This is a genomic window from Amycolatopsis bartoniae (genome assembly GCF_014191255.1).
In the GTDB taxonomy this organism is placed as follows: Bacteria; Actinomycetota; Actinomycetes; order Mycobacteriales; family Pseudonocardiaceae; genus Amycolatopsis_E; species Amycolatopsis_E bartoniae.
This window is the reverse complement of sequence record NZ_JACHWH010000002.1, coordinates 504,118-561,244: the sequence shown is the minus strand read 5'-3', so window position 1 is coordinate 561,244 and position 57,127 is coordinate 504,118. Positions and strand designations below refer to the sequence as shown.

Here is a 57,127-nt window from a genome sequence, read left to right as displayed (position 1 = left end):
ACAGTTTCGCCGAACGCGTTGTCCGCTCGCTGGCCTTCTGCTATCGCGCGGGCCCAGTAGATCCGCGGACCGTCAACTCAACGTCCAAAGTGGTCGGATCCGGCACCCGGTGTCCGGCGAGCAGGCGCAAAGCGATTTCTCCGGCCAATCTGCCCTTGCCGACGAGATCCTGGTGTATGGTCGTCAACTGAGGCTCCGCCCAGCGCGCCACGGGCGTGTCGTCGAAGCCCACTATGGACACATCGTCCGGTACCGAAAGTCCACGCTCCTTCGCCGCTGCCAGTGCGGCGACGGCCAGTTCGTCCGACATGCACAGCAGTGCGGTCGGTCGCTCCGGCCGGTCGAGCAGCGCTGCCGCCCCCATTTTCGCGTCGTCACGGGAAAGCCCGGAGCTTTCCCAGATTGGAACAGAGTCCGTTGAGATTCCCGCTTCTCCGAGAGTGTCCAAGTAGCCGGCAAGCCGTTCGCGGTTGTCCCGAAACCGCGACCGAGCCGCCTGTTCCGCCGTGAGCGGACCACCCCGAGGCGCCGAAAGGCATTGCGCCGAAAGGATTCCGAACCTCCGGTGACCGAGTTCGAGCAGATGCCGCGCTGCCGCGACGGCTCCGCCGCGGTCATCGGTGCTCACCCGTGCCGCGCCCGGCACCACGGGCTGGTCGATCACCACGAGCGGTAGTCCTCGCTGGCGCACCGCCCGTAGCGCCGGCGCGCCGTCGGCAAGCGAGTAGGCGACGGCGAGGTCGGCCTGCGCCGCAAGCACTCGGTCCGCACGTGGGCCGCCATCGTCGCCTCCAGGGAGAAGGAGCAGTGCGTGTCCTTCGGAGTCGACTGCGGCGCTGAGCGCGTCGAGCGTGATCGACAGAGCCGGATCGGAGAACGCCGCGGACAACCCGGTGTCGAGCATGAAGGCGATCGCTCCGCTGCGTTTCGTCGCGAGGCTGCGCGCGACCGGGTTCGGACCGGTGTAGCCGAGGCGCTTCGCCGCGCGGAGCACCTCCTCGCGCAGCTGTGCGGAGAGCTGGTCCGGACGGTTGTACGCGTTCGAGACCGTCGCCCGGGAGACGCCGACGGCGTCCGCGACGTCGTCCAGCGTCGGGCGTCGCCGACCTGTCATCGGACCAGTGTAGAAGGGTATGGATTTTCTGAAGCGCTTAAGTCAAGGTGGAGCAAGGAGGTGTCGCATGATCGGCGACCGTGTCGCGGTGTTCGTGGTGTTCGGGATCAACGGAGCTGTCTACGGCTCGTGGGCTCCCCGGGTACCCGCGTTGGCCGAGCGGCTGCACGCCGCGCCCGGCTCGCTGGGGTTGGCGCTGCTCGGATCGAGCATCGGGATGGTGCTGGCGGCGTCCATGTCGGGCCGGTTCGTCGAGCGCTTCGGCGCGCGCACCGCGATGGTGGCGGCGACACTCCTGTCCTGCGTCGTCCTGCCTTTCGTGGGCGCTGCGAGCTCCGTGCTCGCGCTCGGGTTCGTGATGTTCGGGCTGGGTTTCTCGGTCGGAGCGCTGGACGTCTCGATGAACATCGGTGCGGTCGGAGTGGAACGGCGCGCCGGGCGCGCACTCATGCCCCTCTTCCACGCCGGATTCAGCTTCGGGGGGCTGATCGCGTCGGCCGCCGCGGGACTGGCGGCGGCCCATTCCTGGTCCCCGTTCCGGCACTTCCTGGTCGCCGTGGTCGTGATCCTGGTCGCTCTCCTGGTCGTGCTGCCCGGCCTGCCGCGGGCGGCGCCGCGTACCGAGGAGACACACGCGAAGTCGCGGGTCGCCCCGATCCGGCGTCCGGTGCTGTGGCTGCTCGCCGCGATCGCCCTGTGCTCGGCGATCGCGGAAGGCGCGAGCTCGGACTGGTCGGCCTTGCTGCTGGTCACCGTGCAGCACATCGACCAGGGTGCGGCAGCACTCGCGTTCACCGGGTTCTCGCTGACCATGGCCGTGACGCGGCTCGGCGGCGCGTGGGTCCAGAACCGGTTCGGGCCGGCGAGGACGCTGGCAGCGGGGGCGATCCTCGCCGGTGTCGGGCTCGTCGTCGCGGCGGTCGTGCCGGTCGCCGCATTCGCCTACGCCGGTTTCGGACTGGCCGGAGCCGGCCTCGCCGCGTCCTTCCCGATTGCGTTGAGCCTGGCCGGAGCGGCGGGCAAGCGGGACGACGACAGCGGAGGGGAGCGGGAGATCGCGTTCGTCACCACGATCGCGTACAGCGGATTCCTCGCTGGGCCCCCTGTCGTCGGCGGTGTGGCGCAGCTGACGTCGTTGTCCGTTTCGTTCGTCGTCGTCGGACTGCTCGCCGCGCTCATCGCTCCTGCGGCCGTCGCCGCAGGTCGCGCACGTCACCGGGAGGTCACCGCGGCGGGCAACGTTCGCTGAGGCGGGCCTACCCTCGTAGCGTGGAGTCTCAAGCCCCCTCCCGGCGCAAGGTCAGTGTGCTGCCGCTGCTCGCGGTGAGCGTGATCCTCGCCGCGGTTCTCGCGGTCGCACTGCTCGTGATCTCCGGTGACGCCACGTACGTCATCGCGGGCCTGCCCGATCCGGGGGTGCTGACGCACTACGGCCTCGGGGTCGTGCGGGTCCTGGCGGACGCGGCATCGGTGGTGTGCGTCGGTTCGCTGCTCCTCGCGGCGTTCCTCGTGCCGCCGCAGTCCTCCGGCACGGTCGCGCGGGACGGGTACGCCGCACTGCGGACCGCGGGGATCGCGGCGTGGGTCTGGTTCGTGACGGCGATCGCGTCGGTGTTCTTCACCGCGGCCGACGGTGCGGGCAAGCCCGTCACCGAGATCTTCTCGCCGGTCGTCTTCGTCGACCTGATCGACGCGATCGAGCAGCCGAAGGCGTGGTTGTTCACGGCGGCGATCGCGCTCGTGGTCGCGGTCGGCTGCCGGATCGCGTTGTCGTGGGGCTGGACAGCCGTGCTGTTCTTCGTGTCCGTCGCGGGCCTGGTGCCAGTGGCGCTCACGGGGCACTCCGCAAGCGGCGGCTCGCACGACATGGCGACCAACAGCCTGCTCTACCACCTCGTCGCCGCTTCGCTCTGGGTCGGCGGCCTGTTCGCGTTGCTGGCTCACGGTTGGCGGCGAGGCGAGCACCTCACGCTCGCAGCGAGCCGGTTCTCGAAGCTCGCGCTCGTCTGCTGGATCGTGATGGCGCTTTCGGGCGTGATCAACGCACTCGTCCGGATCTCGCTCGCCGACCTCGTCACCACCGACTACGGCCTGCTCGTGCTGGCGAAGGTCGTCGCGCTGCTCGTGCTCGGGGTCTTCGGTCAGCAGCAACGGGCGCGGGGCGTGAAGGACCTGGTGGACGGGCGCGGCGGCGCGCAGCTGCTGAGGCTCGCCGCGGTCGAGTTGCTGATCATGTTCGTGACGATCGGCATCGCGACCGCGCTCGCGCGCACTCCACCGCCGGCGGACGCGGTCACCCAGCCGTCGACCACCGAGGTGCTCATCGGTTACGACCTGCCGGGTGCGCCGACGGTGCTGCGGCTGCTGTTCGACTGGCGGTTCGACCTCGTCTACGGCACGGCTGCGCTCGTCCTGGCCGGGTTGTACGTCGCCGGTGTGCGCCGGCTGCGGCGTCGCGGTGACGCGTGGCCCGTGGGCCGCACCGTCGCGTGGCTTGCCGGGTGTGCCGTGCTGTTGATCGCCACGTCCTCGGGGCTCGGGCGGTACTCGCCCGCGATGTTCAGCACCCACATGGGCGTGCACATGCTGCTGTCGATGGTGGCGCCCGTGTTGTTCGTGCTGGGCGGCCCGGTGACGCTGGCGCTGCGTGCCCTGCCGACGTCCGGAAAGGACTCCCCGCCGGGGCCACGGGAGTGGCTGCTGGCGTTCGTGCACTCGCCACTGGCCAAGGTTCTCACCCATCCGGTTGTGGCTCTGGTGTTGTTCGTCGGCTCCTTCTACGTTCTGTACTTTTCTGGACTGTTCGACAGTGCGCTCAACTACCACTGGGCACACCTTCTGATGAATGTGCACTTCCTGCTGTCGGGCTACGTCTTCTACTGGCCGGTGATCGGAGTCGACCCGGCACCGCGCCGCCTGCCGCACCTGGGCAGGCTGGGGATGATGTTCGCGGCGATGCCGTTCCACGCTTTCTTCGGCGTGATCCTGATGTCCAAGCAGACCGTCATCGGCGAGACGTTCTACCGCTCGCTGAACCTGCCGTGGGTCTCGGATCTGCTGGCCGACCAGCGTCTCGGCGGAGGAATCGCGTGGGCCTCCGGAGAACTGCCGGTGTTGCTGGTGCTCATCGCGTTGCTCGTGCAGTGGGCGCGGGCGGACGAGCGGGAGGCCAAGCGCAAGGACCGCCGCGCCGAGCAGACCGGGGACGCCGATCTGGAGGCGTACAACGCGATGCTCAAACAGCTCGCGGATCAGGGCAACCCTCGCGCCTGACCGGCGAGTTGTCCACATACCCCCAGTTGTCCACAGGCGGCGCAACTGCCCCTTCCGCCGGCCCGCCCGTCCCGGCACGCTGGTGTCACGGCAGGAAAACCGAGACACGGGAAGGGATGCGGGAGCAATGGCGCTGGGGGAGACGACGGTGACGGTTGCCGGTGTGCTGGCGACGGAACCGGAGTGCAAGCAGGTCGGCGCGGACGGGCGCGAACTGGTCGTGTTCTGGCTGCGGAGTACTGAGCGGCGGTTCGACAAGATCAAGGAGGAGTGGGTCGACGGGCGGCAGCTCTCGGTCCGGGTGAAGTGCTGGCGGCGGCTCGCCCTGGCGGTGCGGTCGACACTGCGGAAGGGAGATCCGGTCCTGGTCACGGGCCGGTTGTCCACCAGCGTGCCGAGTGGCGAAGAGCCGTACTCTCGCGCTGTACCTGAGGTTGAGGCATCGGGTGTGGGGCCAAATTTGGCGCACTACATGGCGTGGATCGACCGCGTTCCGCGGCCGGAAGCCGGCTTGGCCGGGGCGCAGGTGGGATGGGAGTCGGTGGACGGGGTCGGGAAGAAGCCGGTTGTCGAAGCGGCTGAACCGGTTCCGGTCGTCTGAACGGCCGAGGTCAGCGCAACGCGACGAGTGATGTTCGCGCCGTGAACAGGGGGTGACGCTGGGTTGCTGGATGGTGACCGCCGTTCGGGCTGGTGAAGCGCAGCTCTACGATCGACGTCATGGCCGAGTTCATCTACACCATGAAAAAGGTGCGCAAGACCGTCGGGGACAAGGTCATCCTCGACGACGTCAGCACCGCGTTCTACCCCGGCGCCAAGATCGGCGTCGTGGGGCCGAACGGTGCCGGCAAGTCCACCGTGCTGAAGATCATGGCCGGGCTCGATCAGCCGAGCAACGGGGATGCCTTCCTGCAGCCCGGGGCCTCGGTCGGCATCCTCCTCCAGGAGCCGCCGCTCAACGAGGACAAGACGGTGCGCGGCAACGTCGAGGAGGGCCTCGGCGAGATCAAGGTGAAGCTCGACCGGTTCAACGAGATCGCCGAGCAGATGGCCACCGACTACAGCGACGCGCTGATGGAGGAGATGGGCCAGCTCCAGGAGGAACTCGACCACGCCGACGCCTGGGAGCTCGACTCGCAGCTCGAGCAGGCGATGGACGCCCTGCGGTGCCCGCCGCCCGACGAGCCGGTGACCCACCTGTCCGGTGGTGAACGACGCCGGGTCGCGCTGTGCAAGCTGTTGCTCTCGAAGCCGGACCTGCTGCTGCTCGACGAGCCCACCAACCACCTGGACGCCGAAAGCGTGCTGTGGCTGGAGCAGTTCCTCGCGACCTACCCCGGCGCCGTCCTCGCGGTCACCCACGACCGGTACTTCCTGGACAACGTGGCCGAATGGATCATGGAACTCGACCGCGGCCGGGTTGTGGGCTACGAGGGCAACTACTCGACCTACCTCGAGAAGAAGCGGGAACGATTGGAGGTGCAGGGCAAGAAGGACGCGAAGCTGGCCAAGCGGCTCAAGACCGAGCTCGACTGGGTCCGTTCCAACGCCAAGGCGCGCCAGACCAAGTCCCGCGCCCGTCTGGACCGCTACGAGGAGATGGCAGCGGAGGCCGAGCGCACCCGCAAGCTGGACTTCGAGGAGATCCAGATTCCGCCGGGGCCCCGGCTGGGCAGCGTGGTGGTCGAGGTCGAGCACCTGCGCAAGGGGTTCGACGACCGCCTGCTCATCGACGACCTGTCGTTCAACCTGCCGCGCAACGGCATCGTCGGTGTCATCGGGCCGAACGGCGTCGGTAAGACCACGCTGTTCAAGACGATCGTCGGTCTGGAGAAGGCGGACTCGGGCGAGGTCAAGATCGGCGAGACGGTCAAGCTGTCCTATGTGGACCAGAACCGGGCCGGGATCGATCCGAAGAAGACGGTGTGGGAGGTCGTGTCCGACGGGCTCGACTACATCCAGGTCGGCCAGACGGAAATGCCGTCGCGCGCGTACGTCTCCGCGTTCGGGTTCAAGGGGCCGGACCAGCAGAAGCCGGCCGGGGTGCTCTCCGGTGGCGAGCGGAACCGGCTGAACCTCGCGCTCACGCTGAAGCAGGGCGGAAACCTGATCCTGCTGGACGAGCCGACCAACGACCTGGACGTCGAGACGCTGGGGTCGTTGGAGAACGCGCTCGAGCAGTTCCCCGGTTGCGCGGTGGTCATTTCGCACGACCGGTGGTTCCTCGACCGCGTGGCCACGCACATCCTGGCCTGGGAGGGTGACGACGCCAACCCGGCGAAGTGGTTCTGGTTCGAGGGCAACTTCGAGGGCTACGAGAAGAACAAGATCGACCGCATGGGAGCGGAGGCGGCCCGGCCCCACCGGGTGACTCACCGCAAGTTGACGCGCGACTGACGCACGTCCGCGAGCACGCTTGAGCCGGAACTGAAGCGGAGTCCCCATTGGCAGCCATCAAGCACGTCCGATCCAGCCCGCCCGGAGCACGAGTAGCCGGGTGGGCCGCGGCCGGTACCGGTGAGAACCATGCGATCGAGAACCTGCTGCAGCAGGCGGCTGTTCTCGGTCTGCGTGCGCCGGAGCTGACCGTGGTCTTCGGGGAGCGAGCCGCGTCGCTCGCCGAAGCCGGCGGGTCGGACGAGCTGTGGGTGCGGGCGGAGAGCCTGGTCGTCTCGGCCCGGGTCCGCCTCGGACTGCGGGCCGGGATCGTGGGACGGGCCGTCGCCGCGCTTCGCGCCGCGGAGGATCTCGGTGAGGTGGCGCTCGCCGCCGGCCTGCGGACGGACTTGGCAATCTGTGCGCGCAGTGTCGGTGTTCCGCTGACCGGGCTCGCCGCGTTGCGGCCTGCGCTCGGTATGGCGGATTTCGCTGGAGCGGGCAAGGCCGCGGCGTTGTGCCAGTTGGTGGGTTGTCTTTCGCAGTTCGGGCGCAAGCCGGAGCTCGACCGGACCCTCGCCGAGGCGGACCGCTTGTGTGGCTCGGACGATGACCTCGACGGCGACGACAGGTTGCTGGCCCGAGCGCTCGTGCGGGTGGCGATGTCGGCGCACCGGCGTCGCCACGGCGACGTCATGGGTGCTGCCGACGCCGCACGGACCGGGCTCGGCCTGCTGGAGCAGCTGGACGACCCGGACTGCGACGGCGGGGTTGTGCGCGTGCGGTTGGTCCTGCACTTGGTGTGCTCGCTGCTGGACCGCGGCGACACGGAGGTCGCCACGGAGCTGGCGGAGTCCACGTTGACGGAGCCCGAGCGAGCGGCTTCGATCGCACCGCTGGGCTGGCTCCGGATGGCGATCGCGACGCGGATCCTGCTGCCCGCAGGATCGGTGGAAGCGGCCGCAGTGACGTTGCGCGACGCGGTACACAGCACCGAGCGGCACGGGTTGCACGCCTTGACTTCGCGGCTGTGGGCGGAGCTGGCGCACGTCGAGGAACGGCTGGGACGGACGCCGGACGCGATCGAATGCCTGCACCACAGTCGTGCGGCCGAGCACCTGCACATGCGGGCTCGTCGGCAGGCGATGGGCTTGCTGTCCGGGGAGTTCGGCAACGGCGGGCACGCGACGTTGGACCTCGACGAGGTGCTCGGCGCCGACGCGAAGTCCGCCGAAGGCATGACTGCGCATGAGGCTGTCGAGGTGAGCCCTGCTGCCGAGACGAAGCGCGCCGGTTCGGGGCGGAACGGGCATGTGGTGGTGCATCCGGCCGCGGAGTCGGGCAGGCGGCGTGCGGAACAGCCGTCCGCGCCGGGCAGGCCGGTTCAGCCGGAGCCCGATGCCGCCGAGCACACCATGATCATCCCGCGCGTCGTGGTGCCGGAGGACCGCAACGCGAACGACGAGACGCGGCAATGGCTTCCGCCTCGGCGGGGCGCCGGCCAGCGCTCGGACGAAACCCCCGGGAAACGGCGAGCGGAGGAGCCGCAGCGCTCGACGGGCGCGGAGTCGGCCGGCGGACGCCGTCGGGCTGACGAGCGGCTGGTCGGGACAGAGGCCGAGTCGGTTCAGCGCTCGGCGGAAGAGCTGGGACTGGGTCAGGAGAACCGGCGCTCGGTTTCGGCAGAGGACTCGCGCCCAGGGCGAGATGAGGGGTTCGCGGCCTCGGCGGAAGAGCCGGGACTGGGGCGGGCGACGCGGCACGCGGGTCGAGCGGAAGAGGAAGAGCCGGGGCTGGGTCGGGCGCGGCGCGCGAGCCGAGCGGAAGAGCTGGGGCTGGGGCAGGGAACGCGGCGCGCGGATCGCGTGGAGGAGACGGGACCGGGACAGAAGGCCCGGCGCGCGGCTTCAACGGAGGGAACCGGACTCGGGCGGGGAGCCCGGCAGGCCGATGCCGCGGAGGAGGCTGATCTCGGGCGGGCACCCCGGCGCGCGGATCGCGCGGTGGAGTCGGATCTCGGACAGGGAGTCCGGCGCGCGGATCGGGTGGTGGAGTCGGATCTCGGACAGGGAGTCCGGCGCGCGGATCGGGTGGTGGAGTCGGATCTCGGACAGGGAGTCCGGCGCGCGGATTGGGTGGAGGAGTCGGAACTGGGGCGCGGAGCTCGGCGTGCCGGTTTGGCGGAAGAGCCGGCGTCGGGTCCGGAGAACTGGCAAGGCGCCTCGGAGACATCGGGGTCCGGGCCGAAGGTCCGGGGTGCGGGTTCGCTCGGTGAGCCGGAGTCGGGCCGGAGCGCGAACTCGGCGGAGGCCGGGGCGGCGGACGATCAGCCGACCGCGGCAAAGCCCGAGATCCGGCTGGCGCCCGTGCCGGTGGACGAACCGGCGGTGGCGGACCTGCCGCTCGCACCTCCGCCTGCTGACGAACCCGCGCCGCGGGTCTCGCTGGCGTTCGAGCGCAAGGCGGAAAGCGCTTCCTCCGCTGACGAGGCGCTCGACGAGCAGCCGAAGGTGACTACTCGGCACGACTCCGAACACGGTTCCGTCGCGGCACGATCCGTGCTGGACCGGCTGGGGATTTCGGCGGGCTCGGGCGGCGGCCGTCGCCGGGCGGCGGACGAGTCGCGAGAGACCGCGGGCGGTGTGGCGGCTACTCGGGAAACTGAGTCGCGGCGGGGCGGTGAGGCCGAGCCGGAGGAGGTGTCGGCGGGCGCCGTCTCGGACGGTGGCGAGCAGGCCGGGCTTGACGGATCGGCCGCCGCCGGTCGGCATGGTGGGGTCGGCTCGGCTCGCGCTGAGGGGGCTCGGCACGGGTCGTCTGCCCAGGCCGGGCTTGGGAGCGCGCCAAAGCAGCAGGACGGGGACTCGTTCGCCGAGGCTGGGGCTGGTCGTCGGGACAGTGAGGCTGTCGGGACTGGGCCGGATTTCAAGGACGCAGAGCCGTTTTCCGAGGCTGACTTCGGCCTGCAGGACGGAGACGCGGAGCGCGAGTCCACCCACCAGGGTGAGGCTTCCGAGCTCTCCGCCGTCGGCTCGCCTCTGCGCGGCGGTGCGGCTGAGCCGGACTCGCCTTCGGAGCTGGACTCCTCGCGGCATCGAGAGTCCGACGAGAGTTCGGCTGGGGAATCCGGGGCGGCTGCGGAGAGGGAGGACCGCCCGTTGGTCGTCAACGATCCGTGGTTGCCGCGGTTGCGGCTGCCGCCGTCGCTGGAGCCGTTCGAGGACTTCAGCGGGGAGCCTGCCTCTTCCACGTCCGAGACCCACTTCACCAGCACTCCTGCGTTCGAGGACGAGGGGCTGGGCGAGCCGTTCCGCAGCGAGTACAACGGCTCCTCCCCGCTGGACGACGACCTGCCTCCCGACGCGGGACTCGCTGACCTCCTGGCGCGCGCCCTCGCGGAGCACCAGGCGGGCACATCCAGCGCCGCGGCCTTGGTGAAGCGCCTGGGCAACCAGGGCTCGGACGAGCGCCGCCCGGTGAACGGCCACAGCCGCAACGGTGAGCGGCCGAACGGGCGCCATCGCGGTGGAGACCGCTGACGCCACAGGCGAGACGCCCGGGTCTGCGCCACGATGGAGGCCGCGGGTGGCAGCTATCGGGACCTGTGTGGGTTTGGTGCGGCGGAGACCGTGGCGGGGGCCGCGGCGGGTTGGCTGGGTGCTGGTGCCACAAGGCCAGGCTTGCCCGCCCACCGCTCCCGACACCACCCGCGCGGGGTAGTTCCGCCGACCCGCCCGACCCGCCGACATCCAGACAGCAGCCGCACCCGGCGTGCCCGCCGCACCCGGCGTGCCCGCCGCACCCGCCGTGCCCGCCGCACCCGCCGTGCCCGCTGCACCCGCCGTGCCCGCTGCACCCGCCGTGCCCGGCGTGCCCGGCGTGCCGGTCGTGCCGGTCGTGCCCGGCGTGCCCCGGCGTGCCCCGGCGTGCCGGTCGTACCCGGTGTGCCCGCCGTGCCCGCCGCGCCAGTCGCACCCGGCGCTGCTGTCGTACCCGGCGCACCCGCCGTACCCGCCGCACCCGGCGGGGACCGGACGGCGGCCTGCACCTCAACAGTGCCTTAAGGAACCCCGCCCTCCACCCCTTGGCCGATCTTTCCGTACCACTATGGGACCAGCATCGTGTGCGGCTGTGGGGCGAACCTCGCCGGACGGCCGCACTATGGTGAGGCTGTTCGGCGTGATCGCGTGATCAAAAGCTCAGTGGAGAGTTGCCTGAAATGAGCTCGACAGGTGTTTCGTCCCGTTCTTCTGTCACCCCCGGGCGGGAGGCCGTGCAACGACGCCCGGCCAGCCCGGAGCAAATCCGTGACGAGCTGGTCGAAGCCGCCGCCCTGCACGCGCCCGACATCGCCGACCTGATCCGCCTCTACTACCGCCACCTGCCCGCCGAAGAGGTCCTCGGCGACGACCCCGTCGACCTCGTCGGCGCCGTCCGCTCGCACTGCCAGTTCGCCGAGCAGCGCGTCCCCGGCCGGCCCGGCGTCCGGCTGTTCAACCCCACCACCAGCGAGGACGGCTGGACCCGCGACGCCACCGTGGTGCAGATCGTCACCGACGACATGCCCTACCTGGTCGACTCCGTCACCGCCAAGCTCGCGCGCGACGGCCTCCAGGTCCAGCGCCTCGTGCACCCCATCGTCGTCGTCACCCGCGACATCACCGGCAAGCTCCTCGAGATCCACCCGACCGCCGACGCCGCCCAGCCGCCCGAGGGCGCGGCCGCCGAATCATGGATGTACGTCGAGGTCGACCTCATCACCGACCCCAACCGGGCGCGGGAGCTGGACACCAAGCTGACCTCCGTCCTCGCCGACGTGCGCGAGGTCGTCGAGGACACCGACAAGATGGTCCAAGCCGCGCTCGACGTCGCCGCCGAGCTGGACGACAACCCGCCCCCGCTGGAGGCCGGTGACGTCACCGAAAGCGGTGCCCTGCTGCGCTGGCTCGCCCGCGGGCACTTCACCTTCCTCGGCTACCGCCGCTTCGAGGTCGTCGAGGGCGAACCCGGCGACGACGAACCCGCCCTGCGCGCCTCCCTCGCCTCCGGCCTCGGCGTGCTGCGCCAGGACAACCTCGCCGCCCGCAGCCTCACCGCCGGCCCCGACACCGGCGCCAACGCGCTCAAGCCCGAACTCCTCGTGCTCACCCAGGCCAGCGCGCCGTCCACGGTGCACCGCCCCGTCTACCCGTACTACGTGGGCGTCAAGACGTTCGACGAGCGCGGCCAGGTCACCGGCGAGCACCGCTTCCTCGGCATGTTCACCACCAGCGCGCTGCACGAGGACGTCCTCGACATCCCGGTCGTCGCGCGCAAGGTCCGCGACGTCATCCATCGCGCGGGCTACCCGATGGAGTCGTTCTCCGGCCAGCGGATGCTGGAGGTCCTGCAGAACTGGCCGCGCGCCGACCTGTTCTCCGCCGACCGGGACTCGCTGTTCTCCACCGCCATCGGCGCCATCACGCTGTCCGACCGGCGGCGGCTGCGCCTGTTCCTGCGCCGCGACACCTACGGGCGCTTCTACTCGTGCCTCGTCTTCCTGCCGCGCGACCGGTACACCACCCGCTCCCGCCTGGCGATGCAGGAGGTCCTGCTCGCCGAGCTGGAGGGCACGCACCTCGAATACGGCACGCGCGTCGGCGAGACGGCGCTCGCCCAGGTGCACTTCATCGTCCACACCGACCCCGGCAGCCGCCTGGAACCGGACATCCTGCGCATCCAGGAACGCCTCAACGCGGCCGTGCGCAGCTGGGACGACCTGATGGTCGACGCGATCCTGGCCGAGCGGCGCGACGGCCGCAGCGCCGCGACGGTCGGCCAGGAACCCGCCACCGAGCTGGGCCAGCGCTACGCGGGCGTGTTCCCCGAGGCGTACAAGGAGGACTTCAACGCCGTCGACGCGCTGGCCGACCTGCGGCGGCTGGAGTCACTGCGCGACGAGCAGGACCTGGCGATGTCGTTCTACGTGCCGGCGGACGCCGAGCCGGGGGAGCGGCGCTTCAAGCTGTACCTGCTGGGCGAGGGCGTCACCCTGTCGGTCGTGTTGCCGGTGCTGCAGCGGATGGGCGTGGAGGTCGTCGACGAGCGGCCGTACGAGCTGCGCCGCGAGGACGGCACCCGCTCCTGGATCTACGACTTCGGCCTGCGGATCGGCCAGCAGGCGCTGGACGACCTCACCGAGCAGGCCGAGCAGGACCTGCGCGTGCGCTTCCAGGACGCGTTCGCGGCCGCCTGGCGCGGCGACTGCGAGATCGACGGCTACAACTCGCTCGTCCTGCGCGCCGGGCTCACCTGGCGGCAGGCGTCGGTGCTGCGGGCGTACGCGCGCTACCTGCGTCAGGCCCGCACGCCGTACTCGCAGGAGTACATCGAGGACGCGGTACTGGCGCACACCGACATCGCCACCAAGCTGCTGGCGCTGTTCGAGCACCGCTTCGACCTGTCGACGGACCCGGAGTCCGACACGCAGGCCGAAACCCTCGTCGACGAGATCACCTCGATGATCGACGAGGTCACGAGCCTGGACCAGGACCGCATCCTGCGCCGCCTGCTCGCCGTCATCCGCGCGACCCTGCGCACCAACTACCGGGTGACCGACGACGAAGGCCGTCCGCGCCCGTTCCTGGCGTTCAAGCTGGACCCGCAGGGCGTGCCGGACCTGCCCGAGCCGCGGCCGCGGTTCGAGATCTTCGTGTACTCGCCGCGCGTGGAGGGCGTGCACCTGCGCTTCGGCGCCGTCGCCCGCGGTGGCCTGCGGTGGTCCGACCGCCGCGAGGACTTCCGCACCGAGATCCTGGGGCTGGTCAAGGCGCAGGCCGTGAAGAACGCCGTCATCGTGCCGGTCGGCGCCAAGGGCGGGTTCGTCGTCAAGCGCCCGCCGGTGCCGACGGGCGACCCGGGCGTGGACCGCGACGCGCAGCTGAGCGAGGGCATCGCCTGCTACCGCATGTTCATCTCGGGCCTGCTGGACCTGACCGACAACCGCGTAGAGGGCCGCGCGATCCCGGCGAAGGACGTGGTGCGCTACGACGCCGACGACACGTACCTGGTGGTGGCGGCCGACAAGGGCACCGCGACGTTCTCCGACATCGCCAACGAGGTCTCGGCGAGCTACGGCTTCTGGCTCGGCGACGCCTTCGCCTCCGGTGGTTCCGTCGGCTACGACCACAAGGCCATGGGCATCACCGCCCGCGGCGCGTGGGAGAGCGTGAAGCGGCACTTCCGCGAGCTGGGCGTCGACACGCAGAGCCAGGACTTCACCGTCGTCGGCATCGGCGACATGGCGGGTGACGTGTTCGGCAACGGGATGCTGCTGTCGGAGCACATCCGGTTGGTCGCCGCGTTCAACCACCTGCACGTCTTCCTCGACCCCGACCCCGACGCGGAGGCCTCGTTCGCCGAGCGCAAGCGGTTGTTCGCGCTGCCGCGCTCGTCGTGGGACGACTACGACCGCTCGGTGATCAGCGAGGGCGGCGGGATCTACCCGCGCACCGCCAAGACGATCCCGGTCACCCCGCAGGTGCGCCGCGCGCTCGGCCTCGGCGAGGACGTCACGCACCTGTCGCCCGCCGAGCTGATCAAGGCGATCCTGCTCGCCCCGGTCGACCTGCTGTGGAACGGCGGTATCGGCACCTACGTCAAGGCCGAGGACGAGACGCACGCCGACGCCGGCGACAAGGCCAACGACGCCGTCCGGGTGAACGGGAAGGACCTGCGGGTCAAGGTCGTCGGCGAGGGCGGCAACCTGGGCCTGACCCAGCGCGGCCGCATCGAGTTCGCCAGGGCGGGCGGCAAGATCAACACCGACGCGCTGGACAACTCGGCGGGCGTCGACTGCTCCGACCACGAGGTCAACATCAAGATCTTCCTCGACCACCTGGTCGCGGGCGGGCAGCTCGACCGCGAGCAGCGCAACACCCTGCTGCACGAGATGACCGACGAGGTCGGGGACCTGGTGCTGGCGGACAACTACCACCAGAACTCGGTGCTCGGCGTGAGCCGCGCGCACGCGCCAGGGATGGTCAGCGTGCACGAGCGGCAGATCGCGGCGCTGGAGGCCGCGGGCGCGCTGGACCGGCAGCTGGAGTCGCTGCCGAGCAAGGCCCGCTTCCGTGAGCTGGAGAAGGCCGGCCAGGGCTTGACGTCGCCGGAGCTGGCGACGCTGCTCGCGCACGTGAAGCTGGACCTGAAGGACGAGCTGCTGGCCAGCGAGCTGCCCGATGCCGAGGTGTTCGCGCGGCGGCTGCCGGAGTACTTCCCGAAGCCGCTGCGGGACCGGTTCGCCGACACCATCGGCGAGCACCCGCTGCGGCGGCAGATCATCAGCACGATGCTGGTGAACGAGGTCGTCGACGGCGCGGGCATCACGTACGCGTTCCGGCTCGCCGAGGAGATGAACGCGACCGCCACCGACGCCGTGCGTGCGTACACGGTGGTCACCCACGTGTACGAGCTGGACTCGCTGTGGAACGCGATCCACGCCCTCGACAACGTGGTGGACACCGACATCACCGACGCGATGATGCTGGAGACGCGGCGGCTGCTCGACCGCGCCGCCCGCTGGTTCCTGGCGAACCGGCCCCAGCCGCTCGCGGTCGGGGCGGAGATGAGCCGCTTCGAGGACACCGTGGTGAAGCTCGCGCCGAAGGTCCGGGGGATGCTGGGCGGCCGCGAGGCAGAGCACGTCGCCGAGCGCACCAAGCGGTTCTGCGGCGAGGGCGTGCCGACGGAGCTGGCGGACCGGATCGCGGTGCTGCTGGACTCCTACGGCCTGCTGGACGTCATCGAGGTCACCGAGCTGGCCGAGCGGGAGGCCAGGGTCGAGACCGAGCGCAGCCCGCTGGAGACCGCCGAGCTGTACTACGCGCTGTCGGCGCACCTCAACGTCGACCAGCTGCTCACCTCGATCAGCGCGCTGGAACGCGGCAACCGCTGGCACGCGCTCGCGCGGCTCTCGCTGCGCGACGACGTGTACTCCTCGCTGCGGGCGATCACGCTGGACGCGTTGCGGCACAGCGATCCCGAGGACTCCGCCGCGGAGAAGATCGCGCAGTGGGAGAAGGCGAACGCGTCGCGGCTGTCGCGGGCGCGGGTCGCGCTGGACGAGATCGGCCGGTCCGGCAGGCTCGACCTGGCGACGCTGTCGGTGGCGGCGCGGCAGCTGCGCAGCACGGTGAGGTAGCGGGTGTACGTGGCGATGGTCCGGCCGCGCTGGTCGGACATGGACGTGTTCGGGCACGTGAACCACGCGCGGATGGTGACGCTGCTCGAAGAGGCCCGCGTGCCGCTGTTGTTCGGCGAGGCGGCCCGTGCCGGGGTCGCCGAGTTCGCCAAGGGTATGGTCGTGGTGAAGCTGTCCGTGCACTACCGCGCACCGATCGTCGTCGACGGCCAGGAGATCCGGGTCGAGGTCTCCCTGCGGGACCTCAGGTTCGCCTCCGCCACCCTGGACTACACCGTCCACAGTGGACCTTCGGCGGACGATCCGGTGGCGGTGGTGGCGGACACGGTGCTGGCGCCGTACGACGTGTCCACCGGCCGTCCGCGCCGGTTCACCGAGGACGAGCGGGAGTTCCTGCGCGAAAGGCTGGCGGGGGAGACCGATGACTGACAGCGTCCGTTCCGGGACGGCCACCGAGCTGCGTGTCGCCGACAGCGCGGAGCGGGAGACGCTCGCCGCGTTCGTCGCCCGCGCGGTGCGCCTCGACGGGCAGTGCGCGGTGCGGCTGCGCAACCGGGGCGAGGAGGTCGTCGAGGCGTGGGTGGCCACGCCGTTCGAGGTGCTGGCCACGCGCGCGGTCGCCGGGCAGAGCACGCCCCGTGACGTCACGGTGTCCGGCAACGAGCTGCTCGCCGCGCTCACCGTGGCGCCGGGGGAGCGGATGGACCCGGGCCCGGCGCGGGACCTGCTGTGGCAGGGGGAGCTGCCCGGGGGCGGCCAGTGGCAGCACGTGGACGACGTGCCGGTGCACGTGATCGGGGAGCTGACCGACCGGGGCGTGGCGCTCGCGCGCGAGCACGTCGGCCCGCACGGCACGCCGCCGGCGTCGCTGATGGACCAGACGGTGCTCACCGTGAGCGGGGCCGGGTTCGAGGTGAAGATCCCGATGCGCTGCCTGTTCGCCCTGTCCGGCATGGGGTTTGTCGATTCGTCGATAGCCGAGGACGTCGTGCGCGTGACGGCGACGAGTTCGTGGCTGCGGCTCGACGGCCGCTACGGCGCGGTGCTCCGGCGGCGCCAGGCGCTGCTGCCGTTGCTGTTCTGAGGAAACGAAGATCGCTTCGCGGCCGTCTCACAGGTGTGCTGCGTTACGTGACGATCGCCGGTGCCGCCTGCGCGCTGGCGGCGCCCTTCCTGTCCAGTGGAGCGACCCGGGCGAAGGGGGCCGAACTCGGGTGGTTCACCGCCGCCGTCGTGGTGGTGGTCGCGCTCGGGTTCGCCCGGCGCCGGGCGGTGCGGATCGCCGCGGCGGTGCTCGGCGCCATCGTGGCGGTCGCCGCGATTGTCCAGCTGCTGCTCGACGTCCAGGGCGGAGTGCCCGGCGCGGACGCCCCCGTGCTCGCGATCGGTGCGGTCGCGGCGGCGATCGGGTTGACGGCTTCGACGAGCTGGCGGGTGCGTCCGGCCGGAGTACTCGGCGTGGTCGTGGTCGCAGTGGCGGCGCTCCTGGCGCCGTGGGGCGCGGAAAGCGCTGCCACGGAGTCGGAGACGCGGTTCATCCGCGACCTTCCGTCGGATCCCGTCACGGAACGGCCAGGCGGGCGGCAGTGGGCGTGGCAGCCGCCGTCGGACGTGACGGACGTCGTGGCGGCGTCCTACGGCGTCGTGGTCGCGACCGCGGACGGCCGGGTGACGGCGCTCGAAGGCAGCGACGGTCGCGAGAACTGGCACTACGCCCGGCTCGGCGCGCGCGTGGACGCGCTGCTCCCGTCGGCAGACGGACGGTCCGTGCTGGCCGCGTTCGCGTCGAAGGACGACAGCAGCTCGAAGCTGCTCGTGATGCTGGACGCCGAGTCCGGCGCGGCGCGGTTCGAGCGGGTGGTGCCGTCGGTGCTCGTCGAGACCCGGCAGGTGGCGGTCGGCACGAAGACCTTCACGATCCGGGGCGACGAGCTCGTCGGCTACGACGTGGACGACGGCGAGGAGCTGTGGCGGTGGTCGCCTCCGGAGGGCTGTGACAGCCCGTTCAGCCTGGCGGCACCGGCCCGGACGGTGGTGCTCGCGTCGCTGGAGTGCGCCGGCAAGGCGGGCTTGGTCGCGCTCGACGAGGTGAGCGGGCACGAGCGGTGGCGGCACGAGGTGCGGTTGTCCGGCCAGGACTCCGAACGCCTCGACGTGATGGCCGCGACCACCACCGGCGGGGCGACGGTGTGGCTGCGGATCGTCGGCAGGCTCGTCGCGCCCGGCTCGGTGACCAGCGGCCTGTTCGACACCGAGACCGGCAGGCTCCTGCCCACCCCGCGCGAGCCCTGGTTAGTGCGCGCGGACGCCGGTGCGCTGCCGCTGGCCGAGCAGCAGGACGGCGCGAAGGACACCGCGCTGGAGGTCGTCGACACGGCCACCGGAACCACCCATCCGGTGGACTTCTCCGCGTGCCCGGTGCGCTCCGCCGAGGCGACCACCGCGCACACCTACCTGCGAGCGTGCAACGACAACGGGCGTGACCTGACGGTCGTCGTACAGTCGTGGGACGGGCAGCCGCCCGCGCAGATCCCGGTGCGGCTGGACGGTTCCGGCTCGCTGCCCGACCTGTACCTCGTGCCCGCGCCCGGCGCGATCGTCGTGGCCCGCGAAGCCCACGGCGGAACTCCGGCTCCGGTCGTCGGCCTGGTGGGCTAGTCCCAGAGCAGCCGCTCGTCCCGACCTGGGTCGTCGACAGGGCCGCTGACCGTGTCGAACAGCATCGTGGTGCGGCGTCCGGGTTCGTAGCGGGGCCAGGGCGACTCACCGTGGACGAACCGCACCCACGCGTCGTGCATCGTGTCCGCGACGGCGCGGGCGCGGGTGGTGTCGCGGCCGAGGAGGAGCCGGAAGAACGGGTTGGCCAGGTCGTCGAACACCAGCGGCACGTCGAGGCCGTGGCAGGCACCCATGCCCCGCACCTCCGTCCGCCAGTCCAGCCGGTACATCCAGACCTCGCCGCCCGCGGCGTGCTGCGCCTCGGCGAACCGGATCGCGGGCAGCCACCAGTCACTCGCCGTCGTGACCCTGCCGGGCAGGTCCGGCTCGCCGGGGAAGCGCTCGCGGTAACGCGCCAGCACGGGCTCGGGATCGGGCAGCATCATCGGGCCCTGGGACTGTCCGAGCGCGCGGAACAGGTCCTCCTCGTCGCGGTTGGTCCCGATCAGCAGCCGCACCCCGGCCGCGCTGCCCGCGGCGACGGCGTCGAGCGGGCGCCGCATCAGCTCCGCACCGTCCACCACCACCCGGTAGGGAACGCGGGCACCGCCGAGCCGCACCTGGGCCTCGACGATCTGCTCGGCGGGCAGCTCCCGCAGCTTCACGGGGTCGTCGACGCCCAGTTCGGCCAGCAACGCGTCGGCCGTGCGCCGCGCCGCCTCCGGCGTGTCGACGAGCTCGCCCACCCCGGTGCCGCTCTGCACGACGGCCTGCTGGAAGAGACCGCGGGCGGCCGGGACCGCGAGCAGCGTGCCCACCGTGCGGCCGCCGTTGGACTCGCCCGCGAGCGTCACGCGCTCCGGGTCCCCGCCGAACTCCGCGATGTGGTCCCGCACCCAGCGCAGGGCCGCGAGCTGGTCCAGCAGCGCGAAGTTGCCGCCGCCGAACGCCTCCGGCAGGTAGAGCAGGCCGAGCGCGCCCAGCCGGTACGCGAGCGTCACGACGACCACGCCGTGCTCGGCGAAGCGGGTGCCGTCGTAGTCGTTCGGGGAGCCGGTGACACCGCCACCGCCGTGGATCCACACCAGCACCGGGTGCGGGCCGGGCGAATCCGGTGCGTACACCGTGAGGTGCAGGCAGTCCTCGCTCCCGGTGAGGCCGCGGCCGAGGAGATCGGGCTGCAGGGACGGGTGCGCCGGGCCTTCGCGGAGGCCGGTCACCGGCTGCGGCGGCGCGAACCGCAGCTCCCCGACCGGCGGGGCGGCGTACCGGATCCCGCGCACGACGCGCGGCATCAGTCCCAGCTGTTCATCATGCTGTGCGCGGCCATCTCCAGGTACTGCCACAGCTGTTGTTCGAGCGCCGGCGGCAGGTCCGCCTCGTCCACCGCGATCCGCATCGCGCGCAGCCACGCGTCCCGCTCGATGGGACCCACCTTGTAGGGCGCGTGCCGCATCCGCAGCCGCGGGTGACCGCGCTGGTCGGAGTACGTGTGCGGGCCGCCCCAGTACTGCATCAGGAACAGGCGCAGGCGCTCCTCCGCGGGCCCGAGGTCCTCCTCGGGGTAGAGCGGCCGCAGCACTTCGTCGTCCGCCACCTCGGCGTAGAACCGGGCGACGATCTTGCGGAACGTCGGCTCGCCGCCGACGGCATCGTAGAAGGACTGGGGTTCGCTCGTCTCGGGCACGCCTCTATTGTGCAGCGCTCGCCGGACCCAGGTAGCGGCCCATGGGCGGTTCGAACCCGGCCTCCTCCAGCCCGGCGATCACCCGGGCCCGCAACGCGCGCTGCACCGACCACTGCTTCCCGGGCCGGACCTTGGCCGTCACGCGGATCGTGATGCCCTCCGGCGTCACGGTTTCCACGCCCAGCACCTCCGGCGGCTCCAGCACCTCGTCCGACAGCGGCGCCTCGGCGACGGCCGCGGTGACCGTGGTGGTGAGCACCTCGACCGCGCGCTCGACGTCCGCGGTGTAGCTCAGCGGCACGTCCACCACGGCGTTCGCGTAGCCCTGGCTGGAGTTGCCCACCCGCAGCACCTCGCCGTTGCGGACGTACCAGACGGTGCCCTTCACGTCCCGCAGCGTCGTGATCCGCAGGCCCACCGACTCGACGGTGCCGCTGGCCGGGCCGATGTCGATCACGTCGCCGACGCCGTACTGGTCCTCCAGCATCATGAACATGCCGGAGATGAAGTCCTTGACCAGGTTCTGCGCGCCGAAGCCCAGCGCGACGCCGACGATCCCGGCCGAGGCGATGATCGGCCCGAGGTTGATCCCCAGCTCGCCGAGGATCTGGATGAACGCGAGCCCGAAGACGAGGAACGACGTCAGCGACTTGAGCACCGAGCCGATCGTCTTCGCCCGCTGGCGCCTGCGCTCGATGACCATCGGGCCGAGCAGGTCCGGCGCGCGCTCGCGCAGCGGGCGCAGCAGCGCGGGCAGCCGCCGCCCGTTGTTGCGCGGGATCTCCGTGACGCGGTCGATGACCTTGCGCAGCACCAGCCGGATCAGCACCGCGACCAGGAGGATCAGCAGGATCGTGATCGGCTTGGCCACCAGCCAGTTCGCCGACGCGGCCAGCCACTCGTTGTGGGTCACCCGGTAGACCTGGTAGCACCAGGTGCCTTCCTCGGTCACGCACTGGGGGGTCTCGGTCAGCAGCGGGTTCACGGGGGCGGGTCGTCCCTTCCTCGCCTCTTCGTCCGTCCTCGTTCACGTGAACTTCGGACGGATCTCACAGGACACGTCTTCTAACACAGGTGCATTTCCGGGGTGATCTGTGGTCGACTATGACCGCACCGGTGGAGGTGGTCGAGTGCCAGACCGACAACCGATCCCCCTCGGCGCCGCCGACCACGAGTTCGTGGCGGGACAGGCGCCGGAGGTAGCCCTGTGTGCCTATCCGGGTGGAGCCGCAGCCGGCGGTCACCACCCGAGTGGGCCACCTGCGCGTGGCGGAGGGCGCGGAGCCCGTCCGCCGGGACAGCGTAGAGGCCGGGATCCGGCGGCCGGCACGGCCCCCGGGTGGGGACGGCGGCGGGTGCTTCTGCTCAACGCCACGTTCGAGCCGCTGACGGCGCTGCCGCTGCGGCGGGCCGTGGTGCTGGTGATGTGCGGCAAGGCGGAGGTGGTGCACGGCGATCCCGCCGGGCTGACGCTGCACGCGGCCACGGTGTCGCTGCCGGTGCCGTCCGTGATCCGGCTGTCCACCTACGTCCGCGTGCCCTACCGGGCCCAGGTCCCGCTCACCCGGGCCGGGCTCATGCACCGCGACCGGTACCGCTGCGCCTACTGCGGCGGCCGGGCCGAAACCATCGACCACGTCATCCCGCGCAGCAGGGGCGGCCCCCACTCGTGGACGAACTGCGTGGCCTGCTGCGCCAAGTGCAACCACCGCAAGGCCGACCGGCTGCTGTCCGAGCTGGGCTGGCACCTGCGCGTGGTGCCGACGGCGCCGCACGGCCCGCACTGGCGGCTGCTCGTGCACAGCGGGGAAGCCGACCCCCTGTGGCGCCCGTACCTCGGGGTCGCCGCGTAGTTCCTCGGCACACACCTTCGCCCCGGTCGTCGGAATGACGGCCGGGGCGTTCTGGTGCCCGGAGTCCGGAGGCTTCGTCAGGAAGCGGTGACGCGCGTGCCGGCGGTGACGCGGGTGCCGCGCGTCACCCTGGTGCCGCGGGTGACGCGGGTACCGGCGGTCACGCGGGTGCCGCGGGTGACCCGGGTACCGCGGGTGACGCGCGTGCCGGCGGTGACTCGCGTGCCACGCGTGACGCGGGTGCCCCTGGTGACACGGGTACCGCGCGTCACGCGAGTGCCTGCGGTCACCCGGGTACCCCGCGTGACGCGGGTGCCGCGTCCGTCGTTGGCGCCGAAAAGTGACGGAGCGTAGTCGGTGTTGGGCTGAGCGGGGGTAACGGCGAGGTTCATGACATGTCCTCCGGGGACCCAGTGCGTTACGTTGCGGGAAGGGGACCGAGGCGCAAGGCCCGTACAGGTGAAAAAGCTACGAGGATTTTCCCTCAGGAACAACCCGAATTGCGATGAGTGCGGCCGCCCGTACGGTGAGCTGCCATCTTTCGCGCAAGGGTCTTTCGGCTCATTGTGTGAACCGGAACTCGGCACACGGCGGACGGTGGGCCGGACGGGACGAGTGGTCTTGACGCTCCCCAGTGGGTTCAGAGGCGATCGGCTAAGGTTCCTCCTCGTGAGCATCGTCGAGACAATCCTGGTCTTCGCGCTGATCCCGGCGGCCATCTACGGCGTGGTCGCGTTGCTGACGCTGCGCTCGAAGTTCGCCGGGACCCCGCGTTACCGTCCGGGCCAGCCCTGGGAGTACCCCCCGATGTGGTGGAGCGGCAACCCCGAGGGCATCGGCGCGCATCGGCAGGTGAATCCCGGCGAGGCGCCGGGGACGGCAGTGGGAGGTGCCCGTGGCAGCTGGTGAGCTGGTCCAGCAGAACGAGTCCGGCGAGGCGGAGTTCGGAGTAGGGGTTACCTCCACCGGACGGCGCTCGGTGGCCCGGATGTACGAACCGGCCAAGCCGTCCGTGCCCTTCACCGTGCCCCAGCTGGCCCGTCTGGACGAGGCGCTGACCCTGGCGAGCCGGGAGACCGGCATCGACTTCAGCGTCTACCTGGGTGACCTGGGCGGTGACACGCGGGAGTCGGCGGAGAAGCTGCACGCCTCCATCGGCGAGACCGCGGCCCGCTCGGTTCTGATCGCGGTGTCGCCCGGCGAGCGCGTGGTCGAGGTCGTCACCGGCGCCGAGGCGTTCCCGCGGCTGCCCGACCGCGCCGCGAAGCTCGCCGTGATGAGCATGGTCGCCTCGTTCAAGGAGGGCGACCTCATCGGCGGCCTGGTCTCCGGCCTGCGCATGCTCGCCGACCAGGCGGGGCACGCCCCGGCCTGACCCTGCTGAGCGAAGAACGGCCGGCCTCCCGCGGGAGGTCGGCCGTTCTCGTTTTCCGTCAGCTCTCGTCGAACTCGCGGGCCGCGAGCGCCCGCACGATGCCGGCGCGGCCCTCCGACACCAGCCGCCGCAGCGCGGCCGGGTGCTCGCCCGCGAGCCAGCGATCCGCGGCCTCCACAGTGGACTGCGCGACCGCCCATGCCGGGAACAGGCCGACCACGGTGGGCTGGGCACGCTCGCTGGAACGGCGCTGCCACACCTCGTCGATCACCTCGAAGTACCGGCTCACGTAGTCACCGAGCAGGTGCTTCTGCCCGGGGTGGGAGAAGCCGCCGATGACCGCGTTGCTGAGCGCGTTGGGCAGCTCGTCGTCGTACACCGCGCGCTGCCACGCCTCGGCCTTGCCGTCCACGCTCGGGCGCAGCGCGCGGGCGTGCTCCGCGTGCCGCCGCCCGGTGGCGGTGTCGTCGCGGGCCAGCTCGGCGTCGATCTCCGCGTCCGCCGCCTTGCCGTGCGCGACCAGCGCGTTGAGCAGCCGCCACCGCAGGTCCGCGTCGACGGTGAGCCCGTCCAGCGGCGCGGACCCGTCGAGCCAGCCCGCGAGGACGCCGAGCTTCTCGTCGTCGAGCACCGAGCCGGTGAGCGAGTTCACGAACGCCAGCTGGTGGTCCGAACCCGGCTCGGCTGAGCGGGCCAGCTCCAGCAGCCGCGCGGTGAACGCGGGCCAGCCCTGCTCGGCGGCCCAGCGCTGCTCGGCGTAGGAGTTCAGCGCCGTCTGCGCCTGCAGCAGGAGCCGCTGCACGACGCCGACCTCGGTCTCGGCGTGGATGCCGTGCGAGACGATCGCGACGAAGTCCCGCGCCTTCAGCTCCGCCTCGCGGGTCATCTCCCACGCGGCCGACCAGCACAGCGTGCGCGGCAGCGGCTCGGTGATGTCGGCGATCCGGTCGACCAGCGTGGTCAGCGAACCCGCGTCGAGGCGCATCGTGCAGTAGGTCAGGTCGTCGTCGTTGACCAGCACGAGCTTGCCCGCGGGCGCGCCCACTAGCTCGGGCACCTCGGTGACCTCGCCCTCGACGTCCAGCTCCACCCGCTGGACGCGCACAAGGTTGCCGTCGGTGTCGTCGTCGTAGACGCCGACCGCGATGCGGTGCGTGCGCAGCTCGCCCGCGCCCGGCTTGGCGCCGGTCTGCACGACCGAGAACGACGTGAAGCGGCCTTCGCCGTCGGTGTCGAACCGCGGGCGCAGCGAGTTGAGGCCCGTGGTCTCCAGCCACTGTGCGCTCCATCCGGACAGGTCGCGCCCGGACGCCTGCTCCAGCGCGGCCAGCAGGTCCGCCAGCGTCGCGTTGCCCCACGCGTGCTTGCCGAAGTACACCCGCAGCCCGGCGAGGAAGTTGTCCAGCCCGACGTACGACACGAGCTGCTTGAGCACGCTCGCGCCCTTGGCGTAGGTGATGCCGTCGAAGTTCACCTCGACCGCCTGCAGGTCGACGATGTCGGCGGCGATCGGGTGCGTCGAGGGCAGCTGGTCCTGCCGGTACGCCCACGACTTCTCGATGTTCGCGAAGCTGGTCCACGCGTGCTCGTACTCGGTGGCCTCGGCCTGCGCCAGCACGCTCGCGAACGTGGCGAACGACTCGTTCAGCCACAGGTCGTCCCACCAGCGCATGGTGACCAGGTCTCCGAACCACATGTGCGCCATCTCGTGCAGCAGCGTCTCGGCGCGGCGCTCGTAGGAGTAGCGGGTGACGCGGCTGCGGAACACGTAGTCCTCGAGGAACGTGACCGCGCCCGCGTTCTCCATCGCGCCCGCGTTGAACTCCGGCACGAACAGCTGGTCGTACTTCGCGAACGGGTAGGGCGTGGCGAACGCCTTGTGGTAGAAGCCGAAACCCTGCTTGGTCTCGGTGAACAGCCGGTCGGCGTCCATGTGCTCGGCCAGCGACGCGCGGCAGTAGATGCCGAGCGGGATGGTGCCGTGCTCGTCGGTGTACTGGTCGTGCCACTCGGCATACGGGCCGGCGACGAGCGCGACGAGGTACGTGGAGATCCGGTCGGAGACGGCGAACACCGTCTTCGTGGCGCCCTCCGCGGTCTTCTCGGTGGACTCCACGGGCGCGTTCGACACGACCTTCCAGTCGTTCGGCGCGATCACGGTGAGGCGGTAGACCGACTTGAGGTCGGGCTGGTCGAAGCAGGCGAACATGCGCTTGGCGTCGGCCGTCTCGAACTGCGTGTAGAGGTAGACCGCGTCGTCCACCGGGTCGACGAACCGGTGCAGCCCCTCGCCGGTGTTCATGTAGCGGCAGTCGGCGCGCACGACCAGCTCGTTGGCGGCGGCCAGGTCCGGCAGCGCGATGCCGTCGTCCTCGACGTAGCCGGACACGTCCAGCTCGCGGCCGTTGAGCGTGGCCGAGCGGACGCCCGCGGCGACGATGTCGACCCAGGAGCTCGCCCCCGCGCGGGCGGCGAAGCGGATCGTGGTGGTCGAGTCGAACGTCCTCTCCCCGGGACCGCCGTTGCCGTCGGTCAGGTCGAGCAGGATGTCGTAGGACTCGACGTCCAGGAGATCCGCACGCTGCTGGGCTTGGTCGCGGGTCAGGTTAGGGGCGGGCACAGGCACCTCGTAGCACTAGCGATGGTCATTGGGCTGTCTCGCTATCCAATCACGGATGCCGGGGGGAACAAGCGGAACTCGGCCGCTGTTGCCCTGGTTACCGCCAACCGTTGGCCGTACCACAGGGAGATTCGATGTCCGCCGAGCGCACGCGTGTCGATTTCTACTTCGACCCCATCTGCCCGTTCGCCTGGATCACGTCGCGCTGGATCCTGGAGGTCGAGCAGCACCGCGACCTCGACCTGCACTTTCGCGTGATGAGCCTGGCGATCCTCAACTCCGGGCGCGACCTGCCGGAGGACTACCAGGAGATGATGCGGAAGGCGTGGGGCCCGGTGCGGGTGGCCACCGCGCTGGCGCAGACGAAGGACGAGAGCGTGCTGCGCGAGTTCTACACCGAGTTCGGCACCCGCTTCCACAACGGCGGTGACAAGGACATCCCGTCGGTGCTGAAGCAGGCGCTGGAGGCGATCGGGGCGTCGGCGGACCTGGCGGCGGCCGCGGAGTCGACGGAGTACGACGAGGCGCTGCAGAAGAGCCACCACGAGGGCATGGACCCGGTCGGCATGGACGTGGGCACGCCGACGATCCACATCGACGGCGTGGCGTTCTTCGGCCCGGTGCTGTCGTCCATCCCACGCGGCGAAGACGCACTGAAGGTCTTCGACGGCGCCCGGTTGCTGGCGTCGTACCCGGACTTCTACGAACTCAAGCGGACCCGCAGCGGTCAGCTGAACTTCGACTGAGCTCTTCCCGCTGACGTCGTACGAAGGCGGCGGCAACGGGGTCGCCGTGCCCCGGCACGATCGTGCCGGGGCGCAGGGCCAGCAGGCGGTCCAGGGCGTGGGGCCAGTCGCCGACGTGGGAGTCCGCGCCGACGGATGGGGGCGCTTCGACCAGGTCGCCGGCGAACAGGACGTCCGCGTCCGGCACGTGCACCGCCACGTCGTGGTCGGTGTGCCCGCGCCCGGGGTGCAGCAGCGTCACCGTGCGGCCGCCGAGGTCGAGCGTCACGTCCTCGGCGAACGTCGAGGTGGGCGCGACGAGTTCCGCTTCCCGCAGGCGTTGCGCCAGTTCGTCCTTGCCCTCGCGGCGGAACTCCGAGACCCACTCCTCGCGGTCGGCGCCCATCGCGGCGCGGCACCGCTCGTGCGCCCACACCGGGCACGGCAGAAACGGCCGCGTGCCGAAGTGGTGGTCGAAGTGGGCGTGCGTCAGCGCGACGAGCCACGGCGCGCCCGTGACCTCCCGGACCGCGGCAGCGAACCGCGCGCCCTGCACCTCGTCCCCGCCGGTGTCCACCACCAGGCACCGCTCGCCGCCCACCACGAGCCCGAGTGTCAGGTCGAGGTACTCGTGCCGCCGCGCGTACACGCCGTCGCCCAGTTCGAGCCATCGCGTCATACCCAGAGCATGCCGCGCCCGGATGGGGATGGCAGACTCCAGACGTGCATGTCTACTTGGGATCCGACCATGCCGGTTTCGAGCTGAAGAACCACCTGGTGAGCCACCTGCAGGGCCAGGGGCACGAGGTCACCGACATCGGCCCGTTCGTGTACGACGCCGCGGACGACTACCCGGCGTTCTGCGTCGAGACGGCCCGCCGAGTGGTCGCCGACGAGGGCAGCCTCGGCATCGTCATCGGCGGCTCCGGCAATGGCGAGCAGATCGCCGCCAACAAGGTGCCCGGCGCCCGCGCCGCGCTGGCCTGGAAGCCGGAGATCGCGCAGCTCGCCCGCGAGCACAACCACGCCCAGCTCATCGGCATCGGCGCGCGGATGCACACGGTCGAAGAGGCCACCGCGATCGTCGAGACGTTCCTCGCCACCCCGGTCTCCCCGGACGAGCGGCACGCCCGCCGGATCCAGCAGCTGCTCGACTACGAGCGCACCGGCACCCCGCCCGCGCTGCCCAGCTGATGCCCGAAGGCCACACCCTCCACCGGCTCGCCCGGCTGCACCAGCGGCGCTTCGCGGGTGCGCCGGTGGAGGTGACGAGCCCGCAGGGCAAGTTCGCCGAAGCGTCCGAAGTGGACGGTCGGGTGCTCGTGCGGGCCGAGGCGTACGGCAAACACCTGTTCCACCACTACACCGGCGTCGGCTCGGTGCACGTCCACCTCGGATTGTACGGGACCTTCACCGAGGCGAAGCTGCCCGTGCTGGCGCCCGTCGGGCAGGTGCGGATGCGGATGGTCGGCGGTACACATTGGACGGACCTGCGCGGCCCGACGCGCTGTGAGCTCCTGACTCCCGACCAGGTCGACGCCATCAAGGCGCGCCTGGGCCCGGACCCGCTGCGCCGCGACGCCAAGCCCGAGCGGGCGTACGAGAAGATCTCCGCCTCCCGGACGTCGATCGCGGCACTGCTGATGGACCAGTCGGTGCTCGCCGGCGTCGGCAACGTCTACCGCGCGGAGCTGCTGTTCCGCCACGGCGTCGCGCCCATGCTGCCGGGCCGGTCGCTGGACCCGGTGACGTGGAAGGAGATGTGGACCGACCTCGTGGCGCTGATGCGGCACGGCGTGCGCGTCGGCCGCATCGACACCGTCGCCGACGAGCACCTGCCGCACGTCACGGGGCGGGCGCCGCGGGAGGACCGGCACGGCGGCGAGGTGTACGTCTACCGGCGCACGGGGCAGCCATGCCTGGTGTGCGGCACGCCGATCGCGCACCGCGAGCTGGCGGGGCGCAACCTGTACTGGTGCCCGGTCTGCCAGCCGGAATAGCTCAGAAGTCGCCGAAGTCCCCGCCGCCGAAGTCGTTGAAGTCGCCGCCACCGAAGTCGCCGCCGCCGTCGAAACCGCCGCCGTCGAAGTCACCGGCCGCGTCGCCGTCGAAGTCCCCGCCGTCGCCCATGTCGCCCTGGTCGGCGAAGGCGTCCTCCTGCCCGGCGTCGTAACCGGACTCCCACGCGGCCGCGCTGGAGACGCCGCTCATGCCGGAGAACATCGCGTCGAACAGCAGGACCGAACCGAGCCCCCACGCGCCCGCGACCAGCGCCGTCTTCCACCACGGCTCGCTGTACCAGCCCTGCGGCACGGGCCGCCCCGCGACGCGGCCGCCGGGGTAGTAGTACGGCGTGTTGTTGCCCGGCTCCGGCGACGCCTCGTACGTCTGGCCCTCGACGTCCACCCTGCGGTGCTCGCTCACCTTGCCGGCGCGCTCGCGCTCGCGCTCCTCGGGCAGCTGCGGGCCCGGGTCCATGCCCATCGCCGTGCGCGCGGCGCGGACGTAGTAGAGCCCTTCGAGCGCGGTCTCCTTGACCAGCCTGGCCTGCTCGACGGTGCGGGCCTGGTCCAGCTGCGAGCCGGCGGCGGTGTAGCGCTCCGACGCGTCGGCGAGCGCCTGTTTGGAGGCCTCGTCGGTGCCGGTCAGGTTGAGCACCTGGCCGCCGAGCCGCTCGACCAGCCGTCGCGCGTCGGCCTTGGCGTCGTCCAGCTGGCGCTGGCGGTTCTGCCCCTGCGAACGGGCGAAGTACGCCACGCCGCCGATGATGACGAGGAGGAGCACGATCACGACGATCGCGGTGCCCATCGGTTACTCCCAGCGTTTCGGATTGTCTGATCCGGACAACGCGGACAGTAGCGGGTAAGTTCCGCCCTCGACGAAAACTAGAACACGTTATAGTCTCGGGGGTATGAAGTTCAGCCTCTCGGTCGCGATGAACCCCCTCGAGCAGTTCGCCGAGCTGGCCCGCACGGCCGAGGAGTGCGGTTTCTCCTCCGTCGTCCTGCCCGACTCGCTCTTCTACTCCGAATCGGTGTCCGCGGAGTACCCGTACACCCCGGACGGCAGCCGGTTCTGGAACGCCGACACGCCCTGGGCCGACCCGCTCGTCGCGGCCGCGGCGATGGGCGCGGTGACCAGCGAGATCACGTTCTACACCTCGGTGATGAAGCTCGGCTCGCGCAATCCGGTGCTGCTCGCGCGCCAGGTCGGCTCGGTCGCGGTGCTCACCGGCGACCGGTTCGGCCTCGGCCTCGGCGTCGGCTGGTCGCCGGAGGAGTTCGAGTGGTGCGGGGCGCCGTACGCGCAGCGGGGCAAGCGCGTCGACGAGGCGATCGAGGTGCTGCGCCTGATCCTCGACGGCGGGATGGTCGAGTACCACGGGAAGTTCTTCGACTTCGACAAGCTGCAGATGAGCCCCGCCCCGCGCCGGCGCGTGCCGTTCTACATCGGCGGCCACACGGAGGTCGCGTTGCGGCGGGCCGCGCGGGTCGGGGACGGCTGGTCGAGTGCGATGATGAAGTTCGAGGACCTGCGCTCGACGATCGAGCGGCTGGCTTCGCTGCGGGCCGAGTACGGCCGCGGCGACGTGCCGTTCGAGATCCAGGCGGTGTGCATCGACCGGTTCGGCGTCGACGGGTACCGCGAGCAGGCGGACATCGGCGTGACGGACATCATCACGCAGCCGTGGGTGTTCGAAGGCATCGGCTTCGGTGACGCACTGGAGCCGAAGAAGGACGCGATCAGGAAGTTCGCCGACGAGATCATCGCGAAGGTGTAGCCATGGGTGTCGAAGTCTGCTGGGACACGTCAGTGGAGCAGCCTGCCGCGCGTTCGGCCGCATGGCGGTCGATGAACGCGGTCGTGCGTGGCGCGAAGGACGAGTGGCTCGCGTTGTTCGCGCCGGACGCGGTGGTGGAGGATCCGGTGGGCCCGTCGATGTTCGACGAGGAGGGGCGCGGGCACCACGGGCACGACGGGATCGCGGCGTTCTGGGACCTGACGATCGCGAAGGTGGAGCGCTTCGAGTTCGTCATCCGCGACTCGTTCGCGGCGGGGGACGAGGTGGCCAACTACGGCACGATCACGACGTTCCTGCCCGGCGGGTACCGCGTGGACACCGACGGCGTGTTCGTCTACCGCGTGAACGCTTCGGGGCTCGTGACGTCGATGCGGGCGTTCTGGGAGACCGAGCGCGCGATGGCGACGGCGCGGCAGGTGTCGTAAACATCGCGCGTGCGCCGGTAAGCGCTGTGTTACCGGCGGTGCGTCCTGTGGGCGGGGCCGGGGTGCGGTTCCGATCATGCCGCGCATGGATCTGGGATCGTGCTGGGGTTGGTTGCCGGACAAGGACGCGGCGGCGACGCACTGGGTGCCGCCGGTGCGGGAGTACCACCCCCGTACCGGGTTGCGGTCCCGGTGCGGGCAGCGGTGCATCCCCTCGGAGCCCACGCACCAGTGGCGGAAGCTGCCGCGCTGCGTGGAATGCCGGGCGGCGCTGCGCCTAAAGTGATCTTGTGACGACGACACTGGCGGTGAACTACCCCGCGCCGATCCCCGTCGGTCACCGCGTCGAGATCACGGAGTTCGCGGACACGCGGCCGGAGAAGAAGCGGAAGGGGTTCGACATGACCCTGCCGTTCCGGCATCCCGTGGTCGTGGATCTCGACACGGGGATCCGGTACATGAACCACGTGCACGCGCGGGAGGACGGCAACGGGGGAAACGCTTTCACGCCGAACCACTACCCGTTCGCGCCGCGCCCCGGGCTGGCGGTGAGCCGCGTGTACGAGGCGCGCGTGGTGGCGTGCACGCTGGTGTCCGTCGAGGGGCTGAGCACGCAGCACACGATGCTGGCCCTTGAGCCGATTTAGGCTCCTGCCCGCGGCGGTTGTGTCCGCGGCGAGCTTCGAGGGCGGCGGTGACTCAGTCTGAGGGGCTCAGCCCGCGGTGGCCTTTCGAGCGCCGCGGGCGACTCCAGCCCGCGGCGGCTCTCTTGTGGGCCTGCGCGGCTCAGCCCGTGGTGGCCTTGTCGTGAGCCTGTGGCAGCTCAGCCCGCGGCAGCCTTCTCGAGGGCGGCGATGTCGAGCTTGTGCATGGACATCATGGCCTCGAAGGCGCGGGCGGCCTGCTCGGCGTCGGGCCCGGTGGTCAGTTCCAGCAGCCGGTTGGGGACGACCTGCCAGGAGAGGCCGAACTTGTCCTTGACCCAGCCGCAGGGCCCTTCCTCGCCGCCGTCGGCGGTGAGGCGGTCCCAGTAGTAGTCGACTTCTTCCTGGGTCTCGCAGGGGATCTGGAACGACACGGCCTCGGTGAACTTGAACTGCGGCCCGCCGTTCAGCCCCACGAACTTCTGCCCGTTGATCTCGAACTCGACGGTCATGACGGACCCGGCGGGCCCGCCGCCGGTCCCGGGATAGCGCGCGACCTGCCCGATGCTCGCGTTGTCGAACACGGTGACGTAGAAGTTGGCCGCATCCTCAGCCCGGCCGTCGAACCAGAGACACGTCGTGAGGCGGTTGTCGGTCATGGCTCCTCCTTGGGGGTCTGGTGCCCGTACTGACTTGGGAGGAGGGGAAAACTCATCGGTGCTCTTGCCAGATGCAGCGAGCGGCGGTTCCCTGGAGTGGGACCGCCGCTCGGTTTGGTGCCGGATCAAGGGCGCTGACCAGCATCGGACCCCTGAACGGTCTACTGCTTGGCCGAGCTGGTGCCGGGGCGGTATCGGTTCCTCGTGCTGCTGGCGGCCTTCTCGGAACTGCGCTGGGGTGAACTGATCGCCCTCCGGGTTTCATGACGGGTGGCCCAGATGAAGGATGGTCGGATGGACATCGGCCCGCCGAAGTCCGCGGCTGGGGTCCGGGTCGTGGCGCTGCCCCGGTTCCTGGCGGACGAGTTGGCGACCCACCTCAGGGAGTACAGCGAGGCTGGTCGTGATGGGCTGGTCTTCGTCGGGAAGCAGCAGGGGGTGCTCCGGCGGGGGAACTTCTACCGGGAGACGGACTGGGCGCGGACCGTGGTCAAGGCAGGGTTGCCGAAGGGCTTCCACTTCCATGACCTGCGTCACACGGGCAACCAGATGGCGGCCGAGGCCGGGGCGACCACGCGTGAGCTGATGCAGCGGATGGGGCAGAGCACCGTGCGAGCGGCGTTGATCTATCAGCACGCGACGAGCGTTCGGGATCGGCAGATCGCGGAGGAGTTGAACGCCCGGGTGGAGCAGTACCGGAAGGCCCAGGAGCGACCGGACGACGAAGAGGGGCCGTTCGGCGTCCTGGCTCCGGTCGGCTAATGGCCCGCTAATGGCACGAACGACACGAGCGGCGGTTCCCAGGATCGGGGCCGCCGCTCGTTTTGTTGCCGCTGACCTGCGGCTATATGCTGGAGCGGGCGACGGGAATCGAACCCGCGTAGCCAGTTTGGAAGACTGGGGCTCTACCATTGAGCTACGCCCGCATGCACCCTGGTGCCCGGGGTGCGCGACCAGTCTAGCGGGTGAGGCTAGAGTGATCGCAGCGCCCCGCCGGGCGTGATCGGGATGTGGCGCAGCTTGGTAGCGCATCCGCTTTGGGAGCGGAGGGTCGCAGGTTCAAATCCTGTCATCCCGACTTGACGGCCTTGACCTGGGCAAACAAGGTTCAAGGGGCGGCACCTGAACTCGCGCAGCCCTCTGGTGGTGGGAGACAATCCGCTCGAGTGAGGGCCGGTCATCGGGGCCGCCCTGTGTCGCCGGTCGGGGGAATCGCGGCCTGCCCGCTGGCTCGGCCAGCGCAGATGGTGGGCCTCTGCCGGATTGCTCGCGCTGAGGGAACTGTGTGGCCGGTCGGCCGGGGTTATGTTGGTCGCATCCTCCGATGGGGATGAGACGCGCGACACGCAGTGGGTGGCCCGGGGTGCTGGTGATCGAGGAGGTGCGTATTGCCAGTCTGGAACATCGCACAGCAGCCGGTTCAGGATCAGTTCGACTACTGGCATGACGTCATCTGCGATGTCTTCATACCCATGACACCGAAGAGGTCGTTTCCCGGTGCCGGATTCGCCGGTGGCGTCGAAGGCCGGGCGCTTGGTGAGATAAGCCGGGCCGATGTCTGGTCTCAGGCGCAGCGCACATTGCATGGCCCGCGCGAGGTGGAACTGTCCGGAGGGGAGTTCTACTTCGTGAATCTGATGGTCACCGGCCGGTGCCGGGGCCAGCAGTGCGATCGGGAATCAGTAATGTCACCGGGCCAGCTGTGGGTCGTGGACACCACGCTGCCGTACTTCCTCGATTTCGAGTCGCAGTGGCGCATGTTCACTTTCCGCCTACCACACGAGCTGCTCGGCTCGCGGTTGTCCCATCCGACGCAGGGTACCGCGATGCCGGTCGACGGCGGCTCCGGAGTAGGGGGCCTCGCCGCCGCGATGATGCGGTCGATGTGGAAGCTGGAAGAACCGGAATCGGTGCAGGTGCGAGTCGAACTGGAGCAGTCCTTTGCCGCAGTTGTTTCGGCAGCACTGGGCGCGCGAGATCGGGGTGCGCCGGCACAAGACGCCCTTCGCGCCGACGTGCTGCGGTTCATCGCGGCCAATCTGGGCGATCCCGGGCTTTCCGTGGTCGCGGTCTGCCGCCGGTTCGCGATTTCACCGCGATTGCTGCACAGGCTGTTCGAAGGGCAGGAGCACACGTTCGCGGAAACCGTGCGCACGATGCGGCTGAATCAGTGTGCCCGGCTCCTGGCCGATCCCCTGAACCGGTCCACGATCACCGACATCGCCCTGCGGCACGGATTCACTGACCCGGCTTCCTTCAGCCGCGCATTCCGCCGCGAATTCGGAATCGCTCCACGTGAGGTGCGTGCAGGGAAGCACGCGCGGGACCCATCGGTCAGGCCATTCCGGACGCGCTGAGCGGGTTGTATCCGGGTGTGCGGAACAGATCCTGGAGCTGGCGGCGGCGGATGCCGGTGTTGCTGCCCTCGATGACCGGGTAGGCCTGGGCCTGGGACAGGTAAGTCATCAGCGGGAAGCTGGTGTCGTAGGCCTGGACGCCGACGACGTTCATGAGCCGGGTGATGACCTCGACCCCCATCTCGGAGCCGAAGATCTTGGCGTGCAGTGCCAGTTCGGGACCTGCCGCGTCCTGCGCGATCACGGCATCGAGCGCGCGCCAGGCCAGAAGTCTGACCGCCTCGATCCTGCTCTTGGCGTCCGCCAGGACATCGGCCACGGACTGGTGCTCGATGATCGGCACCGCGCCGCCTCGCGTGTTGGTCGACGCGTAGTGATAGGCCACCTCGAACGCCTGCCGCATCGCCGCGACGGCGAAGATGCCGATCGACGCGCCGGTGGCCCAGAACGCGTCGTAGGTGAGCCGGACACCGTGCCCCTCGGCGCCCACGAGGTTCGACCGTGGGACGCGCACATCGTGCAGGCCGATCCGCGACGTCAGGCAGCCTCGCAGGCCGGGCAGGTCGTAGTGCTCCTCCACCTCGATGTGGCCGGCCAGGTGCTCGCGTTCGGCAACGATGAGGGACACCCCGCCGGGGGTGCGGCAGACGATGGTCATCACGTCGGGCCCGTTGCCATCCCAGCCGGGCAGATGGGAGGCCCACGCCTTGCGCCCGTTGAGGACCCACCACTCCCCGTCGGGCACCGCGGTCGTGCGCAGGCCCTCGGCCGGCGGGGGCGCGGCGAAGTTCGCGGTGCCCTCCGGTTCGCTGAACGCCATGGCGGCGACCGGAGCGCCGTGGTCGGCCAGGAACGGGGCGACGAAGCGCTCGATCTGCTCCGGCGTGCCGGCCTCGTAGACAGGCGCGAGCGCGATGAGCGGTCCCGCCAGCGAGATCACGAAGTCCGGGCTGTGGCAGGCCCACTCCTCGATGAGGATGCAGGCCTCGACGCCGCCGCCGGCGGTCCCGCCGAACGGCGCCGGGATGAGCCCCTTGAGGAACCCCGCCGCGACCGCCTCCTCGAACGCCGGGCGGGCCAGCAGGGCCCGGCTGAACGGGTCGGGCTCCTTGCGGACGTCGGCGGCGAGCGGACGCAGGTGCTCTTCGGCGAACCGACGAGCACCGAGTTTCAGTTGCTCCTGCTCCGGGCTGAGCTGAAACGAGACGGTCATGTGGGCTCCCATTGTCCGTGTGGCCTCAGGAATTGTCGACCGACTTGGTCAGGTGGGACCAGTTTTCGAAATCGGTCGATCGACCGGCGATCTCCTTGCGGATGATTTCTCCGGCCCAGCTGCCCAGTGCAAGACGCAGGGGAGGCTGTTCGGCGTCGACGAGCTCCAGAATTGCCGCGGCTACGCGGGAAACGTCGGCGATCGCCTCTGGCGGAAGATCCTTCAGCCCTTCGAGGGTAGCGCCTGCCGTGTCGTCGTAGTCCGCGATGGCGTGCTCGGCGACAATCCATTTGGCCAAGAACCGGGTATGGAGCGCGCCCGGTTCGATCTGGGTGAACTTGATGCCCAGCGGAGCGAGCTCCGCGCCCATCGCCTGGGTAGCACCTCCGAGAGCTTGTTTGACGGCGGCCAGCATGCCTGTCCCCGGGAAGGACATTTCGCCGAAGATGGACGACATGTGAAGCACGTGGCCGGAACGCTGGCTTCGCAGGACGGGCAATGCGGCCCGCAGAACGTTCAGGGCACCGAAGAAGCCCGTGTCGAAAAGGTCCCGCGCCTGCTTGTCGCTGGTGCCTTCGACCGGACCCACCAACGCGAAGCCGGCATTGTTGACGACGACATCAATGCGACGGAACTCCCCGATCGTCCTGCTGACAGCCATTTTGACGGCCTCTTCGTCGCGTACGTCGAGGTCGATGGTGAGCGCCTGCCCCGGAAAATCGGTAACCAGCTCTTCGAGCGCGCGGGTGTTCCTCGCGGTTGCCGCCACGAGGTCCCCGTGCTCCAGAGCTGCTTTCGCGATGGCGTAGCCCATGCCTGACGACGTTCCCGTGATGAACCACACCCGGCGCCGCTTCGAATCGATCTGTGTCATCGAGAATCACCCACTGTCTTTGGGATGTTGCCGCTCTTCTCGAATGCTCGCCTGAAACCCGGCGGTCGGCTTTGCCACCAGCGCACGTTTCCTGTGCGATGTGTGCCAGGTCGCCGCCGCGCTCACCGCCGCTGTCGGGGATCCTGCTGTGACCCGCTGAGGCTCGTCGCGACCTCCTCGCGGAGTCGGGGGAGCTGTGCGTAGAGCGCGTCGCCGGGGCATTGGGTGTTGTAGTAGTCCCGGTGGCCCTTGATCTCGGTCGGCGGGATGCCGTACTGCACGCAGACGTAACCGCACAGGGCGACCAGCGCGTCCCACTGCGCCTGCGGCGGCAGCTCCGAAATGTAGGTGCCCTCGTTCTCGATCCCGATCGCCGTGTCGTTCTGGCCCGGGCAGTGCGCGCCGCGGATCATGTGGTCGCCCGCGCGCAGCGCGTCGAGACTGCCGTGGCGGCCCTCCAATCGATAGCCGCCGCGGCTGATGGTGAAGTGCTGGCCCGTGTCGGACCAGCCGTTGTTGTCCATGTGGTCGTGCTGGTCGTCACGGGCGACCTGGAACGCGTGCGCCAGCGAGTAGTCCGTGCTGTTGGCGCTCGCGATGTGGTGGACGAGGATGCGCTCGGGCCGGGAGTCGATCGTGACCAGCGCGTCCTGCGGCGGCCGGGCACCCCACTCGTCGCAGCTGTAGATGCGGGGTTCGGCCGCGGCCGCGGTGGCGGGCAGCAGCAGACCGGTGGTCACGACCGCGCTCGTGGCCAGGAACACGCGCCGGGAAAGGTTCGTCATGGCGCGGAGTTTCGGGGGTGGGCGTACAAAAGCCATACATGGCGTGAGGCGTTCTTCACAGCAGCATCGCCCACGGAATGAGCGCGAGGACGCCCGCGGCGGCGAGGTTCGTGAGGCGGTAGTGGACGACGAGCGCGGCGAACTCGCGGAGGAACGCGCTCGGCAGGAAGTACGCGGCGGTCGGGGCGCCGGCGACGTCGAGCCGCAGCCCGAGGCGGCGGGCGGTGACGGCCGTGCGGAACACGTGGTAATTGCTGGTGACGGCGATCTTCGGGCCGTTTCCGAGCAGTGCGGCGGAGAAGCGGAGGTTCTCCTCGGTGGTGGTCGCCTTGTCCTCTTCGACGATGCGGTCGGTGGGAATGCCTCGGCTGATCAGGTAGTCGCGCATCGCGGCGGCTTCGGTGATGGTTTCCCCGGGACCTTGACCGCCGGAGACGACGATGACGGGACCGCCTTCGCGGCGGTAGATCCGGACGGCGCGGTCGAGGCGGCTCGCGAGCAGGGGAGTGACCTTGTCGTTCGCGAGACCGGCGCCGAGCACGATGATCGCGGTGAAGCCGCGGTGGCGGCGGACCCGGCCGTAGACGAGCGAGTAGAGCAGGAAGCAACCGAAGAGGAACGCCGCGTAGGCGACGACGAACACGATCGAGCCGACAGGCGCGTTGACCCACGGGTTGGTGCTCGGCCCGGTGGCGACGGCGAGCACCGCGGTGGCGGCGAGGGCGAGCCCGGCGAGCAGGGACAGCAGGTTCGCGAGGGACCGTCCTTCGCGGCGCAGCATGACGAGCCCGTTGAGGATCAGCACGAGCGGCAGGATCATGGCGACGACCACGAAGGCGAACCCGAGCAGGCGGGCGAGCCAGGGCACCGCGCCGGCGGGCACCAGGAGCCACAGGGCGCCGAACACCGCGGCCGCGCCGAGCCACACAGCGTTGCTCACTCGCCGCGGCTCGCGCCCGACCCCGATGGCGAACAACAGCAGCGAGGCCGCGGCCAGGTACGCGTAGAGCACAGGTCCCCCTCCGTGTGACGGTTTTCGGCGTTACCCCGTCGGGAGTCGTCGGAAACCGGGAGGGCATTTCGGCCGGAGGTGCGACAGGGCCGAACGGGCGACGGAGCAGGGCGAAGATCGCGAGAGGAGCGTGTGCGGCGATGAGCAGAAGAGGTTTCCGGAATTTCGTACCGACTTATCCCGTGGGGCGTTTCTGGCTGATTCGCATTCGACCTGCACGTCAGCGACGGACGACGTCTGCGTGTCCTCGTGACCTGTCTGGTGTCACAGCGCACCTGACCGCGAACCCAGCAGGGCCTGCACCCGCTCCAGCAGTTCCGACCAGCCGAACGGTTTCACGAGGTAGCCGTTGCCACCGGCGGCGAAACCCGCTGCCTCGTCGGCGTCGGTGGCTCGGCCGGTCACGAACAGCACCGGGGTGTCCGCGTCCCACTCGCGCAGGGTGCGGACCAGCTCCAGGCCCGTCATGCCGGGCATGTCGACATCCGTGAGCACCAGGTCCGGGCGCCGTTCCGACAGCCGCACCAGGGCCTCCGGGCCGGACGGGGCCGTCGCGACCTCGAAGCCCTCCAGTGCCAGGCCGCGGGCCAGCAGCTCGCGGAACATCGGATTGTCGTCGACGACCAGCACAGCTGAGCGTGGCTCCACTTCGGACGTTCGAGTCATGGGTTCCTCCTGTCTTGCTCCGTCACGGACACCGCCGGAAAGTCCCTTTTCGTCCCCGCGCCGGAGCCCGGTGCGGGCAGCGCGGCCCCGAGCCCGCCGGAGCGGCGCAGCTTCTGCCACCGCAACCGGGTGCCGCCCAGCGCCGTCAGCACCGACTGGATCAGCACGCCGTACATCAGCTGGCGGTACACGAGCTGTTGCAACGGAAGCAGCCACAGCGGCCGCAGTTTTTCGCCGTCCAGGCGGAACGCGTACACCGCCCCGAGGAGCTGCACCAGCAGCATCCCGAGCCACGCCGCGGCCGTGTAGACGGGGTTCAGGAAGAACATTCCGTACACCGCGAGGATGTCGATCAGCGGCGCCATCGTGGGCAGCACCACCTGGAACAACGCCAGGTGCAACAACCCCCACCGCCCGATGCGGCCCGATGCGCCCTTCTCGAACACCGCGCGACGGTGCTTCCACATCGACTGCATCGTCCCGTAGCACCAACGGTATCGCTGCATCCACAGCTGCCGCAGCTTCGACGGCGCCTCCGTCCACGCCCGCGCCCGCTCCTCGTACACCACGCGCCACCCCGCGCGGCTGAGCGCGATCGTCAGATCCGTGTCCTCGGCCAGCGTCGCGTCGCTCACGCCACCCACCTGTACGAGCGCCGAGCGCCGGAACGCGCCCACCGCGCCCGGCACGGTCAGCATGCAGCGCAGCTGGTCGTACACGCGACGGTCGATGTTGAAGCCCATCACGTACTCGATGTGCTGCCATTGAGCCAAAAGTCCCCGGCGGTTCGCGATCTTCGCGTTGCCCGCCACGGCACCGACCTCCGGATCCGCGAACGGCTGCACCAGCCTGCCCACCGTCGTCGGCTCGAACACCGTGTCGCCGTCCATCATCACGATGAGGTCGTGCCGCGCGGCGGCGATCCCGGTGTTGAGCGCGGTGGCCTTGCCCGCGTTCTCCTGCCGGATGACGCGCACCCCGAGCGCCTCCGCCAGTTCGGCCGTGTTGTCGGTGGATCCGTCGTCGACCACGATGATCTCGATCGGATGATCGCTCGCCTGGAGGGATCGGATCGTGTCCTCGATGCACTCCTTTTCGTTGTACGCGGGCACGATCACCGAGACCGGCGCGCGCACCGGCGCACCCCACGCGAAGGCACGCCGGCGCTTCTTGTGCCGCCGGGCGAACACCAGCATCAGCCCCAGCCGCCCGACGCTGAGCGCGCCGACGCCGACGAGCCCCCAGCCGAGCGCGGTGAGGAACCCGGTCGACACGTGGATCGCGCCCACCAGCACGGAACCACGGGCCTGGTCGGCCGTCGTCGCCGTGCCGTTGGCCTTCGCCAGGTTCACGGCGTCGGTCGCGGTGGTGAACGTGTAGCCCTCGGACTTCAGCAGCGGGATCAGCCTTTCCAGCAGCTGCACGGTTTTGCTGCGATCGCCGCCGGCGTCGTGCATGAGGATCACCGCGCCGTCACCGTTCTCGGGCGTGGCGTTGGCCAGCATCTGGTCCACCGACAGGTCGGTCTGCCAGTCCTCGCTGTCGAGGTCGGTCAGCACGGTGACGTAACCGAGGTCGCCGAGCTTCTGGATCTCCGCGTAGTCCTGGTTGTCCAGCGCCTTCGGCGTCGCCGAGTACGGCGGGCGCACGATGTTCGAGGTGATGTCCGCGGCGCCCGCCAGCGCCAGCTGGGACTCGGACAGCTCCAGCTGCACGCGTTCGTCGGACACCTTCGTCAGGTCCGGGTGGGTGAACGTGTGGACGCCGACCTCGGAACCGCTGTCGACCACGTCCTGCATGATGCCGGAGTACTTCGCGACCTGCGTGCCGACCTCGAAGAACGTGCCGACGACACCGTTTTCCTTGAGCACCGACAGGATCTGCTCGGTCCACTCGGAGCTTGGCCCGTCGTCGAAGGTCAGCACCACCGTCTTGTCCGGGATCTCGTAGGACACCACGGAATCGCCGGTGGCGTCGATGATCGAGCCGCCGTTGAGGATGGACGACGGGACGTTGGAAGCGCTCCCACTGGCGTCGGCGTCCGCGTCGTTGCCGATGTCCGCGTTCGCGATGCCCGCCACGGCGAGCAGGCACGCCAGCAGCACGGTCACGATCCCGGCGAGGACCCAACGCGGCGCGCGGCGCAGTCCCGTCAGCGCACGGCCCTTCACGCCGACGTGGTGGTGGTAGGGCTGGAAGCGCTGACGCTCGGCGAAACCCCTCCGGCGGTCACACTGAGCACGAGCGCGAGGACGAACACCACGGACGCCAGCGCCACCCCGCACAGGGCCAGGCGCAGCCACAGCAGGCGGCGGCCGCTGCTGTCGACGAAAACCGGGTCGTCGGCGGCGACGGGCAGGGTGCCCTGGTGCGGTTCCCACACCTCGGTGCGCGTTCGGAGCACGTCAGGTCCTTTCAGGCGATCTTCTGGAACAGGGAGGTGAACTCGTAGGCGGTCTGCGAGACGCCGCTGCAGGTGCCGCTGGTGGTCGTGGTGCCGGCGCAGTCGCCGTTGTCGCGGTTGAGGGACCAGAACCCGGCGAACGCGAGGTCGCGGTCGGCGACGGCGTCGAGCACGGTCTGGGCGACGCTCGTGGTGGTGACCTCGCCGGTGTCGTTCTGCCCGATCATCAGGGTGGCGCCGAGCATCCGGTGGGCGCCCTCGTCGTCGAGGTCCGTCCACACGCGACGGATTTGCGCGGTCACGGTGTCCAGACTCTGGACGAGCGAGGTGGCCCAGTCGCCGGTGGTGGCGAAGTTCATCAGCATCGCGTTGACCGTCACGTCGAGGTCCGCTGCCTGCGCGGCCTGCAACAGCTGCACACCGGAGTCGGTGAGCCCGCTGGACTCGACCTTGAGCGTGAGCATGATTTTGGTGCCCCGCTCGTCCTGCAGCTGCTTGAGCGCCTGCACGACGGTGTTCACGGGAATGTCCTGCTCGATGTCCAGATCGAGCGAGTTCGTGCCGAGAGTGTCCAGAGTGGACTCGTACGCGGCCTTCAACGCGGTGGCGTCCGTGCAGGCGTTTTCCAGGTAGGTTCCGTTCGCGCCGCCGGTGGCGACGGTCACGTTCCCGCTCGCGGCTTTGATCTGCTGCAGCAACTCGGGATCGGTGAGGGCCTTCGTGCCGCCCCACGTCGGGGTGCACGTGGTGCCGCTCGCCAGCACGAACGCGAGCACGAAGTCCTTCTGGCCCGTGCTGGCGGCGACCTCGTCGAGCGCGGGATGCGTCCCCGTGACGTCGACGTACGGCGCGAAGGTGGTGCCCTGCTTGGAGTTCGAGCCGGAGCAGGCGGTGACCAGCAGCAGTGCCGCGAGCAGCACGAGGGCCAGGCGTCGTCTCATGAGGACAGTCAAGACGCGAAAACTGGGAGGACCCTGTACGTCACCGAGGAATAACGTCAGTCCACCGGTAACAGGCCCGTGATCCCGCGCACTTCCGCGTGAAGGGGAAGGAGGATCCGGAACGTCGCGCCCTTGCCCGGCGCGGTGTCCACTTCGGCCCGCCCGCCGTGGGCCGCGGCCAGTGCGGCCACGATCGCGAGGCCCAGTCCCGAGCCGCCGCTGCTGCGAGCACGGGAGACGTCCGCCCGGTAGAACCGCTCGAACAGCCGGGCGGCGTCCTGTTCGGACAGTCCAGGACCGTCGTCGGCGACCTCCAGCACGGCGAAACCGCTCCCGTCCGTGCGCACGCGCAGGGTGACCGAGGTTCCCGGCGGGGTGTGGGCGAACGCGTTGCCGACCAGGTTCGTGAAGATCTGCCGGAGGCGGTGCTCGTCACCACGCACCACGGCGGGACCGCCGGCGCAGTCGACGTCGAGCGACACCGTGCGGTCCGGGGCGAGCGCCCTGGCGTCCTGCACGGCGTCCACGGCGAGGTCGACCAGGTCCACCGGGGCGAGGCGCAGCTCGGGCTCGGCGTCGAGCCGCGCGAGCAGCAGCAGGTCCTCCACCAGCCGGCCGAGCCGGATCGACTCCGACTCGATGCGGTTCATGATCCGGGGCACCTCACCGGCCGCGCCGCGCCGGTACAGCTCGGCGAACCCGCGGATCGACGCCAGCGGCGTGCGCAGCTCGTGGCTGGCGTCGGCGATGAAGCGGCGCATGCGTTCCTCGGAGCGGCGGGCATCGGCCTCCGACTCGCGCTGCGCGCGGAACGACGTCTCGATGCGGTCGAGCATGCTGTTGAACGCGAGGCCGAGTTTCCCGACCTCCGTGCGGCTGTCCCGCTCCGGCACGCGGTGGGACAGGTCGCCCGCCACGACGGCCGCCGCGGTCTGCTCGACCTCCGACAGTGGGCGGAGGCTGCGCCGCACCAGCCACCAGGCGAGGACCGCGAACAGCAGCAGCACGAACCCGCCGACGAACAGGTACAGCCACGACAACCGGCTCAGCGTGGAGTCGACCTGATCCAGGCTGCTGGCGACGAACACCGAGGAACCGCCGTCGGGGGAGACCGTGGCGAGCACCCGCCACTGCCCGTCCGCCCCGCCCGCCGAGTCCACGGTGAACAGCGGATCGGCCAACCCCCGCACCTGGTCGACGGTCAGCGACGGCAGCGCGGGGGTGATCGCGTGCTGGAACGGCGCGGAGATCACGTTCGTGACGTGCCCGGACGCGTCGGTCACCACGACGACGAAGTCACTCGGCAGGTGCGGTCCCGCGTCGGGTGGCTTGCCCGCGAGGTCGCTCGCGGCACGCGCCAGCTGCCGCAGCCGGTCGTCGACGCCGTCCAGCAGGTACGAACGCAGGGCGGCGGACGACGTGAAGGCGACTGCCACCAGCGCGAGCAGGATCAACGCGAGCAGCAGGAGCACGAGCGTGGTCCGCAGCGGCAGGCGCGCGGTGACCGCGCGCAGCCGGATGCGGAGGCGCGTCATGTCCGCGGCGGCCGAAGCTGGTAGCCGACGCCGCGCACGGTGCGCAGCAGCCGGGGCTCGGTCGTGTCGATCTTGCGGCGCAGGTACGACACGTACGACTCGATGACGCTGTTGTTTCCGCTGAAGTCGAACTGCCACACGCCTTCGAGGATCTGCTGCTTCGACAGCACGCGCCCGGCGTTCAGCATGAAGTACCGCAGCAGGCGGAACTCCGTCGGCGACAGCTCCACCGGCTGCCCGGCCTTGAACACTTCGTGCGAGCCCTCGTCGAGCTCGATGTCGGCGACGGCCAGCCGCGGTGGGCGGGTGTCGCGGGGATCGGTCCGGCGCAGCACCGCCTCGATGCGCGCGACCAGTTCGTCCAGACTGAAAGGCTTGGTGACGTAGTCGTCCCCGCCCAGCGACAGGCCGGTGACCTTGTCCTCGGGCGCGTCGCGGGCGCTGAGGAACAGCACGGGCGCGCGCATCCCCTCGGCACGCAGCCGCCGCACCACACCGAACCCGTCGAGCCCGGGCAGCATCACGTCGAGCACCAGCAGGTCCGGCCGGTGGCGGCGGGCCTGCGTGAGTGCGGACGGGCCGTCGTCGGCGGTGGTCACCTCGAACCCGGCGAACCGCAGGCTGCCCGCGAGCAGCTCCACCATGTTCGGTTCGTCGTCGACCACCAGTAGCCGTGCCTGCCGTCGCACTCCCCGCACTCCCTTCCGCGCCCCGTTCCCGCAGCGTGCCGGGCGAAGTTGGCAGGGGCTTGGGTGCGAGCTGAGCGTGCGCTGTGAAAGTGCTCAGCGGCGGATGCTCTGCGGTGGGCCGAAGTAGCTCGGCCGCAGGCCGCCGGTGTTCACGACGAGTTTCTGCACGACCACGGTCGGATCGACCATCCAGACCTTGAGCGTGTGCGTCCCGGCGCCGACGACGTGGCGGGTGGTGGTGACGTTGACGTTGTCGGAGGTGTTGCGTTCCCACTGGCGGTTCATCGTCGTGTCGTTCGCCGCGCCGATGATGTCCACCACCTGGGGAGTCTCGTCGTCGATCGAGATCGCATAGCACAGGCCCGCGCCGGGCAGGGTGTCGTTGCGCGGGGACAGGTAGGCCAGCACGTCCACCGGGCCCGCGGTCGACAGCGTCATGGTGTACTCCAGCCGCGGTCCCAGCGCCTGCCTGGGCGCGGTCACTGGGAACGGTTCCATGCCCGCACCCTCGCGGCCGAGGCCGGGAATCCGCTCCCACCGCACGCCGTTCGCCGCGACCGCGCGGGTGTACTGGTCGGCCTGCATCGACACGTAGCCGTTGGCCTCGACGAAGCCCTTCGGCTCGCCCACCGGGTTGTCGAGCACGGCCTGCACCGTGACGCTGTTGCCGTTGCCCGTGACCGTGATCGGCACCGTCGTCCGGCCCCGCGGCGCCCGCGTCCAGTCGACCGAGACCGTGACGCGCGTCTGGTCGGTGATCACTCCGGCGGGCCGGTCCACCCGCAGCCAGGGCACGCCGGTCCGCACGGTGTACGCGAACGGGACCGAGCCGCGGTTGAACACGTCGATGTACTGCGGCGGCTGGCTCTGGTAGGGGCTGAACGTGGGCAACACGGCGGCCGACGGCTCGGCGGGCCACCACTTGTCCGACCCGTCGATCGCCACCCCCAGCTCGGGTCGATCGGGTAGCTGGATCCGTTGCACGGCCGGGAAAACCTCGTCCGGCAGGGCTTCGTTGTCCTTCTCCGGCTGCTGCCAGCCCGCGTTCGGGCCGTATCGTGCGACGTCGCCGTAGCCGATCTTCGGCTGCGTCTGGAAACCACGCCACTTCCCGCCCGCGAGGACGTTGTTGTAGTAGTCCGACATCGCCTGGTCCTCGGCGAAACGGGCGTCGGTCTCGTCGGCGAGGCGGTTCGTCGCCGCGCGGCCTTGCCCGGCGTACAGCAGGTTCGTGAACTCGGCCCGCCGCAGCGCGTACAGGTTCGCGGTCGCCTTCACCTCGTAGTAGACGAGTTCGTAGTACGCGTCCTGGTACTCCGGCGGCAGCTTGATCCGCTCCGCCTGTGTCGCGAGGCGCTGCCACTCGGCGGTGACCCGGTCCAGTTCGTCGTAGTCGGTCAGGCTGAACGGGGTCGCCTGGTCGTCGTAGACCACGTCACCGTTCGCGTTTGTGGTGATGCGCCGGTTCAGCAGCTCCGGCTTGCGGCGCGACTGCAGGATCCCGTACGTGTGCAGCACCTCGGCGATCGCGCCCGCCTGCTGCGTGCCGAAGTTCTCCGCGGCGTACCGGCGTTCCCACTCGCCGAGCCGGGACACCGGCCAGCGGTCCGGGTTCCACGCGTAGTCCAGGAAGAACTGCGTGGGCAGCTCGTCGTTCTTGAGGTCGCCCACGTTGACCGTCCACAGCCGGTTCACGCCGTAGCGGTACGCCTGGTTCAGCTGGTCCCAGATGTTCGCCAGCTGGTTCGCGTCCACCCATTTGTAGTTGCGGCCGCCACCCACGTAGTCGAAGTGGTAGTACAGCCCGTAACCGCCGCTTCGGGGTGGCAGCGCCGGATCGGGCAGCTTGCGGAGGTTGCCCCAGTTGTCGTCGGAGAACACGACGGTGACGTCGTCGGGCGGGCGCAGGCCCTCGTCCCAGTACCGCTGCACCTCCTTGTACATCGTCATCACCTGCGGGATGGTGGTGACGTCCTTTCCGGACACTTCGCCGAGGATCTTCCTTTGGTCGTCCAGGATCTGCTGCATCAGGTCGATGCCGGCGCCGTCCGGCAGGCTCGTGTCGCCGTTGCCGCGCATGCCGAGCGTGACCACGCCCTCGAAGTCCTCGTCGGTCATCCGCCGGATGCCGTCGGCCCAGTACCGCTCGATCGCGTCGCGGTTGCGGACGAAGCTCCACTCGCCGTTGCCGCCATACGCGTACGGATGGCGGTTCCACTCCTCGATCCCGCGCATCATCGGCGCTTCGTGCGAGGTTCCCATGATCACCCCGTACGCCTTGGCGGTCGCGTGGTTGCGTGGGTCGTCTTCGGCGAAGGCGCGGCCCCACACCGCGGGCCAGAGGTAGTTCGCCTTGAGCCGCAACATCGTTTCGAAGACGCGCGCGTAGAACGCCGAGTTGAAGCCGTTCGGGTAACCGGGTGCGAGACCGGGGCCGAACTGACCCGGCTCCCAGCGGCCGAGCGCCGGGTTCTCGTCGTTGATGAAGAAACCGCGGTACTTCACCGCGGGCGTGCCCTGGCTGTGCGCTCCGGGCAGGACGTACAGCGCGTCGCGGTGCGGCGCGGGCACGTCGTCCCACCAGTACCAGGGGGAGACGCCGATCTGCCGCGACACCTCGTAGCTGCCGTAGATCGTGCCGCGCTGGTCGCTGCCCACGAGGACGAGTGCACGCCGCACGCCGGGCAGCGGATGCTCGACGACCTGCTGCAGCGACGTCTCCCACTTCCCGGCGATGCCCGACACGTCGAGCTTCCCCGACGCCACCAGGCCGTCGATGAGCGGGCTGCGGCCGAGCGTGCCGATCAGCACGACCTCCGGCGCGGCGGGCACCGTGTCCACCGACAACACGGGCCGCGTGCCGGTGACTCGCTGCAGATCCGCCTGCAGGTCGCCGGCGACGCGCGTGACGCCCGGCCAGTCGCTGCCGCTCACGACCAGCGGCGCGACCGACCCGCGGGCTGCCAGGGGAAACCGGCTCGGTCCCGGCGCGGAGACGACAAACTCCTCGGTGGGAGCGCTCCCGGCAGTGGCGGGGGCAGGAGCGCTGACCGCGGTGAGCGCGAAAGCGAGCGAAGCCAGCACGGCGAGGATTCTGCGCATCGGCGATCTCCGTTGATCCGAAACTTTTCGATAATCGTTTCCCGAGCGGTCTCCCAGTGTGCTGTTCTTGACGCGAAAAGTAAACCCGTTCTACTGTCACCGGGCAGCCTGATTCCGTTCGAAATGTTTCGACAATTTCCGGAGCCCTCATGCGTAGAATCCTCGCCATTGTCGTCGGGATACTCGTACTACTCACCGCACCGGCCGCCGCCGCGTCGCCACCGACGCTGCGGACGCTGGCCGCCCGGCACGACCTCCGCATCGGCACCGCGGTCGACATGTCGGCGCTCGCGGACGACGCGGTCTACCGGCAGCGGGTCGGCAGCGAGTTCTCCACCGTGACCCCGGAGAACGTGATGAAGTGGGAGGTGCTCGAACCGCAGCGCGGCCAGTACGACTGGAGCGCGGCCGACCGGCTGGTGGGCTTCGCCCGGCAGCACGGGCAGGCGGTGCGCGGGCACGTGCTGGTGTGGCACAACCAGCTGCCCGCGTGGCTGACGGCCACCGACTTCTCCGCCGACGAGCTGCGCGCGATCCTGCGGCAGCACATCTTCGACACCGTCGGTCACTTCCGCGGCCGGATCTGGCAGTGGGACGTGGTGAACGAGGCGTTCAACGAGGACGGCACGCTGCGCGACACGATCTGGCTGCGCACACTGGGCCCCGGCTACATCGCGGACGCGTTCCGCTGGGCGCACCAGGCCGACCCGAACGCGAAACTGTTCTACAACGACTACAACATCGAGGACGTCAACGCGAAGAGCGACGCCGTGTACGCACTGGTGCGGGACCTGCGCAGGCAGGGCGTGCCGATCGACGGCGTCGGCGTCCAGGCACACCTCACGGTCGACGCGGCACCCACGACACTGCGCCAGAACCTGTGGCGGTTCGACCGGCTCGGCCTCGACACGGCGATCACGGAAGCCGACGTACGCATGGTGATGCCCCCCGACGCCGCGAAACTCCAGGCGCAGGCGGACGTCTACCGCGGCGTCCTCGGCGACTGCCTCGCCACGAGGCACTGCATCTCGTTCACCGTCTGGGGTTTCACCGACAAGTACTCGTGGGTGCCGGGCACCTTCACCGGCGAGGGCGCGGCGAACCTGCTGGACGAGAACTTCCGGCCGAAACCGGCCTATGACGCGGTGCGGGCGGAGCTGGCGGCGAGGTCGGTGGCACGAGAAGCCGCCTGACCCCCTCCGCACCGGGGCGGGCCCGGCGTGCGGCAAGTCCCTTCCGGGCCACGCCGGGCCCAGCCGCTTTCCCTACCCCCAGCAGGGAAACCGGAACGCCTCGACGGTAGCGACCGCTTTCGCACTCCGCTGCGGGGAAACGTTGTGAGCGAGTGCAACTTTCGTTGCTGCCACAACCCACTTGCCGGGCTGTCGGGGAGCGGGACGTGCATGGTTGGTTCGGACCATGCAACCAGCCCGCCTCGCCGTGCCCGGTATCGCGCTCCTCACCGGGGTGCTGCTGCTGGTCGCGAGCCGCAACTACGGCTACTTCTTCGACGAGGCGTACTTCGTCGTCGCGGGCCACGACCACCTCGCGTGGGGCTACTTCGACCAGCCACCACTGGTTCCGGCGCTCGCCGGGCTCGCGCAGCAGCTGTTCCCCGGTTCGCTGGTCGCGCTGCGGCTGCCCGTCACGCTCGCCGGCGCCGCGGGGGTGTGGCTGGCCGGGATGACGGCGAAGGAGCTGGGCGGCCGCGTGCCCGCGCAGGTTCTCGCCGCCACCGCGTACGCGCTTTCCGGCGCGGTCCGGGTCGCGCACTGGCTCGCAACCTACTCGCTCGACCCGTTCTTCTGGACGCTCATCCTGTGGCTGGTCGTGCGGTGGACCCGGCGGCGGGACGACCGCCTGTTGCTCGCCGCGGGCGTGGTGACCGCGTTCTCCCTGGAGACGAAGTTCCTCGTGCCCGCACTGTGGGCCGCGCTGGCCGTCACGTCGCTGCTGTTCGGTCCCCGCGAGCTGCTGCGCAGGCCCCTGCTGTGGGTGGGCGGGCTGATCGCCGTGCTCGCCACCGTGCCGACGCTCGTCTGGCAGGCGACGCACGGCTGGCCCTACACACACATGCAGCAGGTGGTCGCCGCGGAGTTTCCCGGGCTGGGCGGCTACCTGTGGGACGGGCTGGCGGGCGCGGGGCTGCTCGCGGGGTTGCCACTGCTGTTGTTCGGGCTCGGCTGGCTGCTGCGCTCCCGCGAATATCGCTTCCTCGGCGTCACCGTGCTCGGGCTGGTCGTCGCGTTCGCCGTGACGTCCGGCCGGTCCTACTACCTGTTCAGCCTCTACTCGGTGCCGTTCGCGGCGGCCGCGGTGGGACTGCAGGAGATCCGGTGGCCGCGCGTGCTGAAATGGAGTGGGGCGCTGGTGCTCGCCGCCTCGGTGGTGAACGCGCTGTTGAGCATTCCCGTCTACCCCAAGGCGGTCGCGCAGCGGCTGCCGGACGTCCCGTTCACCGTGACGGCGAAGACCTACGTCGAGGCCGATGGCCTGCTGGTGCCGCTGGCCCAGCAGATCGACCAGACCTACCTTGCGTTGCCGCCCGAACTCCGTGCACACACAGCGGTGCTCACCGACTCGTACGTGTTCGCCGCGGGAGTGGACATGTTCGGCGCCGCGGTGCCACGTGCCTACAGCGGCCACCGCGGCTACTACTACTTCGGGAAGCCACCGGAACAGGACGACACCGTGTTGTTCTTCGGCACCCAGAACCCCGCACTGCAGAAGGCTTTCACCAGTGCACAACCGATCGTGCCCGACTTCGCGACCCTCTACACAGGACGGACAGTGTCGTGGGAACAGCTGTGGCCCCGGTTACGGACGCAGTAGGTCCGCCTCGTGCGCCAGCAACCCCGCCTGCGTGCGGTTCGCGCAACCCAGCTTGACCAGCATGCGCGAGACGTAGCTCTTCACCGTCGCCTCGGACAGGTGCAGCTTCGCCGCTATGTCCGCATTGGACAGTCCGTAACCCAGGCAGGCCAGTACGTCCACCTCGCGCTCGGTGAGACCGACGAGGCGTCGTCGCGCCTCCTCGGTGCGTCTGCGGACGTCTCCGGAAGCAGCCACCAGCCGCCGCGCCGCTTCGGGGGACAGCACGGTGTGCCCGTCCGCCGCCACCCGGACGAGCCCGATCAGGTCCTCCGGTGGCGTGGACTTCACCAGGAATCCCGACGCCCCCGCCTGCAACGCCCGCAGCACGTAGGAGTCGGCGTCGAACGTGGTCAGCGCGACGACGGCCGGCGGCTCGGGCAGCTTCGTGATCCACTCGATCGCCGTCAGTCCGTCGACTCCGGGCATCCGCAGGTCCATCAGCACCACGTGCGGCCGGTGGCGCACCACGGCCTCGACCGCCTCGGCCCCGTCCTGTGCCTGCCCCGCGACCGTGATGTCCTCGGCGGACTCCAGGATCGTGCGCAGGTGCGCGAGCACCATCGGCTCGTCGTCGACGAGGACGAGGCGGATCATCTCACCGGCTTTCCGTGGTGGTCACGTACGCCGGAAGTATCGCACTGACGGCGAAGCCGCCCTCGCCGGTCGGACCGCTGTGTAGGGTGCCGCCGACCAGCTCCACCCGCTGCCCGAGCCCGTCGAGCCCGCTGCCGCCGCCGGTCAGCGCCGGGTCGGGCGCTGCCGTGGCCGCGGTGTTGGTCACGCGGACCTCCACACCTGTTGCGGTGTAACGCAGTTCGACCTTCGCCCGCGCGCCCGGCGCGTGCTTGCGGACGTTGGTGAGCGCCTCCTGCACCACCCGGAACACCGTCCGCGCGACGGTGGGAGCGATCCCAGCCGGGTCGCCCTCGGTGATCAGCTCCACCGGCACGCCCACCGACTCCGACTCGGCCACGAGCGTCGCGACGTCCGGCACGGACACCGGCCGGTCCTGCCTGGTGACCTGCCCGTCGCTGCGCAACACACCCACGAGGTCACGCAGCTCCCGCAGGGCGTGCGCGCCGGACTCGCGGATGTCCTCCGCCGCCGCCCGCACCGACTGCTCACCGGAGGTCAGCCGCAGCGCGCCCGCCTGCAACACGATCAGGCTCAGCCTGTGCGTGACCACGTCGTGCATCTCCGCGGCGAGCCGGCGGCGTTCCTCCGCACGGGCCTGCTCGGCCAGCAGGTGCCGTTCGCGTTCGGCGCGTTCGGCCCGCTCCCGCAACGAACGCAGCAGCTGCCGCCGGGCGTCGAAGTACAGCGTCGCGAGCGCGGGACCGGCGGTGCTCAGCAGCCCCACCGGCGTGACCAGCCAGCTCGGCCGCCACCACTGCCCGGCGACGACGGCGAGCACCGCCACCACGGCCAGCGCGAACCGCCGGTCGGCGCGCAGAACCAGCACGATGATCACGACCGGCGTCGCGCGTGGCACGGTGACCGGGCTGAGCGAGTGCTGGTCGATCCCGAGCAGCGCCACGGACACCGCCACCGTCAGCGCGGCGACCGCGCGGGGGAAGCGGCCGAGCAGGGGCAGCGAGCAGTCGACGAGCAGCAGCAGCGGGAGGTCCGGACCGGGACGCCCCGCCAGCGCGACGTCGAGCAGCGCGAACAGCCCGCCCGCCGCGACGAGGCTGAGCACCTCCCGGCGCCGCATCGCGGCTACTGCTGGTAGTGCTCGACCTCGTTGACGGGGCGCACCTCGGCGTCGTTCTCGTTCTCGCCGAACTCGCGGCGGGCGCGGCGCTGGCGCAGCAGGTCCCAGCACTGGTCCAGCTGCTCCTCGATCTGCCGGACACGCGCGCGGTCGGCGTCCTCCAGGCCGCTGCCGGTCGCCTTCTCGCGGAGCTCGTGCTCCTCGGCGATCAGCGCGTCGATGTTGCCGATGATGTCCTTCTCCGTCACGCGCTCACCGTACCCCGGGCGCGCGGGGGTTGCGCGCGACCTGCGCGGGTAGTCCTGCGGGCGGAAGGAGGGCGCATGTCTGCTCTGCACGAGCTGAAGGACCAGGCCCGGGCCTACCGCGACGGCGAGGACCGGCCGCTCGGTGGCTATGTCGCGGTGATGTCGGTGTACGGGGTGCTCGTCGCCATCGCGTCGGCGGTCGCCGCGCTGACCGGCAGGAAGCTGCCGGCGAAGGTGGCCAAGGAAGACCTGGTGGTGGTCGCACTGGGCACGCACAAGTTGTCCAGGACACTGACCAAGGACGCCGTCACCAGCCCGTTGCGGGCCCCGTTCACCCGGTACTCCGGAGCGGGCGGCCCCGCGGAGGTGATGGAGGAGGTCCGTAAACCCAGCGGGGTGCGGCACAGCCTGGGGGAGCTGTTGTCGTGTCCGTTCTGCCTCGACATGTGGGTCGTGACGGCGTTCACGTTCGGCCTGCTGTTCGCGCCACGCGTGACCCGGCTGGTGGCCGGCGCGTTCGCGGCGCTGACCGGGGCGGACTTCCTGCAGTTGGCGTACGCGAAGGCACAGCAGCTCGCGGAGAAGGGGTGACGATGACCGACGTGATCGAGCGCGGGACCACGGCGACTTTCGGTGAGGCGGACGAGGCGATCGTGTCCGCGCGGCGGGCTTTCGCCGTGTGGTCGCGCACTCCCGCCGCCGAGCGCGCCGCGGTGCTGAAGGCCGCGGCGGCGCGGCTGCGGGCGCGGATCGACGAGCTGGCCGAGCTGAACTTCCAGGAGACCGGCAAGCTGCTCGACGAGGCCAAGGGCGGGATCGAGGCCGGGGCGGGCACGCTGGAGCAGTACGCGGAGCTCGGGCCGACGCACCGCGGCCGCAGCCTGCAGGGCGGCTGGGGCGCGACGGACGTGATGGTGCCCGAGGCGCGGGGCGTGGTGGTCGCGCTGACGCCATGGAACGACCCGGTCGCGGTGGCGTGCGGACTGCTCGGCGCGGCGTTGGCGACGGGGAACACGGTGGTGCACAAGCCGAGCGAGCGCTGCCCGCGGGTGGGAGCGCTCCTGACGGAGATCCTGGCCGAGGAGCTGCCCGAGGGCGTGCTGCGGTGCGTGTCCGGTGACGGGCGGGTCGGCGCGCAGCTGGCCGCGCACCCGGACGCCGACCTGATCGCGCACGTCGGCAGCACCGCGACCGGCCGCTCGATCGCGGCGGCCGCGGCGACGACGGGGGCCAAGGTGCTGCTGGAGAACGGCGGCAACGACCCGTTGATCGTGGACGACGACGTCGACCCGCGGTGGGCGGCGGAGCAGGCGGCGCTGGGCTCGTTCGCGAACGCCGGGCAGATCTGCGTGTCGGTGGAACGGATCTACGTGCCGCGCGCGATCGCGGACGAGTTCCTGGACGCACTGGTCGCCGAGGCCCGCAAGCGCCCGGACGAGGTGCCGCTCGCGCGGCTGGTCGACGAGCGGCTGCGGGACGAGGTGCACGCCCAGGTGACGGAGGCGGTCGCCGACGGCGCCCGGCTGCTGACCGGAGGCGAGCCGGGGGAGGGTTCGTTCTACCCGGCGACAGTGCTGACGGACTGCGAGCCGACGATGCGGATCCTGCGGGAGGAGACCTTCGGCCCCGTCGCGCCGGTCCGCGTGGTCGACGACTTCGACCAGGCGCTGCGGGAAGCGTGCGACGACAGGTACGGGTTGGCGGCGACAGTGCTGACGAGCTCGATGGAGCACGCGCAGCGGGCGTGGCGTGAGCTGCCCGTGGGGACGGTCAAGGTGAACGCCGTGTTCGGCGGCGCCCCCGGCGGCGCGGCCCAGCCGCACGGCGCGAGCGGCGAGGGCTTCGGTTACGGCCCGGAGCTGCTGGACGAGATGACGCGCATGAAGGTCGTACACCTGGAACCCGCGCCCCGGTGAGCTTCGCGGTGGCCGGGGTCGAGGCCCCGGCCACCGCGGCGCCGGTTGGGTCGCGCCCCGGCCACACGCCCGGCCCCCGCGCGGGGGCCGCCGCCGTCAGGGGCGCTGGCTTGGGTCGCGCCCCGGCTACTGGCTGGGCATGTTCGCACCCGCGAGTTGCATCGCGAAGCGGCCCGGCCACCTGGCGGCCCTGGTTGCGGCGCCATCTCGATAAGCGTGCGGGTTGCTGCGGTCACACGCCCGGCCGCCGTCACTGGCTTGGCTCGCGCCCCCGGCTACTGGCTGGGCAGCGTTCGCGCCCGCGGGCCGCACCGCGAAGCGGCCCGGCTACCCGGTGGCCCGGGTTGCGCGCCACGTCGATAAGCGTGCGGGTTGCCACCCTCACTTCCCGCCGACCCCGAAAATCTCCTTCGCCGCCTGGATGAGCGGGGCCAGTTCCGAGCCCGGCCGGGCTCGGTCGGCATGCCAGGCCAGTGCCGTCGTGAGGTGCGGGTCGAGGTCGGCGAACGGCAGGGTCACCGTGTTCTCCAGGCGGTACAGCTGCATCGGGCTCTGCGGGTCCAGCATCGAGATCGAGAACGCGATCCCGCTCGACACCAGCTCCGCGATGCCCGAGTAGTCGCCCTGCGGCAGCCACAGCCGCTTGCGCACGCCGGCCGCGTTGAGCGCCGCGTCGAGTTCCTCGAAGTAGGCGGGCATGTTGTCACTCGGCGCGGGCACATAGGACAGTTCCGTCAGCTCCGCCAGCCGCACCGACTCGTGCCCCGCGAACCGGTCCGCCGGCACCACCGCGCCGAGCCGTTCCGCCAGCACCTCCGCCACCTCCAGCGCCGGATCCGCCACCGGGAGCCGGACCAGCGCGAGCGCGAGCCTCCCGTCGTGCACAGCCTCGACCAGTCCCGCGCTCGGCCCCGGCCACCGCTTGAGGTCGACCGAACCCCGCGCCTGCTCCGCCAGCACCTGCAGCTTCGCGCGCAGGCTCGGGTGCAACCCGGCGGGCACCCCGACGAACACCGTGCTCCGCTCGCCGTGCGCCGCCTCCCGCAGGCGCCATGGGATCGCTCCCACCCGCTCCAGCACGTCCCGCGCCAACGGCAGCAGCGCCTGCCCCGCCGGGGTCAGCTCGACCGCGTGCGTGCTGCGCTTGAACAGTTCCTGCCCCAGCTCGCGTTCGAGGTCCTTGACGCGGCGGCTCAACGGGGACGTCGCCATGTGCAGCTTCCGCGCCGCCTGGGAGTAGTTCAGCTCTTCGGCCACCGCCACGAAGTAACGCAGGTGAAACAACTCCACCCCGGCACCCTAACCCGGCACGATCCGCCCACGCGCGAACACCGCACGGACGCGGTGGACCGCCGTCAGGTCGGCGAGCGGATCACCGTCCACGGCGAGGATGTCGGCGTCGAAGCCGGGCGCCAGCCTGCCCTTGCGGTCGCCGAGCCCGCACGCCTCCGCCGCGTACCGCGTGACCAGCCGCAGCACCTCGTCGGGCGCCAGCCCGGCCTCGCCCGCGAGAACGATGCTGTGCCGCAGCACGTCGTGGGGTTTGGGCGGGGCGATTCCCGCGTCACTGCTGAGCACCATCCGCACGCCGGACCGGTGCAGCAGCCGGACGTTCTCGACGATCTTGGCCAGGCGCGAGCGGACCGCGGGGGCCACCACGCCCCCTCCGGGCACGGTACCCATCGTGGCCCCGACGACGATCCGCCGCTCGACGATGTCCCGCACCAGGTCCGGCGGGGGATCGTCCACCCCGTCCGCGGCCCAGAACGAGACGTGCTCCAGACCGTCCACATGCGCCTCGACGGCGTTGCGGATCGCTTGCGTGGCATGGACGTGCGCCGTCACGGGCAGGCCGAGCCGGTGCGCCTCCTCGACGGCCGCCCGCAGCTCGGGCACGTCGAACTGGGTGTCCTCCTGCCGGGTGCCCGGGGTGAGGGTGCCGCCGCTGGCCATGATCTTCACGACGTCCACGCCCCGCTCGGCGCGTTCCCGCACGGCGGCGCGCACCGCGTCCGGAGTGGGGTCGACCGCGCCGCCGAGGTAGTGGCAGTGCCCGCGCGGCGTGGTGAGCGGCGGCCCGGCGGCGAGGATCGTGGGCAGCCCGGGCTCGCCGCGCAGGCGCAGCGCCAGGTAACCGCGGTCGCCGAGGTCGCGCACCGTCGTGATGCCCGCGCGCAACGCGGTCCGGGCCGCCGTGCGCATCGCTTCGAGCGCCTGCTCGTCGTCGCGGTCGGCGAGCGCCGCGACGGGGTTCGCGCCGGCGTCGAAGGCGAGGTGGACGTGCGCGTCGACCAGCCCCGGCAACAGCGTCGCGGCACCGAGGTCGACCGCGTCCGGCGCGGGCACCCCGAACTCGACGGCGGTGATCCGTTCGCCGTCCAGCGTCAGCACGGGATTTTCCCGCA

General features: G+C 70.6%; 50 protein-coding genes and 2 tRNA genes (1 of these 52 cut by a window edge). 26 read left to right on the top strand and 26 right to left on the bottom strand.

The window, feature by feature from the left end:
• Positions 1–40: 40 nt before the first annotated feature.
• A complete protein-coding gene (locus tag FHX82_RS14555; protein WP_145937485.1) occupies positions 41–1,114 on the bottom strand; it encodes a LacI family DNA-binding transcriptional regulator in 1,074 nt (357 codons plus the stop codon).
• A 70-nt stretch (positions 1,115–1,184) separates the two neighbouring features.
• On the opposite strand from FHX82_RS14555, the gene FHX82_RS14550 reads away from it, so the two are divergent.
• From FHX82_RS14550 to FHX82_RS14505, 9 genes are all read left to right on the top strand, one after another.
• Positions 1,185–2,363: an MFS transporter gene (locus tag FHX82_RS14550; RefSeq protein WP_183176670.1), complete on the top strand. Its 1,179-nt coding sequence runs from the start codon at positions 1,185–1,187 to the stop codon at positions 2,361–2,363.
• Positions 2,364–2,383: 20 nt separating this feature from the next.
• Positions 2,384–4,387, top strand: coding sequence for a bifunctional copper resistance protein CopD/cytochrome c oxidase assembly protein (locus FHX82_RS14545; RefSeq protein ID WP_229880905.1), 2,004 nt, complete (start codon positions 2,384–2,386; stop codon positions 4,385–4,387).
• A 148-nt stretch (positions 4,388–4,535) separates the two neighbouring features.
• Entirely contained in the window at positions 4,536–4,988 is a 453-nt protein-coding gene (locus FHX82_RS14540; RefSeq protein WP_183176631.1) for a single-stranded DNA-binding protein, read from the top strand.
• Between the two features lie 119 nt (positions 4,989–5,107).
• Positions 5,108–6,784 carry an energy-dependent translational throttle protein EttA gene (gene ettA / locus FHX82_RS14535; RefSeq protein WP_145937482.1) on the top strand — a complete coding sequence of 559 codons (1,677 nt, stop codon included), beginning with the start codon at positions 5,108–5,110 and terminating at the stop codon, positions 6,782–6,784.
• A gap of 47 nt (positions 6,785–6,831) precedes the next feature.
• Positions 6,832–10,302: a hypothetical protein gene (locus tag FHX82_RS14530; protein ID WP_145937481.1), complete on the top strand. Its 3,471-nt coding sequence runs from the start codon at positions 6,832–6,834 to the stop codon at positions 10,300–10,302.
• Between the two features lie 680 nt (positions 10,303–10,982).
• Positions 10,983–15,944 carry an NAD-glutamate dehydrogenase gene (locus FHX82_RS14520; RefSeq protein ID WP_145936871.1) on the top strand — a complete coding sequence of 1,654 codons (4,962 nt, stop codon included), beginning with the start codon at positions 10,983–10,985 and terminating at the stop codon, positions 15,942–15,944.
• 15 nt (positions 15,945–15,959) lie between these two features.
• Positions 15,960–16,373, top strand: a complete 414-nt coding sequence (locus FHX82_RS14515) for an acyl-CoA thioesterase (protein ID WP_183176668.1) — start codon at positions 15,960–15,962, stop codon at positions 16,371–16,373.
• Positions 16,366–17,028: a DUF8010 domain-containing protein gene (locus FHX82_RS14510; protein WP_145936869.1), complete on the top strand. Its 663-nt coding sequence runs from the start codon at positions 16,366–16,368 to the stop codon at positions 17,026–17,028. Before FHX82_RS14515 ends, FHX82_RS14510 begins: the two co-directional genes overlap by 8 nt.
• A 47-nt stretch (positions 17,029–17,075) precedes the next feature.
• Entirely contained in the window at positions 17,076–18,602 is a 1,527-nt protein-coding gene (locus FHX82_RS14505; protein ID WP_183176629.1) for an outer membrane protein assembly factor BamB family protein, read from the top strand.
• Here FHX82_RS14505 and FHX82_RS14500 read toward each other — a convergent pair.
• Genes FHX82_RS14500 through FHX82_RS14490 form a run of 3 tightly spaced genes read right to left on the bottom strand, consistent with a single transcriptional unit; the run spans position 18,599 to position 21,274 of the window.
• On the bottom strand, positions 18,599–19,897 hold the full coding sequence (locus tag FHX82_RS14500; protein ID WP_145936867.1) for a carboxylesterase/lipase family protein: 1,299 nt from the start codon (positions 19,895–19,897) through the stop codon (positions 18,599–18,601). The two genes, FHX82_RS14505 and FHX82_RS14500, sit on opposite strands and share 4 nt — an antisense overlap.
• Positions 19,897–20,289 carry a globin gene (locus FHX82_RS14495; protein WP_145936866.1) on the bottom strand — a complete coding sequence of 131 codons (393 nt, stop codon included), beginning with the start codon at positions 20,287–20,289 and terminating at the stop codon, positions 19,897–19,899. The genes FHX82_RS14500 and FHX82_RS14495 overlap by 1 nt, the downstream gene beginning before the upstream one ends.
• Before the next feature lie 4 nt (positions 20,290–20,293).
• On the bottom strand, positions 20,294–21,274 hold the full coding sequence (locus FHX82_RS14490) for a mechanosensitive ion channel family protein (protein WP_145936865.1): 981 nt from the start codon (positions 21,272–21,274) through the stop codon (positions 20,294–20,296).
• A 370-nt stretch (positions 21,275–21,644) separates the two neighbouring features.
• Between FHX82_RS14490 and FHX82_RS14485 the strand changes: the two genes are divergently transcribed.
• Positions 21,645–22,142 (top strand): HNH endonuclease, encoded by a 498-nt coding sequence (locus FHX82_RS14485; RefSeq protein ID WP_145936864.1) that lies wholly within the window; start codon positions 21,645–21,647, stop codon positions 22,140–22,142.
• Between the two features lie 77 nt (positions 22,143–22,219).
• On the opposite strand, the gene FHX82_RS14480 is transcribed toward FHX82_RS14485, so the two are convergent.
• A complete protein-coding gene (locus FHX82_RS14480) occupies positions 22,220–22,432 on the bottom strand; it encodes a hypothetical protein (RefSeq protein ID WP_183176628.1) in 213 nt (70 codons plus the stop codon).
• A gap of 379 nt (positions 22,433–22,811) precedes the next feature.
• On the opposite strand from FHX82_RS14480, the gene ctaJ reads away from it, so the two are divergent.
• Together ctaJ and FHX82_RS14470 are read left to right on the top strand one after the other, a co-directional pair.
• A complete protein-coding gene (ctaJ, locus tag FHX82_RS14475) occupies positions 22,812–23,051 on the top strand; it encodes an aa3-type cytochrome oxidase subunit CtaJ (RefSeq protein ID WP_145936862.1) in 240 nt (79 codons plus the stop codon).
• Complete coding sequence (locus FHX82_RS14470; RefSeq protein WP_145936861.1) at positions 23,038–23,517, top strand: DUF5130 family protein; 480 nt, start codon at positions 23,038–23,040, stop codon at positions 23,515–23,517. Before ctaJ ends, FHX82_RS14470 begins: the two co-directional genes overlap by 14 nt.
• 58 nt (positions 23,518–23,575) lie before the next feature.
• Here the strand turns inward: FHX82_RS14470 and pepN are convergent, their stop codons facing one another.
• Positions 23,576–26,137, bottom strand: coding sequence for an aminopeptidase N (gene pepN, locus FHX82_RS14465; RefSeq protein WP_145936860.1), 2,562 nt, complete (start codon positions 26,135–26,137; stop codon positions 23,576–23,578).
• 134 nt (positions 26,138–26,271) lie between these two features.
• On the opposite strand from pepN, the gene FHX82_RS14460 reads away from it, so the two are divergent.
• Complete coding sequence (locus FHX82_RS14460; RefSeq protein WP_145936859.1) at positions 26,272–26,883, top strand: mycothiol-dependent nitroreductase Rv2466c family protein; 612 nt, start codon at positions 26,272–26,274, stop codon at positions 26,881–26,883.
• On the opposite strand, the gene FHX82_RS14455 is transcribed toward FHX82_RS14460, so the two are convergent.
• Positions 26,846–27,541: an MBL fold metallo-hydrolase gene (locus FHX82_RS14455; protein ID WP_145936858.1), complete on the bottom strand. Its 696-nt coding sequence runs from the start codon at positions 27,539–27,541 to the stop codon at positions 26,846–26,848. The genes FHX82_RS14460 and FHX82_RS14455 overlap by 38 nt on opposite strands.
• A 44-nt stretch (positions 27,542–27,585) precedes the next feature.
• Here FHX82_RS14455 and FHX82_RS14450 point away from each other — a divergent pair, with 44 nt between their 5' ends.
• Both FHX82_RS14450 and FHX82_RS14445 read left to right on the top strand, forming a co-directional pair.
• Positions 27,586–28,056 carry a ribose-5-phosphate isomerase gene (locus FHX82_RS14450; RefSeq protein ID WP_145936857.1) on the top strand — a complete coding sequence of 157 codons (471 nt, stop codon included), beginning with the start codon at positions 27,586–27,588 and terminating at the stop codon, positions 28,054–28,056.
• The gene (locus FHX82_RS14445) at positions 28,056–28,862 is read left to right on the top strand and encodes an Fpg/Nei family DNA glycosylase (protein ID WP_145936856.1); all 807 of its coding nucleotides are present in this window, start codon (positions 28,056–28,058) and stop codon (positions 28,860–28,862) included. Before FHX82_RS14450 ends, FHX82_RS14445 begins: the two co-directional genes overlap by 1 nt.
• A gap of 1 nt (position 28,863) precedes the next feature.
• Here FHX82_RS14445 and FHX82_RS14440 read toward each other — a convergent pair whose 3' ends face one another.
• Positions 28,864–29,670, bottom strand: a complete 807-nt coding sequence (locus FHX82_RS14440) for a hypothetical protein (RefSeq protein WP_145936855.1) — start codon at positions 29,668–29,670, stop codon at positions 28,864–28,866.
• A 103-nt stretch (positions 29,671–29,773) separates the two neighbouring features.
• Here FHX82_RS14440 and FHX82_RS14435 point away from each other — a divergent pair, with 103 nt between their 5' ends.
• The 4 genes from FHX82_RS14435 to FHX82_RS14420 all read left to right on the top strand — a co-directional run bounded on the left by FHX82_RS14435 (position 29,774) and on the right by FHX82_RS14420 (position 31,736).
• Positions 29,774–30,643 (top strand): TIGR03619 family F420-dependent LLM class oxidoreductase, encoded by an 870-nt coding sequence (locus FHX82_RS14435; protein WP_145936854.1) that lies wholly within the window; start codon positions 29,774–29,776, stop codon positions 30,641–30,643.
• A gap of 2 nt (positions 30,644–30,645) precedes the next feature.
• Complete coding sequence (locus FHX82_RS14430; RefSeq protein WP_145936853.1) at positions 30,646–31,089, top strand: nuclear transport factor 2 family protein; 444 nt, start codon at positions 30,646–30,648, stop codon at positions 31,087–31,089.
• 85 nt (positions 31,090–31,174) lie between these two features.
• Positions 31,175–31,375 carry a hypothetical protein gene (locus FHX82_RS14425; RefSeq protein ID WP_145936852.1) on the top strand — a complete coding sequence of 67 codons (201 nt, stop codon included), beginning with the start codon at positions 31,175–31,177 and terminating at the stop codon, positions 31,373–31,375.
• A 4-nt stretch (positions 31,376–31,379) separates the two neighbouring features.
• Positions 31,380–31,736, top strand: a complete 357-nt coding sequence (locus tag FHX82_RS14420) for a hypothetical protein (protein WP_145936851.1) — start codon at positions 31,380–31,382, stop codon at positions 31,734–31,736.
• 176 nt (positions 31,737–31,912) lie between these two features.
• Here FHX82_RS14420 and FHX82_RS14415 read toward each other — a convergent pair whose 3' ends face one another.
• A complete protein-coding gene (locus FHX82_RS14415) occupies positions 31,913–32,392 on the bottom strand; it encodes a VOC family protein (protein ID WP_145936850.1) in 480 nt (159 codons plus the stop codon).
• Positions 32,393–32,686: 294 nt separating this feature from the next.
• Here FHX82_RS14415 and FHX82_RS36970 point away from each other — a divergent pair, with 294 nt between their 5' ends.
• Positions 32,687–33,154, top strand: a complete 468-nt coding sequence (locus tag FHX82_RS36970; protein WP_229880901.1) for a tyrosine-type recombinase/integrase — start codon at positions 32,687–32,689, stop codon at positions 33,152–33,154.
• A gap of 90 nt (positions 33,155–33,244) precedes the next feature.
• Here FHX82_RS36970 and FHX82_RS14405 read toward each other — a convergent pair.
• Positions 33,245–33,318: transfer RNA gene (locus FHX82_RS14405), tRNA-Gly, on the bottom strand.
• A 78-nt stretch (positions 33,319–33,396) separates the two neighbouring features.
• Here FHX82_RS14405 and FHX82_RS14400 point away from each other — a divergent pair.
• Together FHX82_RS14400 and FHX82_RS14395 are read left to right on the top strand one after the other, a co-directional pair.
• Positions 33,397–33,470, top strand: a tRNA-Pro gene (locus FHX82_RS14400).
• A gap of 310 nt (positions 33,471–33,780) precedes the next feature.
• The gene (locus FHX82_RS14395) at positions 33,781–34,749 is read left to right on the top strand and encodes a helix-turn-helix domain-containing protein (RefSeq protein ID WP_145936849.1); all 969 of its coding nucleotides are present in this window, start codon (positions 33,781–33,783) and stop codon (positions 34,747–34,749) included.
• On the opposite strand, the gene FHX82_RS14390 is transcribed toward FHX82_RS14395, so the two are convergent.
• The 11 genes from FHX82_RS14390 to FHX82_RS14340 all read right to left on the bottom strand — a co-directional run bounded on the left by FHX82_RS14390 (position 34,727) and on the right by FHX82_RS14340 (position 47,970).
• Complete coding sequence (locus FHX82_RS14390; RefSeq protein WP_145936848.1) at positions 34,727–35,962, bottom strand: acyl-CoA dehydrogenase family protein; 1,236 nt, start codon at positions 35,960–35,962, stop codon at positions 34,727–34,729. The two genes, FHX82_RS14395 and FHX82_RS14390, sit on opposite strands and share 23 nt — an antisense overlap.
• Before the next feature lie 25 nt (positions 35,963–35,987).
• Entirely contained in the window at positions 35,988–36,836 is an 849-nt protein-coding gene (locus tag FHX82_RS14385) for an SDR family NAD(P)-dependent oxidoreductase (RefSeq protein WP_145936847.1), read from the bottom strand.
• 122 nt (positions 36,837–36,958) lie between these two features.
• A complete protein-coding gene (locus FHX82_RS14380; protein ID WP_145936846.1) occupies positions 36,959–37,621 on the bottom strand; it encodes a peptidoglycan recognition protein family protein in 663 nt (220 codons plus the stop codon).
• 55 nt (positions 37,622–37,676) lie between these two features.
• Positions 37,677–38,633: a YdcF family protein gene (locus FHX82_RS14375; RefSeq protein WP_145936845.1), complete on the bottom strand. Its 957-nt coding sequence runs from the start codon at positions 38,631–38,633 to the stop codon at positions 37,677–37,679.
• Positions 38,634–38,897: 264 nt separating this feature from the next.
• A complete protein-coding gene (locus FHX82_RS14370; protein WP_145936844.1) occupies positions 38,898–39,299 on the bottom strand; it encodes a response regulator transcription factor in 402 nt (133 codons plus the stop codon).
• Positions 39,296–41,470, bottom strand: a complete 2,175-nt coding sequence (locus FHX82_RS14365; RefSeq protein ID WP_229880899.1) for a bifunctional polysaccharide deacetylase/glycosyltransferase family 2 protein — start codon at positions 41,468–41,470, stop codon at positions 39,296–39,298. The genes FHX82_RS14370 and FHX82_RS14365 overlap by 4 nt, the downstream gene beginning before the upstream one ends.
• Positions 41,467–41,703 carry a hypothetical protein gene (locus FHX82_RS14360; RefSeq protein WP_145936843.1) on the bottom strand — a complete coding sequence of 79 codons (237 nt, stop codon included), beginning with the start codon at positions 41,701–41,703 and terminating at the stop codon, positions 41,467–41,469. Before FHX82_RS14360 ends, FHX82_RS14365 begins: the two co-directional genes overlap by 4 nt.
• A gap of 11 nt (positions 41,704–41,714) precedes the next feature.
• Complete coding sequence (locus FHX82_RS14355) at positions 41,715–42,644, bottom strand: glycoside hydrolase family 18 protein (protein WP_145936842.1); 930 nt, start codon at positions 42,642–42,644, stop codon at positions 41,715–41,717.
• Between the two features lie 56 nt (positions 42,645–42,700).
• On the bottom strand, positions 42,701–44,179 hold the full coding sequence (locus FHX82_RS14350; protein ID WP_145936841.1) for a sensor histidine kinase: 1,479 nt from the start codon (positions 44,177–44,179) through the stop codon (positions 42,701–42,703).
• Complete coding sequence (locus tag FHX82_RS14345) at positions 44,176–44,868, bottom strand: response regulator transcription factor (protein ID WP_261377200.1); 693 nt, start codon at positions 44,866–44,868, stop codon at positions 44,176–44,178. Before FHX82_RS14345 ends, FHX82_RS14350 begins: the two co-directional genes overlap by 4 nt.
• Before the next feature lie 93 nt (positions 44,869–44,961).
• Complete coding sequence (locus FHX82_RS14340; protein WP_145936839.1) at positions 44,962–47,970, bottom strand: glycosyl hydrolase 115 family protein; 3,009 nt, start codon at positions 47,968–47,970, stop codon at positions 44,962–44,964.
• A gap of 149 nt (positions 47,971–48,119) precedes the next feature.
• Here FHX82_RS14340 and FHX82_RS14335 point away from each other — a divergent pair, with 149 nt between their 5' ends.
• Together FHX82_RS14335 and FHX82_RS14330 are read left to right on the top strand one after the other, a co-directional pair.
• Complete coding sequence (locus FHX82_RS14335) at positions 48,120–49,163, top strand: endo-1,4-beta-xylanase (RefSeq protein ID WP_145936838.1); 1,044 nt, start codon at positions 48,120–48,122, stop codon at positions 49,161–49,163.
• A gap of 226 nt (positions 49,164–49,389) precedes the next feature.
• Positions 49,390–50,802: an ArnT family glycosyltransferase gene (locus FHX82_RS14330; protein ID WP_145936837.1), complete on the top strand. Its 1,413-nt coding sequence runs from the start codon at positions 49,390–49,392 to the stop codon at positions 50,800–50,802.
• Here FHX82_RS14330 and FHX82_RS14325 read toward each other — a convergent pair.
• From FHX82_RS14325 to FHX82_RS14315, 3 genes are read right to left on the bottom strand one after another with little or no spacing between them, the layout of a single operon-like run.
• Positions 50,788–51,438: a response regulator transcription factor gene (locus tag FHX82_RS14325; protein WP_145936836.1), complete on the bottom strand. Its 651-nt coding sequence runs from the start codon at positions 51,436–51,438 to the stop codon at positions 50,788–50,790. The genes FHX82_RS14330 and FHX82_RS14325 overlap by 15 nt on opposite strands.
• 1 nt (position 51,439) lies before the next feature.
• Complete coding sequence (locus FHX82_RS14320; RefSeq protein WP_145936835.1) at positions 51,440–52,558, bottom strand: sensor histidine kinase; 1,119 nt, start codon at positions 52,556–52,558, stop codon at positions 51,440–51,442.
• Between the two features lie 5 nt (positions 52,559–52,563).
• A complete protein-coding gene (locus FHX82_RS14315; RefSeq protein ID WP_145936834.1) occupies positions 52,564–52,806 on the bottom strand; it encodes a DUF2630 family protein in 243 nt (80 codons plus the stop codon).
• 75 nt (positions 52,807–52,881) lie between these two features.
• On the opposite strand from FHX82_RS14315, the gene FHX82_RS14310 reads away from it, so the two are divergent.
• Complete coding sequence (locus FHX82_RS14310; RefSeq protein WP_145936833.1) at positions 52,882–53,397, top strand: DUF1360 domain-containing protein; 516 nt, start codon at positions 52,882–52,884, stop codon at positions 53,395–53,397.
• Positions 53,398–53,399: 2 nt separating this feature from the next.
• Positions 53,400–54,722, top strand: coding sequence for an aldehyde dehydrogenase family protein (locus FHX82_RS14305; protein ID WP_145936832.1), 1,323 nt, complete (start codon positions 53,400–53,402; stop codon positions 54,720–54,722).
• A 381-nt stretch (positions 54,723–55,103) separates the two neighbouring features.
• On the opposite strand, the gene FHX82_RS14300 is transcribed toward FHX82_RS14305, so the two are convergent.
• Positions 55,104–56,012 carry a LysR family transcriptional regulator gene (locus FHX82_RS14300; RefSeq protein WP_145936831.1) on the bottom strand — a complete coding sequence of 303 codons (909 nt, stop codon included), beginning with the start codon at positions 56,010–56,012 and terminating at the stop codon, positions 55,104–55,106.
• 9 nt (positions 56,013–56,021) lie between these two features.
• Positions 56,022–57,127 carry the 3' portion of an amidohydrolase family protein gene (locus FHX82_RS14295; RefSeq protein ID WP_145936830.1) on the bottom strand. 40 nt of this gene lie beyond the right edge of the window, so only the last 1,106 of its 1,146 coding nucleotides appear in the window; its start codon lies off the right edge, out of view; the stop codon is at positions 56,022–56,024.

What these genes read in the sequence shown, in the direction of transcription:
- FHX82_RS14555 (WP_145937485.1), bottom strand. Translation starts at nt 1,114, where the DNA reads ATGACAGGTCGGCGACGCCCGACGCTGGACGACGTCGCGGACGCCGTC.
- ettA (WP_145937482.1), top strand. Translation starts at nt 5,108, where the DNA reads ATGGCCGAGTTCATCTACACCATGAAAAAGGTGCGCAAGACCGTCGGG.
- FHX82_RS14520 (WP_145936871.1), top strand. Translation starts at nt 10,983, where the DNA reads ATGAGCTCGACAGGTGTTTCGTCCCGTTCTTCTGTCACCCCCGGGCGG.
- FHX82_RS14515 (WP_183176668.1), top strand. Translation starts at nt 15,960, where the DNA reads ATGGTCCGGCCGCGCTGGTCGGACATGGACGTGTTCGGGCACGTGAAC.
- FHX82_RS14510 (WP_145936869.1), top strand. Translation starts at nt 16,366, where the DNA reads ATGACTGACAGCGTCCGTTCCGGGACGGCCACCGAGCTGCGTGTCGCC.
- FHX82_RS14500 (WP_145936867.1), bottom strand. Translation starts at nt 19,897, where the DNA reads ATGCCGCGCGTCGTGCGCGGGATCCGGTACGCCGCCCCGCCGGTCGGG.
- FHX82_RS14460 (WP_145936859.1), top strand. Translation starts at nt 26,272, where the DNA reads ATGTCCGCCGAGCGCACGCGTGTCGATTTCTACTTCGACCCCATCTGC.
- FHX82_RS14455 (WP_145936858.1), bottom strand. Translation starts at nt 27,541, where the DNA reads ATGACGCGATGGCTCGAACTGGGCGACGGCGTGTACGCGCGGCGGCAC.
- FHX82_RS14445 (WP_145936856.1), top strand. Translation starts at nt 28,056, where the DNA reads ATGCCCGAAGGCCACACCCTCCACCGGCTCGCCCGGCTGCACCAGCGG.
- FHX82_RS14440 (WP_145936855.1), bottom strand. Translation starts at nt 29,670, where the DNA reads ATGGGCACCGCGATCGTCGTGATCGTGCTCCTCCTCGTCATCATCGGC.
- FHX82_RS14435 (WP_145936854.1), top strand. Translation starts at nt 29,774, where the DNA reads ATGAAGTTCAGCCTCTCGGTCGCGATGAACCCCCTCGAGCAGTTCGCC.
- FHX82_RS14430 (WP_145936853.1), top strand. Translation starts at nt 30,646, where the DNA reads ATGGGTGTCGAAGTCTGCTGGGACACGTCAGTGGAGCAGCCTGCCGCG.
- FHX82_RS14425 (WP_145936852.1), top strand. Translation starts at nt 31,175, where the DNA reads ATGGATCTGGGATCGTGCTGGGGTTGGTTGCCGGACAAGGACGCGGCG.
- FHX82_RS14415 (WP_145936850.1), bottom strand. Translation starts at nt 32,392, where the DNA reads ATGACCGACAACCGCCTCACGACGTGTCTCTGGTTCGACGGCCGGGCT.
- FHX82_RS36970 (WP_229880901.1), top strand. Translation starts at nt 32,687, where the DNA reads ATGGACATCGGCCCGCCGAAGTCCGCGGCTGGGGTCCGGGTCGTGGCG.
- FHX82_RS14390 (WP_145936848.1), bottom strand. Translation starts at nt 35,962, where the DNA reads ATGACCGTCTCGTTTCAGCTCAGCCCGGAGCAGGAGCAACTGAAACTC.
- FHX82_RS14385 (WP_145936847.1), bottom strand. Translation starts at nt 36,836, where the DNA reads ATGACACAGATCGATTCGAAGCGGCGCCGGGTGTGGTTCATCACGGGA.
- FHX82_RS14380 (WP_145936846.1), bottom strand. Translation starts at nt 37,621, where the DNA reads ATGACGAACCTTTCCCGGCGCGTGTTCCTGGCCACGAGCGCGGTCGTG.
- FHX82_RS14370 (WP_145936844.1), bottom strand. Translation starts at nt 39,299, where the DNA reads ATGACTCGAACGTCCGAAGTGGAGCCACGCTCAGCTGTGCTGGTCGTC.
- FHX82_RS14355 (WP_145936842.1), bottom strand. Translation starts at nt 42,644, where the DNA reads ATGAGACGACGCCTGGCCCTCGTGCTGCTCGCGGCACTGCTGCTGGTC.
- FHX82_RS14350 (WP_145936841.1), bottom strand. Translation starts at nt 44,179, where the DNA reads ATGACGCGCCTCCGCATCCGGCTGCGCGCGGTCACCGCGCGCCTGCCG.
- FHX82_RS14340 (WP_145936839.1), bottom strand. Translation starts at nt 47,970, where the DNA reads ATGCGCAGAATCCTCGCCGTGCTGGCTTCGCTCGCTTTCGCGCTCACC.
- FHX82_RS14335 (WP_145936838.1), top strand. Translation starts at nt 48,120, where the DNA reads ATGCGTAGAATCCTCGCCATTGTCGTCGGGATACTCGTACTACTCACC.
- FHX82_RS14330 (WP_145936837.1), top strand. Translation starts at nt 49,390, where the DNA reads ATGCAACCAGCCCGCCTCGCCGTGCCCGGTATCGCGCTCCTCACCGGG.
- FHX82_RS14325 (WP_145936836.1), bottom strand. Translation starts at nt 51,438, where the DNA reads ATGATCCGCCTCGTCCTCGTCGACGACGAGCCGATGGTGCTCGCGCAC.
- FHX82_RS14320 (WP_145936835.1), bottom strand. Translation starts at nt 52,558, where the DNA reads ATGCGGCGCCGGGAGGTGCTCAGCCTCGTCGCGGCGGGCGGGCTGTTC.
- FHX82_RS14310 (WP_145936833.1), top strand. Translation starts at nt 52,882, where the DNA reads ATGTCTGCTCTGCACGAGCTGAAGGACCAGGCCCGGGCCTACCGCGAC.
- FHX82_RS14305 (WP_145936832.1), top strand. Translation starts at nt 53,400, where the DNA reads ATGACCGACGTGATCGAGCGCGGGACCACGGCGACTTTCGGTGAGGCG.